We start from the raw sequence: 57671 nt of genomic DNA, 5'->3' as shown, positions 1-57671 counted from the left end.
ATGACCCCGTAGAAAGCATGCAACATGGCCAGTAAAATTACCGCGTGCAACAAATATAAACTGTAGGAAATTTTACCTAGGTATATAAGAATGGGGGTCGTAAGAACTTGGATGGCGACCAAATCATACGCCGAAACCAGCACTAAAATGGCGGCACCCATTATGGCTGGCCAGTCGCGGACCATCAAATGGTGGATCCCGACGGCACTAATAAAGTGAGGCCCATAGTAATATAGAAAAAATCCGATGGAAAATACGGCTGTTCGACCCTGTATGCCAAGTCTATTGTACCATTTTTGCAAGGAAGTTCGTTGCGTTGCCAAGGTGGCGCCAAGGACGAAAGCGAATATGTAGTACGGCGTAAAAATATAGGCTGTTAAAGACCCGGATAGCGTTAACCAAGATAGTATATGCCCGCCAGACAAGGCAAACATACGAATCGCCATGGCCAATACACTCAGCATGAAGAAAATGACGACCGGGACCCACCACTTCTTGTCCCGCATGAACCATAATATGGCAGGAAACAAGATGGATATTCTCATCTCTTGCACCAGTGTCCATACGGTGAAATCATAGTGATTAGCATTGAACTCGTCTACAAAAAGCAAATGGTAAAGTATGGATCTTATCGTGATTGGCGCAGACCAGAACTGATTTAACCATGGGTTCAATCCTGGCAATCCTCCGTGGTAAAAGAGATACTCTCCAGCAACCCCAAAAAACACCGCTAATAGATATGGTATATATAAACGCAGGCTGCGCTTCATGAGAAATGACACATAATTCATGCTTGCACTATTGATCATGAAAAACAGCACATAGCCGCTCAACACGAAAAATAACAACACAGCGGATCTTCCGGCCCAAAATATACCCAATGGGGTATAGGATAGATCACCTATAATTGAGGATATATTATGATAATTTGACAACGGTGAATTCATGAATATAAGCACGTAGTGCGACAACATCACCGATAATGCTGCGATTCCGCGAATCGCATCGAATTGCTGAATATGGCGTACATTTTCTGTGGACATATCTCTCCTTCTGTGAAATTACCGGTACACGGTACCATGCCAGATATGGCCCTGGCAAACCAAGACCCACAAGAAAGCAGCACAAAAAACTCCATTGATCCAATAAAATAAGCATAGTATGCAGGCGAGGAGAAAAGGCGGGCGTGTCGTCGCGGACCATATCCCGCTTGCTGCGAAAGGTTTTTGTCTGGGAAGGGACCCGTTGACGGACGATTGTTTGCCAGTCGATGGTGATTCCATCCTGGTCTTTTCTGGGGGTAACTGCCTGTCACAGGACGGCACAGCCTGCCCTGTTTCTGAATCTCGCAGGTAAATGCGGCATAAACACAAGTTAGCTCCGGCAACGTAAGCTAACTTGCTTTGTTGTTTTATTTGGCGTCCCCATGGGGGTTCGAACCCCAGTTACCGCCGTGAAAGGGCGGTGTCCTAGGCCACTAGACGATGGGGACCTTGACAGCGCTGAGAATCCTACACAGAACAGGCGCACAGGGCAAGTGTTGTTTTTCGGAGATTGCGGATGTACACGCGTAGCCCAGCGGGTGTCTCTTCAGGTAGACTAGGCCTCTCGCAATTCAGAAATCCAGGATAAAAGGACTTATGGACGAACAAGAAGCAGTTTTTATGATTGAGCGCATTTACGTGAAGGACATCTCTTTTGAGTCGCCCAATGCGCCGCTGAGTTTTGTGCAGACTGAAGCGCCGACCGTGGATGTGGGTCTGAATACCACCAGCAACGGAGTGGAAGGGATGGACGACCTTACCGAAGTGACGCTGACCGTTACTGTCAAGGCTAAGGCGGGCGAAAGCACCTACTTTGCGGTGGAGGTTCAGCAGTCCGGTTTGTTCCGCATTCAGAATATTCCGGATGAGCACATGCCCGCCCTGATAGCCGTGCACTGCCCGACGATACTGTTTCCCTACGCGCGGGAAGTGGTGGCAGATATGGTAGGCCGCGGTGGTTTCCAGCCTCTGCATCTGCATCCGGTCAACTTCGAGGCCCTGTATCAGCAGGCACAGGTCCAGCAACAGAACTACCCGACGCAATAAAGCATGCGTTGGGCGGTGCTGGGGGGTGGTCACTGGGGGACTGCCCTGGCGGTTTATCTGCTCCGGCAGGGGCATACAGTGCAACTCTGGGGGCGCTGTGCCAAGCGTTTGCCCTGCCAGCCCGACCGTGTAGATCTTTTCCCCATATTCCCGCAGTGCGCGCGGCCTGAAGAACTGCGCTGCACAGTGGATCTCAGCGCTGCTGTACGAGACAGTGAGGGGATCGTACTCGCCATACCCAGCCATGCCTTGCGCGCTTTGATGACGACTCTGCGTGCTTGCCTGCCACCCGCTACGCTGCTGGTCCTCGCCAGTAAAGGGCTGGAAATGCAGACTGCCTTGCGTCTTGATCAGGTCTTGCAGGAGACCGTGCCGAATGTGCCGATGGTGGTGCTGTCCGGACCCAGTTTTGCCCATGACCTGATCCTGGGTAAACCACTGGCGATGACGGTGGCGTCCACCAACCCGACCTACGCCCAGCGGGCCGCTGAGGCCTTTGGCAGTGCGCAGATGCGGGTCTACACCAGTGATGATGTGGCGGGTGTCTGTCTGGCTGGGGCGATCAAAAATGTACTGGCGATTGCCGCTGGCATTTCTGATGGATTGGGGAATGGCGATAGTGCGCGTGCCGCGCTCATCACCCGCGGGATGGCGGAATTGCATCGCCTGGGAACGGCGCTGGGGGGGCGAACAGAAACCTTCATGGGCCTGGCTGGTGCTGGCGATTTGATCCTCACGGCCAGCAGCGACCTCTCGCGGAACCGGCGGGTGGGTGTAGGCTTAGGCCGCGGCTTGAGTCTGGAAGCGGTGCTGCGCGAGATCGGTGAAGAAGCCGAGGGTGTGTGCACGGCGCAAGCACTGTTTCAGCTTGCCCAGCGTCTGGGCGTGGATATGCCCATCACCGAGCAGGTGTATCGCGTGCTTTTTGAGGGTACGGCGCCGCGCGTTGCGAGCGATGTGCTGATGCGTCGCGCCCGGCGTTCCGAATTGCAGATGCCGCCCGATGTCACGCTTTCCTCTGCTGAGTCGTGATGAGCCTGCGCAGAATGGGACCGTGGGTCTGCAAGACTTGCAGAATGGGCCTGGGATCGTTACATTGCCGCCAGATGACAGGGTGTTTTGCACACCCGGATAAATAGAATAAGGAGTTTGGATGTCACCAGACAGGACCGCATGTTGACGGCAGCGCTGGCGCAGGCTTTGGCGTATCAGGCACAAAGTCTTCAGGCTGTTTCGCGGACTTTTGCCCTGACGATTCCTCAGTTGCCGGAAGCCTTGCGAGACGCGGTCGGTAATGGCTACCTGTTATGCCGAATTGCCGACACTATCGAAGACGATCCGGATTTGCCCTGGGAAAAAAAGGCCTATTGGCAGGCGGAGTTTCTCAAGGTGGTGGAGGGTGCGGGCGATGCCGCCGCTTTCGCCGCGGCATTTGGGGCGGCTCTGTCGGCAGCGATGCCGGAAGCCGAGCACGATCTGATTCGTCATACCCCTGAGGTCGTTGCCATTACCCACAGTTTCACCCCGGCGCAGCAGTCTGCGCTGTCCCGCTGCGTCCGGATCATGGGTATGGGGATGGCGGAGTTTCAGCAGCACGCTTCGTTGCAAGGGCTTGCGGACATGGCGGCGATGGATCGCTACTGCTACGTAGTAGCGGGCGTCGTCGGCGAAATGCTCACCAGCCTTTTTGTGGACTATGAGCCGCGACTGGCGCCGCATGATGCGGAGATGCAGCAGCTTGCGGTATCTTTTGGGCAGGGTCTGCAGATGACCAATATCCTCAAGGATATCTGGGATGACTGGCAGCGCGGTGTGAGTTGGATGCCACGCGCAGTGTTCCAGCGTCATGGTTGCGATATTGCCGCGGTGCAACCCGGCAGCCATGATCCGGCTTTTGCGGCGGGCCTCAGTGAACTGCTGGGTATTGCCGCCGGGCATTTGCAGAATGCGCTGCGTTATACGCTGCTGATTCCGGCCGAGCAGACGGGGATGCGCGATTTCTGTCTCTGGGCTATTGCCATGGCGGTGTTAACGCTGCGGCGGATCTCCGAAAACCCCGTTTTTGCTTCCGGGAGCGAGGTAAAAATCAGCCGGAGCACTGTGCATCGGGTGGTGTTCCTGTCGCGCCTGCTGCATCGCTCCGACATGCTCTTGCAACTGAGCTTCCGGGTGGGTGTTAAACCACTATCGCTGTCTCCTGCCGTAGGGCGACCATGAATCGCATCCTGCAACCCATGCACTACGGCGCGCGCATTTTTCGCGCGCCGCTGGATCGGGTCATTGCTGAGGCGCGTACCGCCCTAAGCAGTCTGCAGGCGGAAGATGGCCACTGGTGCTTCGAGTTTGAAGCGGATTGCACCATCTCCGCCGAATATATTCTGATGCAGCACTATATGGATGAGCGCGATGGGCCTCTGGAGGCGAAGATCGCCATCTATCTGCGCAATAAACAGGCGGATCACGGCGGCTGGCCCCTCTATTACGGAGGTCCTTTTGACCTGAGTGCTTCGGTAAAGGCTTATTACGCCCTCAAGCTGGCAGGGGATAATCCGGATTTGCCGCATATGCGGCGCGCCCGTGAAGCAATCCTGGCGCATGGCGGGGCGGAACACGCCAATGTGTTCACGCGCATTACTCTGGCACTGTTTGCCCAGGTACCGTGGCGGGCTGTGCCCTTTATTCCAGTGGAAATCATGCTGTTGCCGCGCTGGTTTCCCTTTAATATTTACAAGGTGGCATCCTGGTCGCGGACGGTGATGGTGCCGCTGTTTATTTTGTGTAGCCTCAAAGCGCGTGCCAAAAATCCATTGCAAGTGCATATCCACGAATTGTTCCGGCGGCCGCCGGAACAGATCACGGACTATTTCAGCCATGCCCGGCAAGGGATTGTGGCGCATCTCTTTCTGTCTCTGGATCGATTTTGGCGGTTGATGGAAGACTGGATACCCCAGCGTATCCGGTGTCGTGCCGTGCAGAAGGCGGAGATGTGGTTTATAGCGCGGCTCAACGGGGAGGATGGCCTGAATGGCATTTTCCCGGCTATGGTGAACGCGCACGAGGCGTTGGAATTGCTCGGTTATGCATCTGACCATGTTTATCGCCAGCAAACACGGGCAGCCCTGCGTAAATTGGTGGTGGAGCGGGCAAGCGACGCCTACTGTCAGCCCTGTGTGTCACCGGTTTGGGACACCTGCCTCGCGCTCCATGCGTTGCTGGAGCAGGATGGCGAGGTGTCTCCGGCGGTGCAAAGCGGTATCCAATGGCTCAAGGACCGGCAAATTGGTGCCGAGCCCGGCGATTGGCAGGAGCAGCGGCCCAATTTGGCGGGCGGTGGTTGGGCCTTTCAATATGCCAACCCGTATTATCCGGATCTGGATGACACGGCAGCGGTGGGTTGGGCACTGGCGCGGGCTGGGCGTGCAGAAGATCGCGACAGCATCGAAAGGGCGGCGAACTGGTTGGCTGGCATGCAATCCAGCAACGGCGGATTTGCGGCTTACGATGTGGATAATACGCACTATTACCTCAACGAAATTCCCTTTGCCGATCACAAGGCCCTGCTGGACCCGCCGACAGCCGATGTCACCGGGCGAGTCGTGGCCTTTCTGGCGCATCTGGCGCGACCACGGGATCGCGACATTTTGCGGCGTGCCGTGGCATACCTGTTGCGTGAACAGGAGTCATCGGGGGCATGGTTTGGGCGCTGGGGGACCAATTACATCTACGGGACCTGGTCCGTGCTTATGGCACTGGCGGAGCTGGATGATCCTTCTCTGCAGCCCGCCATGGAACGTGCAGCGTATTGGTTGCGCGCGGTACAACAGAGCGACGGCGGCTGGGGTGAAAACAATGACTCCTACGGTGATTCCGGGCTTGCCGGCATGGGTCAGGCTTCTACTGCAGCGCAGACAGCCTGGGCCTGCCTCGGTCTGATGGCGGCGGGAGATCAGGATAGTCTCGCCCTGCATCGTGGTATGGCCTGGTTGCAGATGCATCAGGAAGAGGATGGTCGCTGGCCGGACCTATTCTTCAATGCGCCCGGATTCCCAAAAGTTTTTTACCTTATTTATCATGGTTACAGCTTGTATTTTCCGCTCTGGGCGCTGGCCCGTTACCGGAATTTGGGATGCATCGCCGGCGATTAGGGGTGGTGGTGGCCTTGGACGCGGAGGCGCAGACCCTTCATGCCGGTGCCCTGCGCCATGATGTGGTGGTAGAGGTGAGCGCGCAGCTCTTGCTGGTGGTCTCGGGCATGGGGCCGGGGCGGGCGATGGCGGCGGCGCGTGCGCTGCTTGCTGCGGGTGTCGAAGGGTTGGTCTCCTGGGGTACGGCGGGTGCCTTGCAGCCGGAACGGAAGCCGGGAGATTTGCTGTTGCCGGAAGTTGTGTTTGGGGCGCGCCAGACCTGGTCGGTGGATTTGCCATGGCGCGCGCTTCTGGCGCAATCCCTGTCCTTTCCCGCCTATGCTGGAGGTCTGCTCTCGGTAGCTACTCCCTGCGGCTCGGTGGCTGCCAAATCAGCCTACTTGTTGGATTTTCCGTTAGCGCAAGGGGTAGATATGGAAAGTGGTGCCATTGCTGCGGTTGCCGGTGCTGCGGGCAAGCCATTTGTGGTGATCCGCAGTGTTGTGGATCCCGCAGGTCAGTCCTTGCCGGACGCTGCTACAGGGGGCGTTGATGCGTACGGTGGTCTGCAGGCGCTCAAACTCATGCGCGGGTTATTGCGCCACCCTGCTGCGTGCGTTGATTTAATGCGTTTGGGCGCGCAGATGCAGAAGGCGCTGAAAACTTTACGCGCGGTTGCGCCGGGTCTGCAGGCGGGGAGGGTGGCATGAAGGCCTTGCTGACCGGTGCATCGGGTTTTGTGGGTGGTGCGGTGTTGCGCCGACTGCTGGCCGAGGGGCTGGAAGTGCGGGTGTTGCATCGTGCTGGTGCCGATCCGAGCAACTGGCAAGGACTGAACGTGGAGTTGGCGGTCGGTGACCTGACGGATGGCCTCAGTCTGGATAACGCAGTCACCGGTTGCCAGGCGGTCTTTCATGTGGCAGCGGATTACCGGATCTGGGTACCTGAGCCGCATGCTATGTACGCCGCCAATGTAGGGGGTAGCGAACGCCTGGTGCGCGCGGCGCTCAACGCAGGTGTCGAACGGATCGTCTATACCAGCAGTGTTGCCGTACTGGGCCATTACGCCGATGGCCGGGAGGCGGATGAAGAAGTGCCCTCTCATCTGAGCGCGATGATCGGCCATTATAAACGCTCCAAGTTTCTGGCGGAGGAGGCTCTGCGTACTCTGTGCCAGGATGAAGGTGCCCCCATCGTCATCGTAAACCCCTCAATGCCTATAGGCCCGGCGGATCGCAAGCCGACCCCCACCGGGCGGATGGTGCGCGATGCTGCGGCAGGCCGTATGCCGGCCTATGTGGATACCGGTATGAATGTGGTGCATGTCGATGATGTGGCCATGGGCCATTGGCAGGCGTTTACCGAGGGTCGGGCGGGGGAGCGCTATATTCTCGGGGGCGACAATCTCCCGCTGGCGGCGATCCTCACCCGCATTGCCGGCCTCACCGGACATCACTCGCCGTGGCTGCGCATTCCGCGCCGCCTGCTTTATCCCCTGGCCTGGGGCGCGGAGAGTGTGGTACGGCTGCGCGGTAAGGGGACGCCGTTGGTGACCATCGATGAACTGCGTATGGCGGCGCACAAAATGTACTTTTCATCGGCCAAGGCGGAGCAGGCCTTGCATTATACCCATCGTCCTGCAGAGGAAGCACTGCGAGATGCAGTACAATGGTTTGCCGATAACCATTATTTATAGCATGTCTGTCCATTTGCCCAGGGCGGTTTTGGGGAATTTGTGCTCTGGTGGTTAGGGGCCATGGCGGCGCTGCTTTCTCTGGCTGCCATGGCCTATTTGTTGCTGGCGCTCTGGACGCTGGGGCACTGGCATCCATTGTTGCCGGAGCGCGATGCTGGTGCCACAGAAGAGGCCGTATGCGACTGGCCCGGTATCAGTGTGCTCAAGCCCCTGCATGGCGATGCGGATTATCTTTACCCCGCGCTGCGCAGTTTTTGCAAGCAGGATTACCCAATCTTCGAAATTGTTTTTGGCGTGCAGCGCCCGACCGATCCTGCTATCGCTGTGGTGCAACGCCTGCAAGCCGAATTTCCGGCCTTGTCCCTGCGCTGGGTGTGTACAGAAACGCGTATCGGCAGTAATCCCAAGGTCAATAATCTGGCGGGTATCCTCGCCGCCTGTCGTTATGACAGTCTGGTGATCAGCGACGCGGACATTACTGTCGGCCCCCATTATCTGCGCCGGATTTGCGCACCCCTGCAAAATGGGGATGTGGGGGTGGTCACCTGCCTCTACCGGGCGTGTCCGGTGGCGTCATTCTGGTCGCAGGTGCTGGCCAGTCAGGTGAACAGTCTGTTTCTGCCTTCGGTGCTGGTGGCGGCGCGCCTGGGCCCCAATATCTTCTGTGGCGGGGCGACCATGGCCTTGCGTCGCGCCACCCTGGAGGCCTTTGGTGGACTGCCCCGGCTGGCGGATCATCTGGCGGATGATTACTGGCTCGGCGCCTATAGCCGCGAGTTGGGGCAACGCACCTGGCTGGTGAATTATGTGGTCGATACGGTAGTACAAGAAGCCGGTTTCCGCGCATTTTATCAGCATGCGTTGCGCTGGTCGCGCACCACACGAGCGGTACAGCCGCTAGGGTACAGCCTCTCTTTTTTGAGCTATCCGCTCCCCTTGGTGCTGGTGCTGTCTCCCTGGATGGGCGTCTGGGGTGGGCTGCCGTTAGGTGTGGTTCTCGTCTTGCGCCTCGTGTACCATAGGAAAATTGAGCGCAAACTCAGTGCGGACAGTTCTTTCGGAGTGGCCCTGCTGGGAGATTTCCTGGGCCTGTGGATTTGGTTTCATGCCCTTTTCGTGCGGCACGTCGCTTGGCGCGGGTCGCAATTTGCCATCGACGCCGACGGGCGGATGGATGGCCATGACGGAGCAAAATAATGACGATGAAAACACTTTTTTTGCAGGCCCCTTCTTTTGAGGGATTTGACGGCGGTGCCGGTTCGCGCTATCAGGCCAAGCGGGAAATTCGCTCTTTCTGGTTTCCCACCTGGCTGGCGCAGCCCGCCGCCATGATCCCCGGCAGTCGTTTGCTGGACGCCCCTCCGGGGGACGTCAGTGTCGAAGAGACCTTGCAAGTGGCGGCGGCGTATGAGTTGTGCATTATTCATACCAGCACCCCGTCTTTCCCGTCGGATGTACGCATGGCCGAGTTGCTCAAGGAACACTACCCCAAGATGCTGATCGGTATGGTTGGCGCCAAGGTGGCGGTAGAGCCGGAAGAATCCCTGCAAGAGGCTGCCACAGCTGTCGATTTTGTGGCCCGCGAAGAGTTCGATTATACCGTCAAGGAAATAGCGGAAGGGCGGCCCCTCAGTGAAGTGGACGGCATCACCTATCGCTCCAGCAATGGTCAGATCGTCCATAACCCCGATCGTGCCATGATTGAAGACATGGATGCTTTACCCTTCGTCTCCGAAGTGTACAAACGCGATCTGCATATTGAAGACTATTTCATCGGCTATCTGAAGCACCCCTATATTTCTTTTTACACCGGGCGTGGGTGCCGTTCACAGTGCACCTTCTGTCTCTGGCCGCAGACTGTCGGTGGACATCGCTATCGCACGCGCAGTGCCGCCAGCGTCATTGACGAGGTGCGCTACATCCAGAAAAACTTTCCGCAGGTTAAGGAAATCTTCTTCGACGATGACACCTTTACTGATGATCGTCCCCGCGCCGAAGAGATCGCCTGCGGTCTCGGCAAGCTGGGGGTGACCTGGTCCTGTAATGCCAAAGCCAATGTGCCCTATGAGACCCTCAAGGTGCTCAAGGAAAACGGCTTGCGTCTGCTGCTGGTGGGTTATGAGTCGGGTGATCAGCAGATTCTCAATAATATCAAAAAGGGCATCAAAATCGAGGCGGCACGTAAGTTCACCGCCGATTGCCATAAGTTGGGGATTGTGATTCATGGCACCTTCATTCTCGGTCTGCCCGGCGAGACGAAGGAAACCATTCAAAAAACCATCGACTTCGCCAAGGAAATCAATCCCCATACCATCCAGGTCTCGTTGGCGGCGCCCTATCCGGGCACTTTCCTGTACAACCAGGCCAAGCAGGAAGGTTGGCTGACAGACGAGGATGAGGCCCATCTGGTCAATGACCGTGGTGTGCAGATCAGCCCCATGAGCTACCCGCATCTTAATCATACGGAAATCTTTGATTCGGTAGAAGTGATGTACAAGCGTTTCTATTTTCGTGCGGGCAAGATTGCTGAAATCACGGGTGAAATGCTCAAGAGCACCCAGATGATGAAACGTCGTCTGCGTGAGGGCGTCGAATTCGTTCGCTTCCTGCGGCAGCGTCACGGCTGAAGTGAGGCGGGGCGTTGGTCGGCGGGTCATCTTTAATGCCGACGACTTTGGCTTGGATCTGGCGGTGAATGCAGCAGTGGAGTCAGCACATCGTAATGGTGTGCTGACTACTGCCAGTCTCATGGTGGCAGCACCCGCGGCGGCGGATGCGGTTGCCCGTGCCAAGGAGCTGCCGCAGTTGGGCGTAGGTCTGCATCTTACCCTAGTCGACGGTGCACCTCTGCTACCCGCGGAGCAAGTACCCGATCTGGTGGATGGGCAGGGGCGCTTTGCGGCTGATCTCTGGTGGCGCGGGCTGCGTTATTTTTTTCTGCCCCGGGTGAGAAAACAACTGGCGGCTGAGATTCGCGCCCAATTTGTGGCTTTTGCGGCCACCGGTTTAGCACTGGATCATGCCAATGCCCACAAGCACCTGCATTTGCACCCCACGGTGCTGACGTTGATGCTGGATGTTGGGGCGGAGTTTGGTTTGCGGGCGGTGCGCTTGCCGTGGGAGCCTCTGCAGGCAGCGCGTTGCGGCGGTGCAAAGGGTTTAGCACCGGCACTATGGTCTTTTTTCCTGCGCCCCTGGTTGACGCGTATGCGCCGCCAACTGGACCGTCGTCAGGTGATGCACAATGACCTGCTCTACGGTCTGGATGCCACGGGTCACATGAATGAAGCGCGTCTGCTCGAGATGCTCCACTGTCTGCCTGCGGCGGGGATTACCGAAATCTATTTCCATCCGGCAACCATGCAGACCGCTGCGCTGCATGCCCTGATGCCGGAGTATGAGCCGCACGCCGAGTGGGCGGCATTAATGAGTCCTCGGGTAAAGGATTATTTACGCGATCAAGACATCGCGAAGGGTACCTTTGGTGATTTTGCCGTCCGTTGATCGTTTTCTGCAGCGCGCAGGGACGCGCATTTCCCAGAGTTTGGTGGCTTTGGTCGATCTTGCGGTGCGGCGCGCTGTCTGGATGCTGGTGGCCATTGCCCTGGCTACGCTGCTCGCCTTGGTTTATGCGGTGGGTCATTTTTCCATCGATACCGATACCAGCCATGCCTTGTCTCACGATCTGCCCTTTCAGCAGCGGGAAATCGCTTATCAGAAGGTCTTTCCGCAGGATAAAAATACTATTGTGGTCGTCTTGCAGGGCGCTGGCCGGGATCGCACGGATACGGCAGTTGATCGTCTGAGCACTTGGCTGCGTGCGCGGCCACAGTCTTTCCACGATGTGTATGTGCCCGGCGGCGGATCTTTTTTTCAGCGTAACGGTCTCCTGTATCTCTCCCCCAAAAAACTACAGGATTTTGCCAATCGTATCATCGTCGCCCAGCCCCTCATCGCCAAGCTCTCTGCTGATCCCAGCCTGGATGGCCTCAGTGGTCTGCTCAGCATGGCGATCGGGCAACGATTGACGAATGGTGTGCATCTACCGGGGTTGACGGCTATTTTTTCCGCTCTGGATCAAGCGCTCGTAGCGCAGATGCAGGGTAAGTCTTATGACGTTCCGTGGAGTGAACTCATGGGGGGCGATCTGGCCAAAATGGGGCCAGCGCAACGTTTCATCATTATTCAGCCGGCCCTGAATTATCAGTCTCTGGAACCCGCTGCTGCGGCTATACGTACTTTGCGCGCTGGCCTCACCGCGCTCAATTTGAATGCTGCACACGGGGTGGATATTGGTGTGACCGGCGGCGCGGTACTGGATGCGGAACAACTGAAAACGGTAAGTCAGGGTGCGGCGGTTTCCATGGCACTGACGCTCAGTCTTGAAATTATTTTGCTGATCATTGCATTGCGCTCATTACGTCTGGTCTCCGGGGTGCTGATCGGACTCATCGCGGGCATGATTTTAACTGCCGCCTGGGCGCTGTTTTTTATTGGTCCCTTCAATCTTATTTCAGTAGCCTTTGCCATTCTTTTCATCGGGCTGGGCGTTGATTTTGGTATTCAGTTCTGCCTGCGCTACCGGGAAGAAGTTTTTAACGGCGCGCCCCACCGGCAGGCCATGCAGAGGGTGACGCATGGCTTGGGCGGTGCTTTAAGTCTCGCTGCTGTTTCGGCTGCCTTCAGTTTTTATGCCTTTGTACCTACCAGCTATGCGGGTATCGTTGATCTTGGCCTGATTTCCGGCACCAGTATGCTCGTTGCCCTCTTTATGACGCTCACCTTCCTGCCCGCTTTTTTGACCCTCTGGCCTATGGTGAGCACCAGTACAAAAGCGACGTACTACCCACACATGCATCATATTCCTACTTTGGTGCATCACCCTATCCACCGTTATGCCTACTATATACTGGGCGCGGTAACCCTGCTGGCGCTGGCATCGGTGCCACTGGCATTGCGCACGTCCTTTGATTTTAATCCGTTGCATATGATCGACAGCCATGCCGAGGGGGTGCGCGTTTTTGAGAAACTACTCGCTGATCCACAGACGGCCCCGTATCGCATTGATGTACTCACACCTGATATTGCTGCGGCCCAGGCCCTTGCCACGCGTGCAGAACAACTGCCCACGGTGGCACATGCCCTGACGGTCTCCAGCTATATTCCGAAACATCAAGCGGAGAAGTTGACCATTTTGCAGAATCTGCAGATTCTGGTGCCACCCTTTTCGCTGTTGATGCCCAGCAGTTTGCAACCGCCGACGTCGGATACCAGCACAAATCTTGCGGATCTGGTAATAAAGTTGAGAGATCTCGCGCAAAAAGAAGGTGAGAGCACACCCGATGGGCGGGTAGCTGCGGCGTTGGCTGGTCATCTGGAGCAGTTTTTAGCGAAGGACGGCACTGATCGTAAAGCGATCGAGGATCTGCAAACGCGGGTGATGGGGACTTTACCCGGTGAGTTGCAGCGACTCGGTATGGCCTTGTCGGCAGCCCCAGTGACCCTGCAGACTTTGCCGAAGTCTCTGCGAGATCGCTATGTGGCGGCCTCGGGTCAGGCGCGAGTGGAGATTATCCCTAAAGCCAATCTCAGTAAGAACCGGGTAATGACAACGTTTGTGCAGAGCGTGCTGAAGGTGGAACCGAACGCCGTGGGGACACCGGTGATGCTGGTTCAGGGTGGGGAGGCGGTGCTCGGGGCTTTTCAGGAGGCCACCTTTATTGCGCTGATAGCCATCAGCTTGCTGCTCCTCCTGGCTTTGCGCAGCTACCGGGATGTGCTCCTGATCATGATCCCGCTGCTGCTGGCGGCATTGTTTACAGTGGCGGCCATGCGTTTGTTTGGGTTGAGTTTCAATCTGGGCAACATTATCGTTCTGCCACTACTCATCGGTCTGGGTGTGGCTTTTGCTATTTACATTGTGGTGCGCTGGCGCAACGGGGTGGATGTGGCACATTTGCTCGGCACATCCACCCCCATGGCGGTCTTTTTTAGTGGGCTCACGACCCTCAGCGCCTTTGGTAGTATGGCGGTTTCCCGCGATCCCGGTATGGCCAGCTTGGGTGAAGCTCTGAGCCTCGCGCTGGCCATTGTGTTGCTGTGCATTCTGATTGTACTTCCGGCGCTGCTGCTGCTCTTCACCCAGTCACCCCGCGAAGAGGGTATCGCGCAGGATGAAGGCAGCTGATTTGTTGAAACGGCAAGGCAATCTTCTGTTTCTGGCGGCTGGTCTGCTTGGCCTGGGCTTGTCTGTTTTCCTGATCGTGCAGGCCGGTATTTCCGATATTGTAAAATTGTTGGTGGTAGCTGGCTGGGGCCTGTTGTGGCTTCTCCCCTTTCACCTGCTGCCGCAATCTCTGGATGTGCTGAGCTGGAAGTGGCTGCTGCGCGGTGAAGCGCGCGCCCACTATTGGTTTTTACTATGGGTCGCGCTGGTCCGCGAGGCGGTCAACGGTCTCTTGCCGGTGGCGCGGGTGGGCGGTGATTTGCTCGGTGTACGCCTCCTGACTCGCCATGGCGTGCCCGGCTATATCGCCGGGGCGAGTGTTATGGTCGAAGTCACTTTGACCTTGTTGAGCCAGTTTGCTTTCACGCTTGCGGGGCTCATGGTGCTCAGTTACGAGGTGAGTGATCACCATCTGCAGCTGGATGTGGTGTTTCTTTTGGCGCTGGCCTTGCCACTGCTGGTGGTCTTTATCTGGATGCAGCGGCACTGGGGTTTATTCACTATTTTACAGATGGTGATGAAAAAACTCCTGGGTGGCAAGGACCTGCTTGCACTCATGGGCGATCCGCAATGTTTGGATGCCGAAATCCGCAGGCTCTATGCCCGCCGCTGGAGCCTGCTTCCGGCCAATCTCTGGCAACTGGCGAGTCTGTTGGCCGGCACCGCAGAGGTCTGGCTTACCTTCTGGTTGCTGCGGCAACCTATCCCGTTCTGGGCGGCGCTGCTCATGGAAAGCTTGGGGCAGGCCCTGCGCAGCATGGCCTTTCTGGTGCCTGGAGGACTGGGGATACAGGAGGGCGGTTTTATCCTTTTCGGTAGCGCTATTGGGGTAGGTCCCGACCTGGCGCTGGCCTTTTCGCTGGCACGGCGTTTCCGTGAAATCGTGCTAGGCATCCCGGTACTCTTGTCTTGGCAAGCATTAGAGGGCCACCATATACATCTTCAGTGGCGGCAGAGACACGGCAACGAAGAGAGCGTTTTATGATCGCCGTGTCTTTGGCTATGGGTGCCGATACCCATATTCATTCTAAATGTTTGTGACCTTGTCCCACATACGCTTTGGTATGTTATACTAGCCACAGGTTGTTGTTCATTACTTACATGCTGCGTTGCAGCGATGCGGGGGTATTTTATCATGGGCGTTCCTTTAATTCAGAGCTATCGGGTAGGCCGCTACATCCTTGCGCAGAAATTGCGGGGGCGTAAGCGCTATCCATTAGTGCTGATGCTGGAACCATTATTCCGTTGCAATCTTGCCTGCGCGGGGTGCGGAAAAATTGATTATCCCGACGAAACCCTCGACCAACGCCTCTCTGTAGAGGAGTGTATTGGCGCCGCCGAAGAATGCGGCGCGCCTATTGTTTCCATCGCTGGTGGCGAGCCGCTTATTCACAAGGATATGCCCGCCGTCGTGGCTGGTCTCGTCGAGCGCAAGCGTTTTGTTTATCTTTGTACCAACGCGTTACTCCTCAAGAAACGTATGGACGATTATCAGCCGTCTCCATACCTGACCTTCTCGGTGCACCTGGATGGCAACGAACATCGTCATGATGAATCCGTGTGTCAGCCCGGCACCTACCAGCGTGCGGCAGATGCGATCCGCGAAGCTGTGGCAAAGGGCTTCCGGGTTACAGTCAACTGCACCCTCTTCCAGGGCGAAGGCGCTGAAGAAGTGGCGAGCTTCCTGGATGAATGCAAGGCCTTGGATGTTGAGGGTGTGACCATCTCGCCGGGGTTCAATTACGAGCGGGCACCGCAGCAGGAGGTATTTATCCAGCGGCGTGCCTCTCGCCAGCTTTTCCGCGATATCTTCCGGATTGGTAAGGAGCGCAAGGCAAAGTGGACATTTAATCAATCCAGCCTGTTTTTAGATTTTCTGGCAGGCAATCAGAATTATCAGTGCACGCCCTGGGGCAACCCCACCCGCAACATTTTTGGTTGGCAGAAGCCATGTTATCTGCTGGTCAGCGAGGGTTATGCGCAGAGCTTCAATGAGTTGATGGAGACAACGCCGTGGGACAAATATGGCGTGGGCGTGAATGGGAAATGTGACCAATGTCAGGTGCACTCCGGTTTTGAGCCGACGGCCGTCAATGATACCTTCATCCATCCGTTGCGGGCCTTGAAAGTAGCGCTGCTCGGTCCGCGCACGGAGGGGCCGATGGCGCCAGACATGCCGGTGTCGCCACCCCCTCAGGGTCCCAGTCACCCGGTCTTTCCGTTGCGCGTCGAACGTTGAGATGCTTCCGGGTCCGCATAAAATTCTGGATATATTCGGAGGAGCTATGCTGAAAAAGTCGGCGATAATGTTGTTGGTCTGTGCGCTGGCGGGTACCACCCCGCTGCTCTCCGCAGCGGCGCTGACCGCGCCAGCAGCATCCATGTCTGCAACATCAGCGGATAAGACGATCCTTGCGAATACGCCGGAAGCAACCATCAATGCATTGGATACTGCCCTCATCAAATCCATGCAGGGTGGTAGCCGATTGGGTTACCGTGGTCGTTATCGTATTGTCGCTCCAGTGGTACAGACCGCTTTTGATTATCCGCGAATCGCCAGCCTGACGCTGGGCGCCTATTGGAGTAAGCTCAGTCCGGAACAGCAGAAAGAGTTTGTCGGAGTGCTTGCCGATTACACTGCAGCCACTTATGCAGCACGTTTCAACAGTTTCAATGGGGAGCGTTTTGCTATTGTGCGCAGTGAAACCTTGCTGTCCGGTACAGAAGGGATATTCAGTACCTTTACACAGCGCAATGGTAAGGTGCATCGCTTTGATTATATTCTCCAGAAGCAGGGGGATCAGTGGCGTATCGTTAATGTCGTCGCTGACGGGGTCAGCGATCTCTCCCTGAAGCGGGCGGAATATACCGAAACCGTGCAGAAAAAGGGTTTTGCCGCACTGGTCGCGCATCTGAAAGCGCAAATTGCCGGGTACGCCAAAGGGTCCCAATGATGCGATCAGGTGCGTATTTATCAGGCGTGATACTGGCCCTTGGCATGTTGACCTTGTCGGGCTGTGCCACGGTAAATGGGCCTCAGGATGCCGCAAAATCTCCCACGGACCCCCTGGAGGTCATCAACAGGCCGATGTTTCATCTGAATATGGGGCTTTATGATTATGTGCTGGAGCCGGTAGCTACCGGATACAAGACCGTGACCCCAGATTTCGTCCGCGAGGGGGTCAGTAATGTATTCTCCAATGTGGATATGCCCTATATTTTTATCAACGATTTCCTGCAGGGCCGTGGTCAGCAGGGCATGGAAGATCTGAGCCGCTTCCTCGTCAATTCAGTGTTTGGCCTGGGTGGACTCTTCAATGTGGCGAGCGATTTGGAACTGCCCAGGCATGATAATAGCTTGGGAGTCACACTGGGTGTCTGGGGCGTACCGCAGGGGCCCTATCTGGTTCTGCCATTTTACGGACCCAGTTCATTGCGCAATTTGCCTGGTCTGGCGATGGCGATATTTGTCGGGCCGACCTATTATCTGACCAGTATCCCGGCTCAGTACGCCTTGACTGGTATGGGGATTGTCAATACGGGCTATGTCGAGGGGCCTAATATTCATATGGTCCAAAACGCGGTTAATCCTTATGTATTTATGCGTAACGCCTGGGAACAGCATGAGCAGTATCTGATTTCCGGCGGTGCTGTCAGTAAAAACCAGCTGCTGGAGGGCCTGGAACTATCGCCACCAGTAGCCAGCACACCAGAGCAATCCACCCAGAGTCACGAGAGCAAAAAAGGAAATCCATAATCATGGCCTTCGATCAGGATACCGTGCGCCGCACGGCACATCTGGCCCGTATTGCGTTACCGCCGACAGAAATACCCGCAGTGGCGGAGCAGTTAGAGCGTATCATAGGGCTGGTGGAAGAACTGCGTGCGATTGACACGACGGGTGTCCCGACCATGGCCCATCCCCTGGATCTGGATCAGCCCTTGCGTCCGGACATGGTCTGCAATCACGATCAGCGTGAGCTGCTTATGGCCAGTGCCCCGGCGGTTGAACATGGGCTTTTTCTCGTCCCCAAAGTTATCGAGTAGGAGCCACACTTGGAACTCCACGAATTCTCCCTGCGGGAACTCCGCCAGGGCCTGCAGGAGCGGGATTTTTCTTCCGTAGAATTGACCACGACGCTGCTGAAGCGGATCTCCGCCCTCAATCCGGCACTGAATGCTTTTATCACGGTTACCGAGAGTGAAGCCCTGGCCGTCGCCGCGACGGCGGATGCGCGGCGGGCGGCTGGTGAGGATGGTCCCTTACTCGGCATTCCCATGGCCCATAAGGACATCTTCTGCACCGCGGGGGTGCGCACCACCTGTGCTTCAAAGATGCTGGAGCATTTTGTCTCGCCCTACAACGCCACCGTAGTCGGGCGGCTGGCGGCAGAGGGTATGGTCATGCTGGGTAAGCTGAATATGGATGAATTCGCCATGGGTTCCTCTAACGAGACCAGTTATTTTGGTCCGGTGCGCAATCCCTGGCATGCCGATATGGTGCCCGGCGGCTCTTCCGGGGGCTCTGCCGCGGCGGTGGCGGCGGGTCTGATCCCTGTGGCGACGGGTACGGATACCGGGGGTTCTATCCGCCAGCCAGCCGCCCTTTGTGGCATCACGGGTATCAAGCCGACGTATGGTCGGGTCTCCCGTTACGGCATGATCGCCTTTGCTTCCAGTCTGGATCAGGGCGGTCCCATGGCGCGTAACGCCGAGGACTGTGCGCTGATGCTGAACGTGATGGCGGCGCATGACCCGCGCGATTCAACCAGTCATCCGGCCGCCGCCAGCGATTTTTTACGCGGCCTGGATCGTCCCTTGCAGGGCTTGCGGGTGGGGGTACCGGAGGAGTTTTTCGGCGCCGGCCTCGACCCCGAGGTGGCGGCCACCGTGCAGGCGGGTATTGCGGAGCTGTCCCGGCAGGGCGCTGTGGTGCAGTCCATTCGCTTGCCGAATAATCCCCATGCGGTGAGCACGTACTATGTATTGGCCTCAGCAGAAGCCTCCAGTAATCTGGCCCGCTTTGACGGGGTGCGCTACACCCATCGGACGGCGAATCCTGTCGACCTGACTGATTTGTATCAGCAGAGCCGGTATGAGGGCTTTGGTGCGGAGGTGCGGCGACGTATTCTTGTGGGCACTTATGTACTCTCTGCAGGTTACTATGATGCCTATTATCGCAAGGCCCAGCAGGTGCGCGGTCTGATTCGTGAGGATTTCCGGCGGGCTTTTGCGGAAGTGGATATTATTGTCGGACCGACCACGCCGACTCCGGCCTTTTCGCTGGAGGCCAAAAATGCGGATCCGGTAGCCATGTATCTGGCAGATATTTATACCATTGCGGTGAACCTGGCGGGTATTCCTGCAGTAAGCATTCCCTGTGGTTTCACGGCGGCCGGGTTACCTATTGGCATGCAGTTGATGGGGGATTACTTCGCCGATGATCTCTTGCTCAATGTGGCTCACCGCTATCAACAGGAAACCCAATGGCATCGCGCGCATCCGTGCTTGTCGGCGGGGGGGGCTTGAGTATGGATTGGGAAGTTGTCATCGGCCTGGAAGTCCACGCCCAGCTCAATACCGCCACCAAAATATTTTGCGGTTGTCCGACCACTTTCGGGGCAGAGCCGAACACGCATACCTGCCCAGTTTGTCTAGCGATGCCTGGTGCTCTGCCGGTCCTCAATGCAGCCGCAGTGGATAAGGCTATTGCTCTGGGGCTGGCGATTGGCGCGGAACTGAATCGGCACAGTATTTTTGCCCGCAAAAACTACTTTTACCCAGATCTGCCCAAGGGCTATCAGATCAGCCAGTACGAGTTGCCCATCGTCGGCAAGGGGTCGCTGACGGTACAGCTGTCAGACGGGGTGGAAAAGGTTGTGGGTGTCACCCGTGCTCACCTTGAAGAAGACGCTGGTAAATCACTGCACGAGGCCTTTATTGGTCAGTCCGGCATTGACCTGAATCGTGCGGGTACACCTTTGTTGGAAATTGTGTCAGAGCCAGATATGCGGTCGCCGGGGGAGGCGGTGGCGTATCTCAAGAAGCTGCATGCACTGGTGCGTTATCTGGATATTTGTGATGGCAATATGCAGGAAGGCTCCTTCCGCTGTGACGCTAACGTCTCCTTGCGGCGGCCGGGCGCAGCATATGGAACCAGGGCAGAGATTAAAAATCTCAACTCCTTTCGGTTTTTGGAAAAGGCGATTGAATACGAAATGGTTCGCCAGCGCGATATTCTGGAGAGCGGCGGTCATATTGTGCAGGAAACCCGTCTCTATGATGCCAATCGCGACGAAACCCGCTCCATGCGCAGCAAGGAAGAAGCCAACGACTACCGCTATTTTGCTGACCCTGACCTGCTACCGTTGGTGCTGAACGAATCGCGTATTGGGCGGGTACGAGGCACCCTTCCTGAGTTGCCCGATGCCAAGCGGACCCGCTTTATGCGTCAGTACGCGCTGACCGCCTATGATGCGGGGGTGCTTACCTCTGGCCGTGTCCTGGCGGATTACTACGAGCAGGTGGCCGCCAACGTCGATGGTAAGCTGGCAGCGAACTGGGTCATGGGCGATCTACTCGGCGCCCTCAACAAGGCAGGTGTGGAGATTGAATGCTGTCCGGTCTCTGCAGAAAAACTGCGTCTGCTGGTTCAACGTATTGAGGATCAGACGATTTCTGGCAAGATCGCCAAAGAAATCTTTGAAGAGATTTTCTATCGCGGTGGCGAGGTGGATGCCATCATTGATAGTCGGGGTTTGCGGCAGATTACCGATGCGGCGGCTATTGCCGCAATGGTGGACGCCATTGTCACGGCCAATCCGCAACAGGCGGCCGATTTCCGCGCCGGAAAGGACAAACTGCTGGGCTTCTTTGTGGGGCAGGTGATGAAAGCCAGTCAGGGGAAAGCCAATCCTGATCAGGTAAACGCTATTTTGCTGGAGCGTTTGCAGAAAAGTTAGTACGGCGAATGATGCCCATGCACCAGGGGCACTCCGGAACTGCCAGGGTGCCCGCTGTTGCTGCGTCAGCCGATCAGGGGGCCGGAACGGTTGCCGGCACGTCCTTGACCAGTTTCAGAAAGGCGCCAAAAGGGCCCATGTTTTCCATGGCTTCCATTTTCGGACCCTTGAAATTCAAGTCGCCCCACATCATCGCTATCATGGGTGAACCCATGTGCTGCCAATTATGAGTAGTAGCCCACATTTTGTAGTCGTGATTATAGTTAAGTTTGGTGACTTTAATAGGGCCGCCGTAGATGCACTCGGCTTTGCCCCCCTTCAGCGCGATTTCGAGCTGTACAGGCGGGGTGCTCTTCATGTCGGAGTCAGAGATTTCCATCACTTTGTAGCCTTTGCCACCATTATTTTTGACCCAGGAACCGGCTAGCTTTTCGGTCAATGTCGGACTGTTGTTCCAGGCGATGCAGAGATTTTGCGCCCAGGCAGAGGACATGAAAGCCGGAGCGGCGGCAGGAGCCTGGGCGGTGCTGGTTGCTGCCGCAGCGGGGGCGGCAGCCATAGCCATTGTCGATCCCGCCAAGCCAAGCCCCAAGATGGCAGCTGTTATCATTTTTTTGAACATTGACCTCTCCTCCATATTGCTATCGCGGCGCTCCAAATGAGCACGCAGGCAGTATAGCCTCCGGCGGATGTTGCAGGCACCAAGGTATTTTTAATTGCTCGATAAATAAGCAGAAAATCATTATATAATATTTTGCTGAGGGGCGGTGTTGCCGCCATTTCCATCGGGCAGCATTTTCGTTAGACTAGCGGGCTGCGGAGGTGTGGCAGAGCGGTTGATTGCACCGGTCTTGTCCCCAATCGAGCCCCTGCCGGGAAACGGGCAGGGTGGCAGGGATCAAATTCGGCGAAGCCCCTGGTATATTCGAGGTAACGCCGAGCCAAGCCGGAATGGTTCCGGAAGGTGTAGAGATCAGACGGTTCCCACCTACAGCCTCACGGCCAGGGTGAAGGCATGATCCAGACTCCAAAAGGACCCCCGTGGTCCTGTGGCGAAAGCCATAGCGGGTAAGGAAAACCGGCAGGGGTTAATGCCCCTCGTGAGTTCGAATCTCACCGCCTCCGCCAATGACTGCAAGTAAGCCCCTGATATTTAGGGGCTTTATTTTTACCTGATGGCCTCGGTCTTGCTTTCGGTCTTACTCTTGGTTCTCGGTAGGCCACCATGACGGCAAATAATTTATTGCTGGTGCCGGTCACGTCCAGCCGCCGCGACACCCTATGAACATGATCTGGGCTTGCGGACTATTCTTGCCGGGGGTAAATGGCCGGAATCAATGTTCATCATGTTCATATTGTGCAGTTCGGCCAGCACATCGGCTTTGTGTTTGCGTAGTAAATCGCGGTCAGCGTCGGTGAGGCGTGATCTGGGTGTAATGCTGATCGTGCTGTGGTCCGCAGGGGCCAGTTGCACCCCCTTGGCCGTGAAGTCGCGGATGATGGTTGCAGCATCCATCAGATTTCCTCCTGTAGACCGTCATCGCCTGAGGTATCCCAGCAGAGAGGGCAGCCTGTACCGGAGCATTGCGGGCAGATTTCCGCTGTTTTGGGGGCCGCATGAACTTCATGAACATCATGAACTGCGTTTCCCGGTGCTTGAGGCTGGCAAGAATAGTCCGCGGCCTGTCGAGCAAGTTCACAGTGGATGCCATCCATGATGCGCCGGGTGCTGTCCACGCGGGCCTTGGTACCCATTTGACGAAGAGCCGGGGAATATCTACGCATGGCATCGGCAAGCCCTTTTGGACTGCGCGGCCAGTATTCGTCCCGTTCATGATCCGGCTTGTGCTCGGTCAGTACCTCCAGCAGCCCTTTGACGGTGCCACTGTACCGATTGCCACGATCCACATAATCCACCATCGCCGCCGCTACGGGTGAGGCGTCAATCGTCCGGCCAATCGCTGTCCGCCGGTGATCGGTGTAGCGGGTCAGAAAATGCCCCTCCGGATAGCCCTGCACCTTGGCGATGGCTTCCCCCAATGTTGCAAAATCAGCCATGCGGGGCCGCTGCTCAGGGGGTATGACTACCGATGGCAACACGGCCAGAGCATTGCTGAACAAATCCAGCAGAGCACCCATGATTCCAGGCGCCGCCGCTTCGGTTGCCTCCCTGATCTCATCGTCTGTTTTCCGTACCGTGATCTCGGGCAGGGTTATCGAGACAGAGCGATCCAGCAAATCAGGGCGGAGCACTATCGGGGAAATACCGTTCAGGGCTACGGGGCAATGCGCTGTGAGTGTGGCCTCCTCGCCGTTTGTGTAGAGTTGCCGCGCCGCGTAACCGCCCCCGGTGCAGCAGGTACAAAGCGCGTCGGACTGGTCATTCGATAACCCACTAAGATTTTCATAGCTGAGCAAGTGGGAGTTGGCCGCCGCCACATAAATATCTTCTGTGGTTTTGGGTCTTCCGCGTAGCTCCACCTGATTGGGGTCAACGAAGCGCCGGAATATGCGCTGTGCTATGGACTTCGCCGCGCCTTGCTCGCCGGTGAGTTCCAGCAGGGCGTAGGGGGTGTCCGACCGGAAGCACTCGATGATCCATGTCAGCACCAGAAGTCTTTCCTGCTCCGGCACATTCACCAGATTCCAGAGAGCATCAACGCTGCCACCAGATACCGGCTCGGGAAGTGGCCGGGTGGCTTTGGTCCGTATCAGCCGCACCGCTGGCTTGTTCATAATCTTCCAGCCGGTCGCTGTTACCAGGATTGCCCGCCACTGGTCGTCTCCAACGTCCAGCCAGCACCCTGAGGAATCCTTAGCCACACGTCGCCGGGGTTCATGCTCTTTCCCATCGAACTTGGCTTGACCGGCCATGGCGTTGCAGGCGCTTTTTATGGTCTCCGCGGAAGGTGCGGTCCCCATTTCTGAATGGGCGATCCACGACAGCCAATCCCGGAAGCCGGTGGAATCAATGCGCCAGTGCTCGTTATGTGTCTCGCCGGTGATGGTGGCATACGCATTACCGTCAGCATCGTGCCAAAGTTCGCAACGTCCGGCGCCCAGATCTGCAAGCTCGGTGGCCTGACTGCCGGATCCATCGCCACCCTCGGACGGGCTGATAAAATCATCCAGCGAACTGACATTGATCTTGCTGCACGCGCTTTTGATTTCTGCCCGCCACGCCTGATACTCGCCGGGGTCGTTGTCCATAAGTGATTTTATCGCGGTCGTGTGGGGCTTCAGTGCCCGCCAAAATGCCGGGGCATCGCCACGCGGGTGATGGTCAGCAGTTCGGCCAGGGCGTTCTGCTCTTCGGCATCAACCTGTGTGTCAATCTCTTCGGCGCTTATCATTTCGCACCCCCTGTGCCTGCAAGGGCGTCGCTAATGCGCTCCTCGGCCAGCGCCAGACGGTTGACCGCCGATTCGTCCAGCGTTTCTCCGCGTTGCAATGCACCTGCTATGACCCGGATCGTGATTGCTTCAGTGCTGATCCCGGTCAGTGCATCCCGATAATCGAACGGGCGGCGCATGGGGCCAGTGCCGTGGTCGGCCAGACTGCGCCGGTCGCCGGGGAACAGGTCGGCCAATGATAGGCCAAGGGCTTCGGTGATGGCTTGGGCAGAACATCCACTCCAGCACTTGAACAAGACTTTTCCATCGTCGGCCTGCTTAACACTCAGGCTTGGCCGCTTGTCATCATGGGCAGGACAACGAGCGATCCACTTATCAGGGCCAGTTTTCTTGACGCCATCCAGCGCGGACAACACCTTGTCGATTGGTGCGCGATTGTCAGCATTGGGCTGGTAGGTCTTGCGGAATCGTGAGTTTTTATCCATATCGCACCCCAATTCCGACAATGCGGCGGATTTCTGCGCGGAGTGCAAGATGGATTTCAGCGATTAAAACTTGCCCTTGTTCGTTTGTAGCGGTGATCTTCTGAAGGTTGGCGATGCCCGCAAGCATGTGTCTCAGTGCGCGGATTGTGTTATGATTTATGGGCTGATTGTTCGGGGTCACTTCTGTCGCGGGGGTGGCCTTTTTCATGCACGTTCCCCAGCCTCTATCCACCGGTCGAGTTCGACACGATCCCAAATCACGACGCCAGGACCAAGCCGCCGGAGTTGTGGTGCCTTCTTTTCCGACACCAATTTTAAGTAAGTACTACGAGACATCCCACAATATGCGGATGCGCCATTTGCGCGTAGTTGGATTTGATCTTCGCTTTTCATGGTTTACAGGCCTCAATGTGATTAACCTGTACGGATATGTTCCCATGAAATGCGGCCACGTCAACACTATTTCGGACGATTTAGGAAAAATAAAATCCAATGACAAATCATAGTATAATAAATATGTTGTGCGATTTTTCCCGGTTTAGTGCGGATTGCCTCCGCGTGAAATATGCCGTGAAATTTTCATCATTTCATTTTTCACGGCTTCGATAAGTGACCCGGTAATGTGCGTCTTCCATGTCTCGTTACTGCTTCCCTTATTATTACCGTAGGCCCACGTAATGACCTGCGTCCGGGTTGCATCCATTCCCACTTCTTCCAAAGCCTCGCTAATGACGCGCCGGACATTCTCTTTGTACCACTCGCCCTTTTTCCCGAACGGCACTCGCGCGAAGTCCCCAATAAGGCGCGCCCCGTCTGCCGTTGTGGTTTCAGATTCGGTGCTGGCGACATCGCCTTGCAATTCTTTCCAGAAGTAATCCAGGGTATCGTGATTATTGGCGATGTCTCGATCAAAAGACTTCATCCAGGCAAACAAATCCTCTGTCGTGATTCCGACTCCCTGCGTATTAAGCCACCCATTATCGCCCAGGGTGAATTGTGCAGGCACGGGATACCATAAGGGGAACGCCAGCAGCACAAGGTCGCCGTTGGCCGCTGCCACGCCCATCGTTCCCAGTACGCTGTCGTACACGGCGGAATAAGTGTCTGCGTCGTCCGGGAGGTCGCGGAAGCGCTTGAGCGCCCTGCGGGTCAGGTAATGCGCCACAACATGCGGCTGCATGATTACTGTAAACGATTTCATCTTCTGCGCTCCTTCTCTGCGCTTCCTTCGGGAATAGGTGCCATGCCCAAGCCGGTGAAGGTTCCGGCCTTTCGGGGATCAGCCTAGAGCATGGCGGTACAACTCAAATCGTTATGCCACCTGCGCCTCCCGGATCACATCCGGGTGCTTGGCCGCGATGCGGAGTAGCGTCATCGCCGCGCCGGACGGATTGCGGCGCCCCTGTTCCCAATCCTGAAGGGTACGGATAGACACCCCCATCAGCGCGGCAAACTGTGACTGTGACAATCCGGCACTGATCCGGGCCTGCACCACCCCAGGCACGTCGATCTTGTGGACAGCACCTTTCTTCCCGGCCTTCATCTGCCGGACGGATTCCAGAAGTTCCGCGCCAATATCGCGCTTGGCGTCCCGTTCCATGAGTTCCTTTTCAGTCATCGGCATCGTCAATCTCCTTGCGTAATTGCTGCAGCACATGCGCTGGTACATTCTCCTGCACGTTCTTGGCGTAGATCAGCAGTAGCCATATCTCCCCGTCCTCACGTTGCAGGTAATAGATCACCCGAACGCCACCACGCTTTCCCATCCCCGCCCGGCTCCATCGGACTTTACGACACCCTCCACTGCGGGGGATCACGTCGCCTGCGTCCGGTTGCAGCGCCAACCACGAACAGAACTGGCCGCGTTCTTCTTCGGTCCAGTAATCGGGCCATAGGCTTGTAAACAGCGGTGTCTCGATCAAGGTAAGCATACAGGCATATCATACGGCAAAGCCGGACTATTGGAAAGCGTGAAGATGGCCGCGATGAACATGATGAACATTGATTCCCGGTACTACAGCCGGGCGAGAATAGTGTGTGAAAGCATCAATCCCCCGCCACCAATGCGATACCCTTTGCCTGTGCCCGTAGGTTGGTCAGGTCCCGGCCTTTCAGGTTCGATGCCCTAGAGCATGGCGGTGAAACTTATGCCACCGAAAGCGTGACCACATTGCCGGACTGCTCGCCCAAGTGCCGCGCCCAATCTTCCATGACCTTGCGCCGCTTCTCTAGGGCATCGCCGCGCCGGTAAGCGCCCTCAACGCCACTGATGGCGTGTGCCAAGCATTGCTCGATCACTTCGCGGCTGTGGTGCGTCCGGTCGCCTGCCCAATCCCTGAAGTCGCTGCGTAGGCCGTGTACGGTCGCGGCACTGGAAAACTCCCGCATGACTTTTGTTACCCCAACATCTGATAATGGCTGACCTTTGCGATTCGGGAACACTGTGCCGATAGTCCCGAGTTCGGCCATGCGCTCGATGATCCGCACAAGTTCATCACTCATCGGGACTGTGTGTGCCTTGCCGGTCTTGGTTCTGGTCTCGGGGATGGTCAGGACTTTGTTGCCCAGGTCTATTTCCTCCCACTGCAAGCCCCGTATCTCACCGGACCTGCAAGCGGTCAGTGCGATGGCGCGTAGGCACATGGAACCTATCGTCTGCTTCTGGCGTAGCTGCGCCATCAGCGCCGGAAGCTCTGCGTAGGGCAGGGCGGCAAAATGTTCGCGCTTCTGAACTTTCTGTGCTTTCGGTAGCAAATGCTCAAGATTACCTTTCCAGCTTGCCGGATTGATGCGGTCGCGATCCCGTTCGCCCAGGACTGCCGCGCGATCCAGCACCATCTCTATTCTTTGGCGTAGACGGGTGGCCGTTTCTGTTTTGTCGTGCCAAATGGGTGACAATACCCGGAGTACGTCATCCACGGTGATTGATTCCACCAGCTTTCCGCCAATGACCGGATAGGCGTAATCCCTGAGCGTGTTTTCCCACTGTTGTGCGTGCTTGACGTTTCGCCAGCCGGGACGGAGCGCCTCAATGGTCTCCAGGGCCACCTCCTGAAAGGTGCGTGCCTTGGTTTCTATAGGTGGCCGTATGACGTGGGCTGGGTCGGTGCCGTCTGCAATCGCCTTCCGCATATCGGCGGCCTTGGTACGGGCATCCTTCAGCGCCAAGTCAGGGTATGCACCCATACCGATTTCACGCGGTTTGCCGTTGACCACATAACGGAACACCCATGCGCGTGATCCAGAGGGTCGCACCCGCAGATAGAGATTGCCGCCATCACTGTGCGTGCCTGTCTTGGCGTTCTTCGCTGTGCCAGCGTCCAGCAGGTGCATCTTTGCCATATACCCCCTTTCGATTCCGGTCTTACTTTCGGTCTTACTTTCAAACGTGGATTTATGCAATCCATACCGGACAGTATAGGACGTGGTTTGCTGCAATACAATGGATTGCAAAGGGTTTTGTGGACGGTAACGGACTGTATAACACCTATGTTAGGCGGGTACCGCCTCCGCCACATACTGAGTTGCAACACATATTTAATTATTAATTTCTGGTATGCCACTCAGGGCGTGCTATCTGCCGCTATTAATCTGTCCCGTTCGTTGTGAAGTGTGGGTGTCCATCGGTTGGCTGTCAGCGATTGCGTCCATCTGATCTTCAGGGAGATCTTTCTCAAGGATGGTCATTGATCATCATCTTCACCCCGATCATTACGGCAAAACGTGACTGCGAAAGCCCTGTTGCCTCAGTTAGGACAGAGGATGGTTGCAGGCTGAGTAGCGCAGCCATCCCTGTCGCTATTATATTACTCGCAATAATTAGTATGTTCTGTTAAGGTGCACTCGCCGTCATGCCTCAGTCTGCATGATGCGCGTCGCACTGGTCCCCACCTTGATGAAGCGTCTGCCATAGACTGGCGCCCCTGTGGCGAGGCCGGTGTTTTCGGAGTTAAAATTTATGTCATCTTTTGAATCCCTTGGGCTTTCTGAGCCCATTTGGCGTGCAGCTGCCGAGCGCGGTTACACCTCCCCAACCCCCATTCAGGAACAGGCCATCCCGGTGGTTATGTCTGGTGTCGATCTGTTGGCCGGCGCGCAGACGGGTACCGGCAAGACGGCTGCGTTTGCCATGCCCATTCTGCACAAACTGTCCGCCACCGCAGATACCGCAGCGCGTGGTCCTTCCAGTGTGCGTGCGCTGATTCTGGTCCCCACCCGCGAACTGGCGGCGCAGGTAGAGGAGAGCGTGCAGTTGTACGGGCGCTATCTTTCCCTGCGCTCGCTGGTGCTCATCGGTGGTGTCAAGATCAATCCGCAGATGCAGAAGTTGCGTCGTAGTGTAGACGTATTGGTCGCTACCCCCGGTCGCCTGCTGGATCACATCCAGCAGCGCAGCGTTGACCTCTCTCGTGTCGAAATCCTGGTGCTTGACGAAGCCGATCGCATGCTCGACATGGGCTTTATCCGCGACATCCGGCGTATTCTTGCGGTGTTGCCGAAAAAGCGCCAGAACCTGCTCTTTTCGGCGACTTTTTCGCCAGAAATCCGTGCTCTGGCCGATGGCCTGCTGAATAACCCGGCCAGCGTCGAGGTCGCATCGCGCAATGCCACCGCTGACAATGTCGCGCAGCGGGTTTTTGCCGTCGATCAAGATCGCAAGCGCGAACTCCTCGCGCATCTGATTGAAGAACATCAATGGGGGCAGGTACTGGTTTTTACCCGCACCAAGCATGGTGCCGATCGCCTCGCCAAGCACTTATCCCAGGACGGTGTGCAGGCTATGGCTATCCATGGTGACAAGAGCCAGGGTGCCCGCACCCGCGCTCTGGCGGAGTTCAAGGAAGGTAAAGTACGGGTATTGGTCGCGACGGATATCGCTGCCCGCGGCATCGATATCAGTGAGTTGCCCCACGTGGTGAATTTTGAACTCCCCCATGTGCCCGAGGATTATGTCCATCGCATCGGACGGACCGGTCGCGCTGGCAACAATGGCCAGGCGGTATCGCTGGTGAGCAGTGAGGAGCGTAAGCAGTTGCAGGATGTGGAAAAGCTGCTGCGCCGCTCCTTTGACCGGGAGGTCGTCGTCGGCTTCGAGCCGCGCCAACCCTTCGCCAGTCATGCGCCGTCATCGGCTCCGCGCCGTCCGGCGCACGCCGCAGGGCGGGGCCGACCCGGTTCAGGGGCGGCGCCTTCGGGCCGTGCCCGCCGCACCTACTAAAGGTATGATCCTTCCCATCCTGCACTGACCGGGTTATCTTTGTTCGCAATGTCTTGGCATCCCGCCAGGGCTTGCGCCACAATAAGCAGATGATGAGCGTGTCTGAGCGAAAGGCAGGTATGGACGAAGACAAAGCATCTTCCCGCATCCTGGTAGTTGAGGATGAGGAAGGTATTCAGGAACTCCTGCGCGTCACCCTGCAGCGTCAGGGCTTTGAGGTGCGCTGTGAGGGGAGTGTCGAATCTGCGGAAGCGGTACTTCTGACCTGGGGGCCGCAGTTACTCGTTCTTGACTGGATGCTTCCTGGCGAGAATGGCCTGGTATGGTGCCGTACCCTGCGCCGCCGTGAAGAAACCCGGAAGCTGCCCATCATTTTGCTTACGGCGCGCGGTGAGGAGGGCGACCGGGTGCATGGTCTTGAATCGGGTGCGGACGATTATCTGGCCAAACCTTTTTCTCCACGGGAGTTGGTGGCACGGGTCAATGCCCTGTTACGACGCAGTTATGGCGGTACGGCAGCCAGCCGGGTACGGGTCGGTGATCTGCAGGTAGACCTGCGCGCGCATCGGGTGTACGCCGGTGAGGTGCAAATCCATCTCGGCCCTACCGAGTTTCGTCTTTTGCGTCTCTTTGTGACCAATCCAGAACGGGTTTTTTCGCGGGATATGCTACTCGATCAGATCTGGGGGAGGCAGAGCTTTATCGAAGAGCGGACGGTCGATGTTCACATCCGCCGCTTGCGGCGGGAGTTGGACCAGCATGGTTACGCTCATATCATCGAAACAGTAAGGGGCGAGGGCTATCGCTGTAGTGCCCTGGGTTTGCAGTGAGAAACGGTGGACGGACGATGACTGGCACGGCAGCCTTTGCGCATTCAGCCTGTCACCGCACACGTTGTTGCCATTTTCCGGCGTGAAGTACCTCCGTGCCTGGTTTTACCCCGTAGCACTCTGGGCGCTGATTCCGATTTTTGGGGTCGCCGATGATCTGCGTACCTGGTCCTGCCTCCCATCGGTAATCATCGCGCTCTTGCTGGCGCTCTGGGTCGGCTGGCATCGTCAGCAATCCCAGAGCTTCAGCGCCTGGTTCCGTAACCCGGATACCTTGCTGCCACCGCTGGCGGGGGGGATGTGGGAGGAGACTTTTGCCGAGGGCTACCACTGGCGGCGTGATCAGGAAGCGCAACACCGCCTGCTCAGCGCCCAAATTGTCCAATTGCGCGACGCTTTACAGGCCATGCCTGACGTCGTGGTGCTCATGGATGCGCGCGGCCAGCTACTTTGGGTGAATCCTTCCGGTATCCGCTTACTGCAGCTGCAATGGCCAGAGGACGCTGGCAAACCGCTGGCATTCTGGTTGCGAACCCCCAATTTGCGCGCCTTTTTGGCCGGTGAAGGACCACCCAGTCTGCAACTCCCCGCCCCGGCGGATGCCCAGCAGATATTGGAGGGGATGCGCTATCCCCTTGCCGATGCCGGCGCCTTGGTCATCTTCCGGGACGTGACCCGTATCCGCCAACTCGAACAGGTCCGTCAGGACTTCGTAGCTAATGTCTCTCACGAGCTGCGCAGCCCACTGACAGTGGTGCGCGGTTTTCTGGAAAACATGTTGGACAGTTCCATCGCCGCCGACGATGAGGTGAGCAGTCAACTCCGTCTCATGGAACAGCAGACGCTGCGCATGCAGTCTTTGGTCGAAGACCTGCTGTCTCTGGCTCGCATGGAAGCCGCCGAAGCGAATCCGGAGCACTGTGAAACGCTGATGCTCGCGGATATGATACACAACATGTTGAGCACCCTGGCGCCAGCGATAGCGCAAAAACGCTTGCAGATCGACACGGCGCTGGATGCCGACTTGGGTTTTTTCGCAGAAACCATCGACCTGACCAGTATCATTCGCAATTTATTAGAAAACGCCATCAAATATACCCCGGCAGACCGCGCTGTCAGCGTACGCTGGGAGCGTTGCCCCGGCGAGCTGCTTTTCGTGGTGCAGGATACCGGCGATGGCATCGCTGCCGAGCATTTGCAGCGTATCACCGAGCGTTTTTACCGGGTGGACAAAGGCCGATCCCGACGCATAGGTGGTACGGGGCTGGGATTGGCTATTGTCCGGCACGCCGTCGAGCGCTATCAGGGGCATCTGGAAGTAGCCAGCGAAGTGGGTAAAGGAAGCACTTTTACTGCGCATTTTCCGCTCCATCTCGCCCGCAGTTTCCCCCCCGACTCCGCAGTGTCATAAAACGGTAATAAAATCATGCTATAGTCTCTGTGCCGCTTTTAACTAAATCTGCATAAGGGGCGTGATATTATGAAGACCAACGGCGTGGCTTTTATGTTGGGCGTGATGAGCCTGGGCGTAGCAGGGCTAGCGCAGGCAGAAACCATTTCCGCCGCAGGCGGCACGGCCATCTATCCCGTCCTGTCCAAATGGGCAGAAACCTACAAACAGAAAACGGGCACCATGGTGAACTATCAGGCCATCGGTTCTGGTGGCGGGATTGCCCAAATCAAGGCAAAAACCGTCGCTTTCGCCAACAGCGACATGCCCCTCAAACCTGAATATCTCAGCAAAGACCAGCTCGTCCAGTTTCCGGCAGTGATTATTGGCATTGCCCCCGTCGTGAATGTCCCCGGTATAAAGCCCGGTGAACTGACCTTCAACGGCACCGTGCTCACCGGTATTTACCTGGGTAAGATCAAGAAATGGAACGATGCGGCTATCGCTGTCCTCAATAAAGGGGTTAAGCTGCCGGACATGAATATCACCGTGGTCCATCGTTCTGACGGCTCCGGCACTACCTTCAACTTTACCAATTATCTGGCCAAGGTCAGCCCGGAATGGAAGCATCGGGTGGGCGATAACACTGCTGTTTCCTGGCCTGTCGGTGTGGGTGGCAAGGGTAATGCGGGCGTCGCTGCATATGTACAGCGGATTCCCGGTGCCATCGGCTACGTGGAATATGCCTATGCCAAGGAAAATCACATGGCTTACGGCAAAATGATCAATGCTGCGGGCAAAGTGGTGGCCCCTGATCTGGCCACTTTCCAGGCCGCTGCGGCGAATGCGGACTTTACCAAGGTAGAGGATTTCTACATGATTCTCACCAACCAGCCGGGCGTCCAGAGTTGGCCCATTTCCGCTGCGACTTACATCCTTATGCGCAAGGACGCTGATAAGACGGCTAATGCCGGAGTCCTGAAGTTTGCGCGCTGGTTCCTGACAGCCCCGCAGGCGCAAGCAGAAGCCAGGAGCCTGGATTATGTGCCATTACCAAAAACTACGGTGACGCAGATTGCGGCGTACTGGAAAAGAAATCTGGGCCAGTGAACTAAGATATGGACGATACCCGCGACGCAGAGTTGGAAATGCGGAAGGCGGCGGTGCCGTCCCCCGCTGTGCCATCTCGCATCAGCCCCGCGCGATCACGATGCCTGCATGCTATGGACCGGGTCTTCCGCTGGCTGACGGGTGGGCTCGCCTTTTTGGTCCTGCTCCTGCTGCTCGGGGTGGCGTTGTCCCTTTTTTTGCGCGGGTGGGAAGCTTTTCATCATTTTGGCCTCGCTTTTTTCTGGAGCGATGCCTGGGACCCGGTCACGGAGAACTTCGGTGCTCTGGTACCAATTTACGGGACTTTGGTCAGCTCCCTGATCGCCCTGCTGATCGCCGTGCCCACCAGTTTCGGTATCGCGTTATTTATCAGTGAACTCGCGCCCGAATGGTTACGCCAACCGGTCGGCAGCGCTATTGAACTGCTGGCGGGTATCCCCAGTATCATCTTCGGCATGTGGGGGCTTTTCGTCTTTGCACCGGTTTTGGCCAGCGCAGAGCCTTGGCTCAATGATCATCTGGGTGCTCTGCCCGGTATCGGTGCACTGTTTCGCGGCCCGCCGATGGGCATTGGTATGCTGACTGCCGGTATTATTCTGGCTATCATGGTGATCCCCTTTATTTCCGCGATCATGCGCGATGTTTTTCTGGTTGTGCCAGCGATGCTCAAAGAGTCGGCCTATGCCTTGGGTGCCACGACTTGGGAAATGGCACGTCATGTGGTTCTCCCTTATACCCGTACGGCGGTAGTCGGCGGGGTGTTCCTCGGTCTGGGCCGTGCCCTTGGTGAAACCATGGCGGTAACCTTTGTGATCGGTAATGCCCACGACCTCCATATCTCTTTGCTCGACGCCGGAAACTCCATCGCCGCAGCGCTGGCGAACGAGTTTGCTGAGGCCTTCTCACCTATGTACAAATCGGCGCTCATGGCCTTGGGTTTCATTCTCTTCATCATTACCTTCATGGTGCTGGTGCTGGCCAAACTGATGCTCTGGCGTCTCGGTCAGGGACAAGGGAAGGCGGGTTTATGAAGGCGGCCGGGAACGCCCGTTATTTGCGCCGCCGTGCCTGGAATATTTTCAATCTGGGTATGGCCATGGCAACGACGCTGTTTGGCCTCTTTTGGCTGGTCTGGATTCTCTGGACCACCCTCTCTTATGGTGCTACCGCCCTTAACCTGGAACTGTTTACAGGTGACACGCCAGCGCCTGGTAGTATCGGGGGTTTGCGTAATGCCTTCGTGGGCAGCCTGTTGATGATTGGCATGGCGGTGCTGGTCGGCACTCCTGTGGGAATTCTGGCTGGCACCTATCTCGCCGAGTTTGCGCAAGGCAGCCGCCTGGCGGGGGTCATCCGTTTTTTTAATGATATCCTGCTCAGCGCGCCCTCCATCGTGATCGGCCTGTTTATTTACGCAGTCGTGGTGGTGCCCATGGGGAACTTCTCGGGTCTTGCCGGGGCTTTGTCACTGGCTATTTTGCTTTTGCCCGTCGTCCTGCGCACCACGGATGAGATGCTGGGCATGGTCCCCGGTACCATGCGCGAGGCGGCCCTGGCCCTGGGGGCGCCCCACTGGAAGATGATCGTTCAGGTGAGTTATCGGGCCGCACGTTCTGGTATACTCACCGGGGTTCTGCTGGCGGTGGCGAGAATCAGCGGCGAGACCGCACCGCTGCTGTTCACGGCACTCAGTAATCAGTTTTTCAGCACGAATCTGGACAAGCCGATCGCCAATGTCCCCGTAGTCATTTTTCAATTTGCCATGAGCCCTTATCCGGAATGGCAGCATCTGGCCTGGGCGGGCGCGTTGATAGCTGCCATGGCTGTGCTAGTCTTGAGCCTTGTTTCCCGCTTCCTTATCAAAGACAGGAGCCCGCGTTAATGTCGGAACCCCAGAAAACCAAAATATCCGTCCGCCACCTGGATTTTTTTTACGGGAGCAACAAGGCCCTCATAGATATCAACCTGGAAATGCCTGAGAATCAGGTGACCGCGTTCATCGGGCCGTCGGGTTGTGGCAAGTCGACGCTTCTACGGGTGTTTAATCGCATGTATTCTCTGTACCCTGGGCAACGGGCGACCGGCGAGGTACTGCTGGATGGTGAGAATATTCTCGCTCCCGGCATGGATGTGAATATGCTGCGCGCTAAAATCGGTATGGTCTTTCAGAAACCGACCCCTTTCCCCATGTCCATCTATGATAATATTGCCTTCGGCATCAAGCTCTATGAAAAATTGCGCAAGGTGGAGATGGACGAGCGGGTGGAACAGGCGTTGCGTCAGGCAGCCCTCTGGGAAGAGGTTAAGGATAAGCTCAAGACGAGTGGGCTGGGGTTGTCCGGCGGCCAGCAGCAACGCCTGTGCATTGCGCGCGCAGTGGCAGTGCAACCAGAGGTGATCCTGCTGGATGAGCCGACTTCGGCGCTGGACCCTATTGCCACCCTCAAGATTGAAGAGCTGGTGAGTGAATTGCGCAATCAGTTTACGATTCTGATCGTCACTCACAACATGCAGCAGGCGGCACGCGTCTCTGATTACACAGCGTTTATGTATATCGGCGAAATGGTGGAGTTTGGGTCTACCAATCAGGTGTTCACCAATCCCGGTAAAAAACAGACAGAAGACTACATCACGGGTCGCTACGGTTAAGGAGTACAGCTATGGACAAAGAACCACATATTTCCCGGCGTTTTGAGGATGAACTCCATGAGGTCCACGCTTTAGTGCTCGCCATGGGGGGCGTGGTGGAAGAGCAGATCACGAATGCCGTCAGGGCACTGCAGGAGTCCGATGCCGAATTGGCCCGTGAGGTGGTTGGCCGTGACCATGAGGTGAATGGTTATGAGGTGCGTATTGAGGAGGAATGTATCAATATTCTGGCTAGGCGTCAGCCTGCCGCCAGTGATCTGCGTTTGGTGATGACCCTGATCAAGACCATCGCGGATCTGGAGCGTATGGGAGACAAAGCCAGTAAAATTGCCGACATGGCCCTGGCCATGGGACATGGTGCGCGTAACGCCAATCCAGCCTTTCTCAGAGACGTGAGCGTTATGGCCGACTATGCCCTGAATATGTTGCGCCGTGCCATGGATGCGCTGGCCCGTGCGGATGCGGAGGAAGCCATCGCCGTCGCCAAAGGCGATGAAGTGCTCAATCAGGAATACCGTTCTGCCCTGCGCCGCCTGATTACTTACATGATGGAAGATCCCCGCACCATCACCCCGGCCATTGATGCCCTTTTTATTGCCAAGGCGATTGAGCGTATTGGTGACCATGCCCGGAACATCTGCGAGTACGTTATTTACCTTGCCAAAGGAAAAAATGTCCGACATCTTCCGCTCGACGAGGTAGAGCAAAGCATCCAGAGGAAATAGCCATGGCGGAACCCACAGCCACAGCAGAACTCGCCAATTTTCTGGCGGCAGTGGATTTGGGTTCCAACTCCTTTCATATGGTTGTTGCAGAAGAAATTGGCTCTGATATCCGTCTGCATGATCGTTTGCGTGAAGGCGTTCGTTTGGCAGCGGGCTTGCGCGATGACGGTAGCCTTGATCCGGCGGTGGAGCAGCGCGCACTGGACTGCTTGGCCCGCTTCGGGCAGCGCCTGCGTGGTATTCGCCCGGAGCGGGTGCGGGTGATCGGCACGAATACCTTGCGCCATGCGAGTGCAGCAGAAGGCTTTGTGCATGCCATTGAAACGACGCTCGGTTATCCGTTGGAAATCGTGGCCGGTCGTGAAGAGGCCCGTCTGGTCTACTTGGGCGTTGCGCATAGCCTCGCGGTAGATGCGGATGAGCGGCGCCTGGTTGCGGATATCGGGGGGGGCAGTACCGAACTGATTGCGGGCCGGGGTTTCACCCCCAATCTGCGGGAGAGCCTGCACTTCGGCTGTGTGGCCTCTACCCGTGCTTATTTTCCTGATGAACTGATTACGGTGGCTGCTTGTGAGCGTCTCGAAAAGCGGGTGCGCATGGCGCTAGAACCCATGCTCGATGATTTTCTCCGCCACGGCTGGGATCAGGCGGTGGGTTCTTCGGGTACCATTAAGGCAATTGCTCGTGTCCTCGCGGAGAATGGTCAGGGTTTGCGCATCACCCATGTCGGCATGCACTGGCTGCGTGAGCAAATGATACGTCTCGGTTCAGTGCCTGCGCTGACCCAACTTAGAGGTTTGAAGGCGGATCGTGCCGCCGTTTTTCCGGGCGGATTCATCATTCTCTTCGCGCTCTTTGAGTCCTTGCGTCTGCAGGAAATACGTTTTTCTGAGGGCGCTTTGCGCGAGGGGGCTATTTATGACCTGCTCGGGCGCATCCATCAGGAAGACACCCGGGAGATGAGCATCCGTGGCCTGCAGGAACGCTTTCACAGCCAAGTGCAGCGTAATCAGGGCGTGGCCCAGTGGGCAGAACACTTTTTTATGACAGCAGCCACGTCCTGGCCACTCCACGGCGGACATCGGCAATGGTTGCATTGGGCAGCCCTGACCCATGATATTGGCCTCGACATCGCCCATTCGGGATTTCACAAACATGGTGAATATGTCTGGCAGAATGCCGATATTGCGGGATTCTCCCGTCGTGAGCAGGGTGTTGTAGCCGCGCTCGTGCGCACTCAGCGCAAACGCTTGCCGGGCCTTATCCAATTGCGTGCTCTGGGCATCGCGGCTGAAGATGTGGTGGCGTTGCAGCAATTGGCGGTCTTACTACGCTTGGCTATCCTTTTTCATCGGGGCACGGCTCTGCTGACGGCACCTCCGGGTTTGACCGTGTCTGGTAAAAAACTGGTGCTGGCATTGCCGCCGCAATGGCTGACAGAAATGCCACTGATGGCTGCCGATCTGGAGCAGGAGCAGGAATGGATCACGCCAGATTTTCACTTGCAATGGTAATCCTCTAAACCATTTTTTACCGACGCGAGGCGCGGGGCACGCATGTCAGAAGGTTTTGCTCACCTGGCCCTCATTACGGAAACCTATCCGCCAGAGGTGAACGGCGTAGCCCATACGCTGCAGCGCATGGTAGAGAGTCTCCGCGAACGCGGTTATCGAGTCACCGTGTTGCGGCCGCAGCAGACGGGTGAAAGGGCAGGGGGCGACTTGTTTCGAGCCCTGTCTTTACCCTTCTATCCGCAGGTTCGGGTGGGATACAGCCGGTCTGGCCATATCGTTCAGCGATTGCGAGTCTTGCGCCCAGATCTGGTACATATTGCTACGGAAGGCCCGCTGGGTCTCGCCGGACTGCGGGCAGCCCGACACCTTGAAATTCCCGTGGTGAGCAGTTTTCACACAAATTTTGACGACTATGCCCGGCATTACCGTCTGCAATTTCTGCAGGGGCTGGTGTTGCGCTATCTCCGTAGTTTCCACAATGCTACCCGCAAAACCCTGGTACCCAGTCGGGGGACTTTCGTCCATCTGCAGGCGCAAGGCTTCCTTAATCTTGCCATGTGGAGACGCGGCGTAGATACGGCGCTCTTCAATCCGCGCTGGCGCAGCGCAGCGCTACGCGCGCAACTTGGGCTGGATGGGGACGATGCGCTGTTGATTTATGTTGGGCGCCTGGCTCATGAAAAAAATATACCTGTTCTGATGAAGGCTTACGAACACTTGCGGAAAACCTGGCAGGGGCCGGGCAGGTTGCATCTCGCCCTGATCGGAGACGGGCCCCTGGCGGCAAGCCTCACCCGGCTGCACCTCGCCGGTTTTTCCCTGGCGGGCATACAAAAGGGTGAGAATCTGGCGCGCTGGTATGCCAGTGCGGACCTGTTTTGTTTTCCTTCCTGTAGCGAGACTTTTGGTAATGTCGTGCTGGAGGCTATGGCCAGTGCCCTACCGGTACTGGCCTATGACACCTCCGGCGTCAATGAACATTTCCGTTCGCCAGATGAAGGTGTCCTGCTGCCCCTGGAGGGTGATTTTGCCAGCGCCATAAGTAAGCTGCTTATGGATCGCGCGCGTTTACGGGAAATGGGCTGGCGTGCCCGGCAACGCGCAGAAGGACAAACCTGGACACGTATTTTCGATGCGCTCATCGGGGAGTACCGGAATAGCCTGGAGAAAATTTCTTGAGCGGGCCTAAAAGCAATTTGTGTCTGCCAGCACCTTTGCTATTGTTGCGCATGCCGGAAGCGCTCCTGGCAGAAAGGGGAGGATGCAATCATTGATGTGATCAACGAGGTGCTGAGCTGGTTGCAGCTTCAACCCATTACCTTGGCGGTGATTATTGCCTTCCTGCGCCAGTATGGTTACTGGATCCTCTTTGTTGGCACCCTGCTGGAAGGGGAGGCTGTGGTGATTGTTGCCGGTGCCTTGGCGCATGCCGGCGTCCTGGATCTGCGCATGGTGATATTCATCTCCTGGCTGGGCAGTACCCTCAACGATCAGGTGCTTTACCAGCTCGGTTGTCGTTATGGTGAACGCCTGCTGAATATTCTGCCGCGCTTTTTATGCCGCCATATAAATCAGGCCGAAGGCTTGATTCGTCGCTTTGGTGACTGGGTGACGTTGTTGTTCCGCTTCATTTATGGCACCCGTACCATCACTCCCATCCTCTTGGGAGTGCACCACTACCCGGTACGCCGCTATTTATGGATGAATCCGCTGGCGGCAGCGGTGTGGGCGATGGCCATCGCCGGAATCGGTTATGTCCTTGGTGCCTCGCTGCAGAGCCTGTTGCAAGGTGTTCAGCATGTGCAGATCGTGCTGCTGCTGTTATTGATTGTGGGGGCGGGGGGGTACTGGTGGTGGCATCGGCATGGTGAATAACGTGCTGTGGCCGCAGCATGGTGGGTAAGACGGGCACTGCATACGCTGAACTGTACGGCGATTTGCCAGAGAGCCCGGTTTTATGCTAAAAAGCGCTGGGCTTCGGCCTAAATACTCACACATACCGATCCAGGTCAGCCGGGTGTCCGCGAGGATGGCTGCTTGAGGTGTGTGGCGGATCATAACCCTTGAAAACTGGAGAAACCCTTATGAGCAGCAATGTAACCATGCGCGCCCTGCTGGAAGCTGGCGTCCACTTTGGTCATCAATCCCGTTACTGGCATCCGAAGATGGCGCCCTATCTCTTTGGTGAGCGTAACCGCATTCATATTATCAACCTCGAACATACCCTGCCGATGCTGCGTACCGCGCTGAGCTTTGTTGAGCAGATTTCCCGCAAACATGGCCGTGTCCTTTTTGTCGGCACCAAGCGCCAGGCGCGCGAGGCGGTCGAGCAGGAAGCCCGCCGCAGCAGTGCCTTCTTTGTCAACCAGCGCTGGTTAGGCGGTACCCTGACTAACTTTAAGACCATCCGTCAGTCGATTCGCCGTCTTGACGAGCTGGATCAGATGGCTGCCGACGGCACCATGGAAAAGCTGACCAAGAAAGAAGTGCTCACTCTGACCCGCGAGCGCGACAAGTTGGAGCGCAGCCTTGGCGGTATCAAAGACATGAACGGTCTGCCGGATGCTATCTTCGTGATTGATGTCGGTCATGAAAATATCGCCGTGCTGGAAGCCCGAAAGTTGGGTATCCCGGTGATTGGCGTGGTGGACAGCAATTGTGATCCGCTGCTCATCGACTATCCCATCCCCGGTAATGATGACGCCACCCGCGCCATTCGTCTGTATGCCTCGCTGGTGGCCGACGCCATTCTCGATGGTCGTCAGGGCGGTGAATCTGCGTTGCTCGACGAATTTGTTGAGGTGGACGAAGAAACGATCGATATCAACGCCGACTAGAGCATTCACCAGAATCAAGGAGCTTTCATGGCTATCAGTGCACAACAGGTCAAAGAACTGCGCGAGCGCACCGGCGCTGGCATGATGGAATGTAAGATGGTGCTGACCGAAGCCAATGGTGATTTGGAGGCCGCTATCGACCTTCTGCGCGCGCGCGGTCTGGCCAAGGCCGATAAAAAGGCGGGTCGAGTCGCTGCGGAGGGGGTCATTGTCATGGCCCTCAGTAGCGACCAGAAACGGGGCATTGTGCTCGAAGTGAACTGCGAAACCGATTTTGTGGCCAAAAATGAAGACTTCCTGGCACTGGCGAAAGACTGCGCTGGGCAGGCTTTGGCGCAGGGGTTCAAGGAAGCGGATGCCTTACTGGCCGATGCGGGTGTGGAAGACCGCCGCAAGGGGCTGGTCAGCAAGCTTGGCGAGAACATCAGTTTGCGCCGCCTGCAGCATCTGCAGGTCAAAGAAGGTGTGATCGGTGCCTATATTCATGGCAGCCGCATCGGTGTGCTCGTAGCCCTGGAAGGCCAGGCAGCCACCGGCGAGCTCGGTCGCGATGTGGCCATGCATGTGGCGGCAGCCCGTCCCGAGGTGATCCACCCCAGTCAGGTTTCTCCCGAGCGTCTGGCCCGTGAGAAGGACATTCTCATTACCCAGGCGGCAGACAGTGGTAAGCCTGCCGACATTATTGAGAAGATGATCTCCGGACGGCTGAATAAACTGCTCAATGAAATCGCTCTCACCGGGCAGCCTTTCGTCAAAGACCCTGACCGTAGCGTCGGTCAACTGGTACAGGGTTTCCCTGGCGTCGAAGTGCTGGAGTTTGTGCGCTTCGAGGTGGGTGAAGGGATTGAGAAGGCCCCCGCCGCGGATTTCGCCACCGAGGTTATGGCGCAAGTCCGGGGGTCCTGAATGACAGCGCCCTTGTACTCCCGCATTCTCCTCAAGCTGAGTGGGGAGGCACTTATGGGCGACGGTCAGTATGGTGTGGACCGTGAGGTTGTGCAGCGTATGGCACGGGAAATCAAGGATGTCTCTGATACCGGAGTACAGGTTGCCATCGTGATTGGTGGGGGCAATATTTTCCGGGGCATGGCCAAGGCGGCTGAAGGTATGGACCGCGCTACCGCCGACTATATGGGCATGCTGGCGACGGTCATGAATGCGCTCGCCGTGCAGGATGCCCTGGAACATCTGGGTTTGCCAACCCGGGTGCTGTCGGCGTTGCATATTGAGCAAGTGGCGGAGCCTTATATCCGGCGGCGGGCTATTCGTCATCTGGAGAAGGGGCGGGTCGTGATTTTTGGTGCCGGTACCGGTAATCCCTTTTTCACTACCGACACGGCGGCCAGTCTGCGTGCCGTGGAGATCAACGCCGAGGTGGTGCTCAAGGGAACCAAGGTCGATGGCGTTTATACCGATGATCCGGTTACCCACCCTGAGGCCATGCGCTACCGGGAACTGTCCTATAGTCAGGTGTTAGAGCAGAATCTGCAGGTTATGGATGCAACGGCCATCACCCTTTGCCGTGATAACGACATGCCGATCATCGTTTTTTCCATCAATAAATCCGGCGCTTTGATGCGGGTGATGCTGGGTGAAGAGGAAGGCACTTCTGTGCGCAGAGAGATTGCATGAGTATTCAAGAGATTAAAAAAGATTCCGAAACCCGGATGAAGAAGAGTATCGAGTCCCTGAAGGGGGAACTCACCCGACTGCGGACGGGCCGGGCCAGTGCCGGCCTGCTTGACCATGTGCAATTGGACTATTATGGATCTCCGACACCCTTGGCGCAGGTTGCTTCGGTTTCGGTCGCCGATGCCCGGTCGCTGCTGGTCACGCCGTGGGAAAAGAACCTGATTCCCAAGATTGATAAGGCGATCCGCGATGCTGGCCTGGGGCTGAATCCAGTGGCGGGTTCGGATAATGTGCGGGTGCCGCTGCCCGCACTCTCCGAAGAACGTCGCAAGGAAATGGTCAAAGTGGTCCGGCAGGAAGGTGAGGGGGCGCGTGTAGCCATTCGCAACATCCGTCGCGATGGCATTTCTCAGGTCAAAGAATTGCACAAGCAGAAAACCATTTCGGAAGATGAAGCACGGCGCGCCGAGGAAGAATTTCAGAAGCTGACGGACCGCTTTATCGACGAAGTGGACGCGGTAGTGGAGGCCAAGGAAGCTGACCTCATGGAGGTCTGACTCATGCCTTGCGCTGATGAAACCGTGCCTGCTTTGCCACGTCATGTTGCCGTCATTATGGATGGCAATGGCCGCTGGGCTCACCGTCAGTGCTTGCCGCGGGTGGCTGGCCATCGGCGCGGTGCGGAAGTGGTGCGGGAAATGGTGCAGTCCTGCGTGGATCTTGGCATCCCTTACCTGACGCTTTTTGCCTTCAGCACCGAAAACTGGCGGCGTCCGGCCCTCGAAGTACGTTTGCTGATGAATCTCTTCCGCCTTTTATTACGGCGAGAAGTCCGTAAACTCCATGAGAATGGCGTTCGCCTGTGCATCATCGGCGATCGCAGTGCATTGGAGCGTGACATACGGCAGCTCGTCGAAGAGGCTGAGGCGCTCACCTGTAACAATAAACGACTCCAGCTCAATCTTGCGGTGAATTATGGCGGACGTTGGGATATTGCGCAGGCAGCATGCGCGGCCATAGCGGCAATGCAGGCGGGAGAATTCGCCCTCGAAGACTTCTCTGAGGCACATATTGCCCGGTATCTCAGCCTGGCGGATATCGCTGAGCCCGATCTGCTGATTCGTACCGGTGGCGAGGAGCGAATCAGCAATTTCCTGGTTTGGCAGTTGGCTTACACCGAGTTTTATTTTTGTGATACGCTTTGGCCGGATTTTGACCGTACGGCTTTGGAGCACGCCCTGCATTCTTTCGCACATCGGCAACGGCGCTTTGGACGTACGGGTGATCAGGTGCTGGAGGGCGATTGCTTCGCCAGCGACTGATTACGGCCTCTTTGTTATTTCTGCTGTTTCTTGTGCTGATTTTTTGGGCACCTTGCTGGGTTTTTCTCGTTTTTCTCATGTTGCTGGCGTTCCTGGCAGGACGGGAGTGGGGACATCTCAGTCTGATAGCCTGGCCAAACGGACTGGCCTTGATGTTGGCAGCGCTGTTTCCGATGCTTATCTTCTTCTCGCAGCATCTTCCCGGGTCCGCGCTGGCACTGGGCAGCGTAATCTGGTGGGTGCTGCTCGCGGTCTTGCTGATGCTGATGCCGCCCTCTCGGTTACCCGAGGCCGCGGCCTGGCAGCGCCCGATGAGCGCTATGGCGGTCTTTCCTGTGCTTTTGCCTGCTTTGCTGTTCAGTCTGTCTCTGCAGCAGCGTACCCCACAGTTTTTGTTATGGGTGATTCTGATCATCAGTGCGGGTGATGTGGGGGCGATGACGTTTGGTAAAATCTGGGGGCGTCATCCATTGGTGCCACGAATCAGCCCTGGCAAGACTTGGGAGGGCTTGCTGGGCGGCTTGCTTGCCAGCGTCATTATGGGCACACTGGGTGCTTGGATGTGGATAGGTGCGGCAGTCTCGAGCCTCCGTTCCGGTGCCGTTTTGGGCTTGATTACGGGCATCTTCGCGGTCTTGGGCGATCTTGCCGAGAGTTTTCTGAAACGCCGCGCCAGTTGCAAAGATAGTGGCCAGTTGTTGCCAGGACATGGTGGCCTGCTGGATCGCTTGGACAGCATGAGTGCGGGCATCCCGGTGTTTGTCGCCGGGCTTTATTATCTGGGTTGGTGGAAATGACACGAGGCATCTGCATACTCGGGGCTACAGGCTCCATCGGCAAGAGCACCCTGGATGTGGTAGCGCGCCACCCCGATCAATTCCGGATCGTTGCACTCACCGGCAATCATCGTGTCGCTGCAATGCAGGCACTCTGTGCGCAGCATCATCCTGAACTGGTGGTGATGGCCGCTCCGGAGGCCGCGCAGCAGTTGCGTGTTGCTCTGCGTGATGCGGGTTTGAAGCATATCCGTGTGGAAAGCGGCCGGGAGGCACTGGCAGAAGCAGCGCGTATGCCAGGTGTCGATGAAGTGATGGCGGCTATTGTAGGCGCCGCCGGTTTGTTACCGACCCTGGCGGCGGTGGAGTCTGGCAAAAAAGTCTATCTGGCCAACAAAGAATGTCTGGTGATGGCGGGTAGCCTGTTCATGGAGCGGGTGCGGCATCATCAGGTGATACTGCTCCCCATCGACAGTGAGCACAATGCTGTATTCCAGTGCTTTGCCGAAGGCAAAGGCGTGCGCCGTATTCTGCTGACTGCCTCCGGGGGACCCTTCCGAACCTGGCCTGTGGAGCGTCTGGCGGCGGTAACGCCAGACCAGGCCTGCGCCCATCCCAACTGGGTTATGGGCCGGAAAATCTCCGTAGATTCCGCGACCATGATGAACAAGGGCTTGGAGGTCATTGAAGCGCATTGGCTCTTTAATCTCCCAGCATCCCAGATTGATGTACTGATCCACCCGCAGAGCATCATCCATTCCATGGTGGAATATGTGGATGGTTCCGTACTGGCGCAACTGGGTAACCCTGATATGCGCACTCCTATTGCCCATGCCCTGGCTTATCCGGAGCGTATGGAAAGCGGGGTTTCATCGCTGGATCTGGCGCGTGGGCCGGACCTGCAGTTTGAAGAGCCGGACTTACGGCGTTTTCCCTGTTTGGCCTTGGCGTTCAATGCGTTGAAGGCTGGAGGTGCCGCAGCGACGGTGCTCAATGCGGCTAATGAGATGGCCGTGCAGGCCTTCCTGGATGGTACCCTGCCATTTTCCCGTATCGCCGCCGTCGTTGAAGACACACTCAGCGAATTACAGCCTGCCGCTCCGGATCATCTGGATGCGGTGCTGGCCGTTGATCAGCTCGCACGGGAAACTGCCGTCCGCCATCTTGGTCGGCACGGATCGGGTATGCAGTGATTTTCCTGGGAGCAAATGCAGATTCTTGAGACCATAGGGGCCTTTATCCTGGCTATCGGTATCCTCGTGCTGATCCATGAATCAGGTCATTTCGCGGTCGCAAAATCCATGGGTGTCAAAATACTCAAGTTCAGCATCGGCTTTGGGCCGACACTGATCAGCCGCCGCTGGGGGCGGGATCAGACGGAGTATGTGATTGCCGCGCTCCCCCTGGGTGGTTACGTCAAAATGCTCGGCGAACAGGACGGGGAGCCGGCCTTGGCCGAAGACCGTAAACGGGCCTTTAATAACCTCGCGCCCGGTAAACGCTTTTTGATCGCCCTGGCGGGACCGGTGGCTAACCTCCTGTTTGCTATCGTGGCTTATGCGGGGGTGGCTTGGCTCGGTATTCCGGGGTTGGCACCCATCGTCGGCCTGGTTCAGGATCATTCTCTTGCGGCTCAGGCGCAATTGCAGCCGGGGGAACGTATATCGATGATCGACGGGCGGCGTGTCTATACCTGGGAGGATGTGCGCATGAAGCTCCTCTCAGCGGCGATTGCACGCAGCCCGGTGACTTTGCAGACGACGCGCAGCGACGGCGCTCAGGTGATCCACGTGCTGTCACTGCAGACCCTTGCCGCTGATGCTGTGGGGCCAGACCTTATCAGTAAAGTCATTGGAATGGCGCCCTACCTGCCTGCCGTCATCGGTGCTGTAGAGCCGCATAGCCCGGCGCAACTGGCCGGGCTGCAGGCAGGAGACCGCCTGGTCGCCATCGATGGTCATCGGATCCCCAGCTGGGAGGTCTTGGCCCGGCACGTCGAATCGCACCCCGATACAGTGATCCATCTGCGTTATGTGACGGCGCAAGGGCTTGCAAAAGCCGTGAGTCTCACCCCGCAGATGTTCATCGACAAGGCTGGAAAGCCGGTAGGCCGCATCGGCATCAGCATGGCCCCTCTCCCCAAAAATCTGATTGTCCTGCGCGAGCGGGGCCCCCTGGAGGGCCTGATCTATGGGGCGCGAACCACTTGGCGGATGTCGCTCATGACCGTCGAGATGATCGTACGGATGGTGCAGGGTTTTATTTCCCCGGACAATATCAGTGGTCCGATTGCCATCGCGGAATTTGCCGGGCAGTCGGCACAAGCCGGTCTGGCGCCATTTTTGTCTTTTCTCGGGCTGATCAGTATCAGTCTGGGGGTGCTTAATCTTCTGCCCATCCCGATTCTGGATGGGGGTCATCTGGTGTTTTACGCCGTGGAGATGGTGCGTGGTAAAGCACTTCCTGCGGCGGTGGTGCAAAAAGCGCAGCAGATCGGTATAGTGCTGCTTCTGATGCTCATGTCCTTCGCCTTCTACAATGATATTATGAGATTGTTGACACAGTGAAAAAATTCAGCCTCAGTTCGGCCTCCCCCATGTTTCTCGCCGCGAGTGTGGCTTGTGTTGCTGCCGTTTGGGCGGCACCCGCCTGGGCATTTACGCCCTTTACGGTCAAAAATATAGAAATACGTGGCCTGGAGCATATTGCGCCTGGCACGGTCTATAACTACCTGCCTATCCATATTGGCGAACAGGTGGATGACCAGAAGGCGCAGCAGGCCATCAAGGATCTCTATTCCACGGGATTCTTCAAGGATGTGACCATTGCCCGTTCTGACGACAATCTACTGGTCATCGTGCAGGAGCGGCCCATCATTTCCGGTATCAAGATGGAGGGTATCAAGGCCTTTCCCAAGAGCGAGGTGAATGGCACGCTCAAGGGTGTCGGTCTGGTGGAAAGGCATATCTTCAATCGCTCGATTCTTGATCAGGTGGTGCATGGTCTGCAGGAACAGTACGAAGGCATGGGCTATTACAATGCCAAGATTCATGTGCGAGTAGTAAAGTTGCCGCGCAATCGGGTGGCCATCCATATTGACGCGAAGGAAGGCGAGCAGGCGACTATCAAGCAGGTGACCATTGTCGGTAATCATGCCTTCAGCGAAAGCCGTCTGCGCGGCCTTTTCAGCATCGGTGCGCCGGATGCGTTTTCCTTCTTTACTAAAAACAATCGTTATTCCCGTGAAAAGCTTATGAAAGGCCTGGAGAAACTCCATAATTATTATCTGGACCGGGGTTATCTGAATTTTGATGTCGAATCGAGTCAGGTGCAGGTAACGCCGGATCGGCGCTTTGTGTATATCACGGTCAATGTGCATGAAGGGGATCTCTATCATATCCAGTCGGTGCATCTGAGTGGTGACTTGGTCGTGCCAAAGCCGGAACTGGAAAAACTGATGGAGATCAAACCGGGCGACGTGTTTTCCCGAGCCAAGATCAACGACACCAATAGTGCTATTGCGGATAAGCTGGGAAACTTGGGCTACGCTTTTGCCAATACCACGCCGGTGCCCAAAGTGGACGCAAAAACCCACGAAGTGGCTCTGAACTTTGAGGTGAACCCGGGTCGTAAGGTTTATATTCGCCGCATTGAAATCACCGGTAATGACAAAAGCCGGGACTATGTGGTTCGGCGTCAATTCCGGCAGATGGAAGGTGCACTTTATGATGGCGCTCTGATCCGACGCTCCAAGATGCGTCTGCAGCAGACCGGTTTTTACGATAAGATTAACACCAAAACTGTACCCGTTCCGGGGCATCCTGATCAACTGGATCTGGACGTCGATGTGAGCGAAAGGCCGACGGGTAGTTTTAGTATTGGTGTTGGTTATTCCAATGCCTATGGTATCCTGTTCAATGGCTCTATCAGCCAGAACAACTTCATGGGGACCGGTAATGCCTTGGCGTTCTCGGCGAATGTGAGTGGTATGGGGACGGCGTACAATCTCTCCTTTACCGACCCGTATGTCACGCCGGACGGCGTCAGTCTCGGCTTCAGCCTATATCGGAACAACACCAATCTTTCCATTCTGTCCGTAGCCCCTTATCAGGAAATTGATTACGGCGGAACGGCGACGCTGGGTATCCCAGTGATGCAGTATATCTATGATTACATGTCGCTGGGTTTCAGTAATACAACAATTAATCTATTTGCTAATCCGCCAGCAATTTACTCCCAATATGTCCAGACATTTGGTAATACAGCCACAGCGTTGACGGTTGGGAATGCCCTGACTTTTGATAGCCGGAATTCACCAATATTCCCCACCAACGGTTTTTACGGAAGCCTGGCGCTGAAGGCCGCTGTGCCCCCCGCGAAGCTGCGCTGGTATAAGGCGGAAATTAAAGCGGACTATTATCATCCCATTACTTCCTGGCTGACGGGTGGATTGAGTGGGCGCTATGGCTTTATCAACGGTTATGGCGGGTTAAGCGTGCCATTTTTTAATAACTTCTATATGGGTGGTCCAACTACCTTGCCAGGTTATCAGACCTATTCGTTAGGACCACAAGTGGGTGGCTATCCCGTAGGCGGTACTCGCGAGTTGCTGTTTAATGCCAGTTTGTACTTCCCGCTTCCGGGCCTCGAAAATAATAATAATTTCCGGATGTCTCTGTTTGCGGCCAGTGGGTGGGTTTACGGTGTTAACTCGGACGCTAGTGGAAATAATTACTCTTACAACAATCAGTACTTCCCGAGTTTGGGTCAAATGCGGACGACGGTGGGTGTCGGCTTCCTGTGGATCAGCCCGATGGGACCTCTGCGCCTGTCCCTCGCCGTACCACTCAATAAGCATCCGAACGATTTGACCCAGCCCTTGCAGTTCACCGTGGGTAATAATTTTTGATGGTGTGGCGTTAGGATATGAATTGGCAACTGCGCATTGGGGTCGTTCTCCTGTTGATGCTGACTTCGGTGGTGGCGTGGGCAGACCCGCTGAAGATCGGTTTCGTAGATCTTGACCGCGCATTGCGCGAATTGCCTGAGGCGCAGGCAGGCGCGACCAGCCTCAACAAACAGATAGCGGCTAAGCAGAAGGAAATCGAGGCCAAGCGCCAACAGGTCAACATCTTTCAAAAGACCTTGGAAAGAGATTTTCCGCATCTGACCAATGCGCAAAGGCAGGAACGAGAGGCACGATTGCAAAGTATGATCCTCAATTTTCAGCAGTTCCAGCGGCAGGCCCAGGATGGTTTAAACTATCAACGTAATCAGATTCTGAAAAACATACAGGATCAACTGGTCAAAGTGGTGAGCAGAATTGGGCGCGCCGGGCACTATACGGTTATCCTCAATGACAAGTCTGTGCTTTATGTGAATGGCGCTATTGATATTACCTCGCAGGTGGTGGCAGCGATGGCGACCAAACCGCCTTCTGACAAAGTGAAGCGTGTTAAATAGGGTGGCGCGTGGCTTGTATCACCTGGGTGATCTTGCGCAAGTGGCGGGCGCGCAATTGCGTGGCGACGCTGGGTATCAGATTAGTGCTGTGGCGCCCCTCGATACGGCCAGCAGTGAGGATCTTGCTTTTTATCAGGACCCGCATTTGCGCAGTCTGTTAAAAGCGAGTAAAGCAGGAGCCGTGGTTATTACTCCGCAGGATGCGGAGGATTTTGTCGGCAACTGTCTGTTGACGGACAATCCCTACGCGGCATTTGCGCGGATTATGCAGTACATCTATCCGCAGGGCACCCTTCAACCTGGACTGCACCATACGGCGCAACTGGCGCGCGATGCGCAGGTGGATCCCGGTGCCCGCGTTGATGCCTACGTGCAGATAGAGTCCGGAGCGGTGATCGCCGCCGGTGTTTGGCTGGAAGCCGGTACCTTTATTGGTGCGGGCGTGACGGTGGGGCGTGGGTCGCATCTTTATCCCGGCGTTAAAATTTATGCGGGCTGCAAACTTGGTGTCGATTGCATCTTCCATGCGGGTGCGGTGATCGGTGCCGACGGTTTTGGTTTTGCCGAGGCGGATGGCCGGTTTCTGAAAATACCACAGGTGGGTCGTGTGCTCATTGGAAATGGCGTGGAGATTGGTGCCAACTCTTGCATTGACCGCGGTGCGCTGGCCGACACGGTGATTGAAGATGGGGTAAAAATAGACAATCTGGTGCAGATCGGGCACAACGTCCAGATCGGTGCGCATACGGTTATCGCCGGACAGACAGGTATTGCGGGAAGTACGCGGGTTGGTCGCCATTGCCGCATTGGTGGTCAGGTGGGGATTGCCGGCCACATAGAAATTGCTGATGGCTGTGTGATTGCCGGACAGAGCGCGGTGACGCATTCTTTGCGTCGTCCTGGTGTTTATTCGGGGGTCATCCCTGCACAGGAAGTGAACCGCTGGAGACGGATCGTCGCGCGTCTCAATGGGCTGGACGTGCTGTTCCGTCGGGTGCAGCGAATCGGGCGTGAAGTCGGGCAGGATTTATCTACAAACGGGGAGCCGTCTGATCGTGAATGAGCTGAATATTCAGGATATTCTTAAACGCTTGCCACATCGCTATCCATTTTTGCTGGTGGATCGGGTGGTTGAAATGGAGATAGGGAAGCGTTTGCGTGCTTTGAAAAATGTCACCATGAACGAGCCGTATTTTCAGGGGCATTTCCCGGGATTTCCGGTTATGCCAGGGGTGCTCATCATTGAGGCGCTTGCCCAGGCTGCGGCCCTCCTTGCTTTTGTTTCCGAAGACAAGTATGGCGATAATGCAGCGGTTTATTTTGCCGGGATCGATAAGGCACGTTTCCGCAAACCGGTGACGCCGGGTGATCAGTTGGAACTCATCGCCAATGTAAGCCGTCGGCGTTCCGGTATGTGGCAGATGGAAACGATGGCACTGGTCAATGGGGGGGAAGTCGCCTCCGCGCTGCTGTTGGCCACATTGCGTGAGCATGCCCGATGACCGCACAGATTCATCCGCAGGCTATCGTTGATCCCTTGGCACGGATCGGCGAGGGCTGCGTAATCGGGCCTTTTGCGGTCATTGGTGCAGGGGTGGAGATCGGCAATCACTGCCGGATCGGTGCGCATACAGTCATTGAAGGCCCTAGCCGCTTGGGAGCCCATAACCATATCTTTCAATTTGCGTCTGTGGGCACTGCTCCGCAGGACCTTGGCTATACGGGTGAACCTACTGCGCTCGAAATCGGCTCGCACAATACGATACGCGAGTTTGTGACCATCAATCGCGGCACCGTGAAAGGTGGTGGGATCACGCGGATTGGTAATCACAATCTCCTCATGGCTTACTGCCATGTGGCGCATGACTGTTGCATTGGCGATCAGGTGGTGATGGCCAATGCTGCAACACTCGCCGGTCATGTCAGTGTCGAAGATCACGCCATCCTCGGCGGACTGTCGGCAGTGCATCAGTATGCGCGGGTAGGGGCGCATGCGATTCTCGGCGGCGGTACCATGGCTCCACTAGATATTCCGCCCTTTATGATGGCGGCGGGTAACCATGCCAGATTGCACGGGATTAACGTTCGCGGTCTGGCGCGGCGCGGTATTTCCCGGGAGACTATCTTACAGATTAAGCGGGCTTACCGCTTACTCTTCCGTTCTGGGCAACGTTTGGATGCTGCTATGGATGAAGTCTTGCAACGTGGTCTGAATGCGCCTGAAGTGGCCTATCTCCTGGACTTTATCCGCAGCAGCAAACGGGGGATTACCCGGCCATGAAAAACATGAGAACCGGCGTTATCGGCGTGGGTCATCTGGGTCGTTTCCATGCTCAGAAATATGTAGCACTTTCGCAATTTGTGGGTGTTTTTGATCAAAATGCCGAGCGCGCTGCAGAGGTGGCGGCAGAGCTGGGTTGTCAGGCCTTTTCCAGTGTCAGCGCCTTGCTGGCTGAAGTGGATGCGGTGTCCATCGCTACCCCCACCTCCACCCACTTCGCCGTGGCGGAAGCGGCCATGCAGGCGGGTGTGCACTGTCTGGTCGAAAAGCCCTTTACCCTGGATACCGAAGAAGCGGATACACTGATCGGCATGGCGCAGGAACGTCACCTGGTGCTGGCAGTCGGCCATATCAAACGGGTGCATCCGGCGATTCAGCATTTGCGCCAGGCGGGCTACGGAGCGCCTCGCTATCTCGAGGCGGAACGTCTGGCGCCTTTCAAGCCGCGCTCGCTGGATATCGACGTGATTATGGATCTGATGATTCACGATCTGGACCTGACTTTACTGCTGACTGGCGCCGAGCCCGTGGATGTGCGCGCCGTGGGTGTCGCGGCAGTGACGGACAAGGCGGATATGGCCAATGCCTGGATAACGCTGAACAATGGCACTGTGGCCAACCTGGCGGCCTCCCGGGTAGTGCGGGAGCCAGCGCGGCGCATGCGTATTTTTTGGCAGGATCGTTATGCCTCAGTGGATTTTCTCAACAACACCCTGCATATCTACCATCGCGGTGCGGGAACAGTGCCGGGAATTCCCGGTGTGCGTGATGAGGCCGTGGAGTTACCCAAAAAGGATGCCTTGGCGGCGGAGATTGCGGATTTCCTGAACGCCATCGTGGCGCACCGGCCGGTGTTTTGTGATGGTATCGCGGGTCGGCGGGTGCTGGCGGCGGCGCTGCAGGTGCGGGTGGCCGTGGAGGCTTTTCTGCAGCATTGAGCGTATGCCGGTGCAGGTTTTGACGTTTTTTTTTGGACGGTGATGCATGACTCAAAATACAACAATTCCCATGGTCGATTTGCGCGCGCACTTTGCGCCGCTGCGGGATGAAATGCTGACGGGGATAGGGAAAATTCTGGACGATGCCAGCTTTATCCTGGGAAATCAGGGGCGTGCGTTGGAAACAGAGGTGGCAGACCTCTCCGGCGTTGCCCATGGTGTGGGCTGCGCTTCCGGTACGGATGCCCTGATGCTGGCCCTGCGTGCCCTGGAGATCGGTCCCGGCGACGAGGTAATCGTCCCTACCTTTACCTTCATTGCGACTGCGGAAGCCGTGCTTTATGTGGGTGCTACGCCGGTCTTTGTGGATGTGGATGATCGTTTTTACGCCATGACCGTGGCCGGTATCGAGGCCGCCGTTACGCCGCGGACCAAAGCGATCATCCCCGTACATCTCTACGGCTTGCCCGCGGATATGCCCGCCATCATGGCGCTCGCGCAGAAGCATGGTTTACGGGTGGTTGAGGATTGTGCCCAGGCCATTGGTGCCGAAATTAACGGACAGGGGGTGGGCAGTTTTGGCGATATCGGCTGTTTTTCTTTCTTCCCCAGCAAAAATCTCGGTGCTGCCGGAGACGGCGGCATGGTGGTGACGGCGGATGCGGAGCTGGAACGCAAGCTGCGCGGACTGCGCAACCATGGTTCCTGGCAGACCTACCACCATGACGTGTTGGGCTATAACAGCCGCCTCGACGAAATGCAGGCGGTGATTCTGCGGGCGGAGTTCCCGCATCTGGCGGCCTATAACGCCGGACGGCGGCAGGCGGCTGGGTGGTACGCCGAGCATTTGGCGGGTCTCGACCTGCAAATACCGGAAGCTCCCGCAGGTTATAACCACGTATTCCATCAGTTTACGATTCAGTTGAATGCGCGGGATGCGCTGAAAGCCGCCCTCCATGCTGAAGGCATTGCCAGCGCCATTTACTATCCGATTCCAGGGCATCGGCAGAAGATGTTTGCGCACCAGGCCCAAGCCCATTGTCCGGTGGCGGAGCGTCTGGCGGAGCGGGTGCTCTCGCTGCCCATGTTCCCGGAACTGCGTGAGGAGCAGATTGCCAGGATTGCTGCCGTGATCCGTCGCACCCTGCACGGTTAGGGCCTTGAGCAAGGCCTTTATCCTCGCGGTAGAGCGTTCCGGCGAAAATCTCGGGCTGGAAATCATGGCGAATGCAGCGCAGGCCGGACTCGATCTGCAGTGGTCGGGGGTGGTTGGATCCCGCCTGCAGGCTGCGGGGGTGCAGAACATTGCCGATGGTGAAGTGCTGGCGATGATCGGGTTGGTCGAAGTCTTGCGACACTACAGCCGCCTGCGCCGGCTCTATGGGCAGATTCGACAGCATCTGCAGGCAGAACGGCCGGATTGCGTAGTGCTGATTGACCATCCGGCTTTCAATCTGCACATTGCCAAGATGGCTAAAAAGCTGGGCATTCGGGTGCTCTACGTGGTCGGCCCACAGATCTGGGCCTGGCGCTCGCAGCGGATCCATCAGATCAAGCGCGTGGTGGACCACATGCTGGTTCTTTTTCCCTTTGAGGTACCCATTTATGCACAGGCGGGGGTGCCGGTGCATGTGCTGGCACACCCACTGTTGGCGCAGACTGCAGCAGTGCCCAATCGGGAAAGCGCGCGGGCGACGCTGAACATGGCGGCAGATGGCCAGGTGCTTGCGCTTTTACCCGGGAGTCGGCGTGGTGAGCTGGAGCGGCTGGTGTTGCGTTATGCCGAAACGGCTCGGCGTTTGCGCGAACAGATGCCGGATCTGCGAATTCTGGTGGCTTTGGCCAGGGAGGAGTTACGCCCCCTCTGGGAGCGGCTCTGGAAACAGGGTGCCGGGCCGGAAGATGCACGACTGATGGTCGCGCAGACGCAAACTGTGCTGGCGGCCGCTGATGTGGTGCTGGTCGCCTCCGGTACCGCCACACTGGAAACCGCACTCATGCAGCGCCCGGCGGTGGTCGTCTATATTTTGAACGCACTCACCTTTGCTGTTGTCCGCAGGCTGGTGAAGACACCCTTTGTGGCCATGCCCAATATTCTGTTGGAAAAGTCCGTGTACCCAGAATTTCTCCAGGGGGCCTTTGCGCCCGCGCACGTGGCGGATGCTCTGGCCGCACTTTTTGGTCCGGCGGGCCCCGTGCAGGTGGCAAAATTGCAAAAACTGTGCGCTCTGCTGGAAGGTGATCCCCCGGAGCTATTGCAGCGGGTACTGCGCGAGATGCTGGCGTGAAGCCGGTTGTCCTATGAAAAGCGCACCGCAGCTGGAGCACTGGGGACCCCAGTGTGCCGGAGTGGATGAAGCGGGGCGGGGACCGCTTGCCGGACCGGTGGTGGCGGCAGCGGTGATTCTGCGCGCCCCCCTCCCTGGCCTGAATGACTCCAAGAAAATGACAGCAGCGGCACGGGCGCATTGGGCTGCCCGCATCCGCAGCGAGGCCCTGGCCTGGTCGGTGAGCCGGGCTGCGGTCTGGGAGATTGAACGCTACAATATTTTACAGGCGTCTTTGCGGGCCATGGCCCGGGCGGTTGCGGGCCTACCCCGGCGACCGCAGCGGATTATCGTCGATGGCAACCAGTCACCGCCCGGCTGGCAGGTCGAGACGCGGGTGGGTGGTGATGGTCAGGTGGATGCAATCGCTGCCGCGAGTATTCTGGCCAAAGTGGCGCGGGATGAGGAGATGCTCTTGCTCGACAGGTATTATCCCCAATACGGATTGGCGCGACATATGGGTTATGGCACTGCGGTGCACTTGGAAGCGCTGCGGCGTTGGGGACCCTCGGCCCTGCACCGGCATGGTTTCGGTCCTGTGGACCGGGCCTGGGCGGTGGCGCAATGAGTACATCCCGGTTTGTCCATTTGCACGTACATTCTGAATATTCCTTGGAGGATGGCATTATCCCGGTGAAGGCGCTGGCCAGGCGCTGTGCGGAGCGGGGCATGCCGGCCGTGGCGATCACCGATCATGGCAATCTCTTTGCCCTGGTCAAATTCTATAACGCGGCCCGGAGTCAGGGGGTCAAACCCCTGATTGGCAGTGAAATCTGGGTGCATGATGCGGCAGACTTGGAGCGGCCCGCCGGTTTGATCCTGCTGTGTATGAATAAAACCGGCTACGGCAATCTCAGCCGCTTGCTCAGTCGGGCTTATCTGGAGGGTAGTCGCCATGGACGTCCACAGATCGACGCGGTATGGCTGGAAGGTGCGAGTGACGGTCTCATCGCCCTGTCTGCGGCCGGCCAGGGGGAAATCGGGCGTGCCCTGCAGCGCAATCCCCAGCAGGCGGAAAGCCGGGCACGGTACTACGCCAAGCTTTTTCCCGAGCGTTTTTATCTGGAAGTGCAGCGCAATGGCGAGGCTGGGCAGGAGGCACTGGTACAGGCCACAGTGGTGCTCGCAGGAAAACTGGATTTACCACTGGTGGCCACCAACAATGCACACTTTCTGGATGCGGCGGACTTTGCCGCCTTCGATGCGCGGCAGTGTATTTCTGCGGGCTTTACCCTGGATGACCCGCGCCGTCCCCGCCGTTTTACGCCGGAGCACCGTCTGCCCGACCCCGAAGAAATGCGAGGGCGTTTTGCGGATCTGCCGGAAGCTTGCGACAACACCATCGAAATCGCGCGACGCTGCAATATGGAGTTGGTGCTAGGCCAGTATGCGCTCCCGGACTACCCCATTCCTACCGGTCAGTCCGCAGATGAATATTTGCATGATGCGGCGCAAAAAGGTCTACAGGAACGTTTGCAGGAACTGCACATCGCTGGCGACGCCACGCTACCTTATCACGAACGCCTGTTGCGTGAGGTCGGTGTTATTCAACAGATGGGCTTCCCCGGTTATTTTCTCATCGTCGCGGATTTTATTCAGTGGGCAAAAAACAATGGCGTTCCGGTAGGACCGGGACGTGGCTCCGGTGCCGGATCGCTGGTGGCCTATGCACTGCGGATCACCGATCTCGATCCCATTGGCAATGGCCTGTTGTTCGAGCGCT

At 56.9% G+C, this 57671-nt stretch carries 57 protein-coding genes and 1 tRNA gene (2 of these 58 cut by a window edge); 46 read left to right on the top strand and 12 right to left on the bottom strand.

Features of this window, described 5'->3' with window-relative positions:
- Positions 1-1043: the 5' portion of an acyltransferase family protein gene (locus H2515_RS09845; RefSeq protein WP_198659985.1), read on the bottom strand. 163 nt of this gene lie to the left of the window's left edge; the window shows 1043 of its 1206 coding nt (coding positions 1-1043); it begins with the start codon at positions 1041-1043; its stop codon lies off the left edge, out of view.
- A 373-nt stretch (positions 1044-1416) separates the two neighbouring features.
- Positions 1417-1492: transfer RNA gene (locus H2515_RS09840), tRNA-Glu, on the bottom strand.
- Positions 1493-1640: 148 nt separating this feature from the next.
- Here H2515_RS09840 and secB point away from each other — a divergent pair.
- From secB to gatB, 17 genes are all read left to right on the top strand, one after another.
- A complete protein-coding gene (secB, locus tag H2515_RS09835; protein ID WP_014028679.1) occupies positions 1641-2090 on the top strand; it encodes a protein-export chaperone SecB in 450 nt (149 codons plus the stop codon).
- A 3-nt stretch (positions 2091-2093) separates the two neighbouring features.
- Complete coding sequence (locus H2515_RS09830) at positions 2094-3122, top strand: NAD(P)H-dependent glycerol-3-phosphate dehydrogenase (protein ID WP_014028680.1); 1029 nt, start codon at positions 2094-2096, stop codon at positions 3120-3122.
- Positions 3123-3239: 117 nt separating this feature from the next.
- Positions 3240-4307, top strand: coding sequence for a phytoene/squalene synthase family protein (locus H2515_RS09825; RefSeq protein WP_232821326.1), 1068 nt, complete (start codon positions 3240-3242; stop codon positions 4305-4307).
- Positions 4304-6235: a squalene--hopene cyclase gene (gene shc, locus H2515_RS09820; RefSeq protein WP_198659984.1), complete on the top strand. Its 1932-nt coding sequence runs from the start codon at positions 4304-4306 to the stop codon at positions 6233-6235. The genes H2515_RS09825 and shc overlap by 4 nt, the downstream gene beginning before the upstream one ends.
- Positions 6217-6924, top strand: a complete 708-nt coding sequence (locus H2515_RS09815) for a phosphorylase family protein (RefSeq protein ID WP_198659983.1) — start codon at positions 6217-6219, stop codon at positions 6922-6924. Before shc ends, H2515_RS09815 begins: the two co-directional genes overlap by 19 nt.
- Positions 6921-7910, top strand: coding sequence for a hopanoid-associated sugar epimerase (hpnA, locus tag H2515_RS09810; RefSeq protein ID WP_035194353.1), 990 nt, complete (start codon positions 6921-6923; stop codon positions 7908-7910). Before H2515_RS09815 ends, hpnA begins: the two co-directional genes overlap by 4 nt.
- Before the next feature lie 39 nt (positions 7911-7949).
- Positions 7950-9107 carry a bacteriohopanetetrol glucosamine biosynthesis glycosyltransferase HpnI gene (gene hpnI, locus H2515_RS09805; protein WP_269802041.1) on the top strand — a complete coding sequence of 386 codons (1158 nt, stop codon included), beginning with the start codon at positions 7950-7952 and terminating at the stop codon, positions 9105-9107.
- On the top strand, positions 9107-10537 hold the full coding sequence (hpnJ, locus tag H2515_RS09800; protein WP_035194357.1) for a hopanoid biosynthesis associated radical SAM protein HpnJ: 1431 nt from the start codon (positions 9107-9109) through the stop codon (positions 10535-10537). Before hpnI ends, hpnJ begins: the two co-directional genes overlap by 1 nt.
- 1 nt (position 10538) lies before the next feature.
- A complete protein-coding gene (hpnK, locus tag H2515_RS09795; protein ID WP_065414402.1) occupies positions 10539-11414 on the top strand; it encodes a hopanoid biosynthesis-associated protein HpnK in 876 nt (291 codons plus the stop codon).
- Positions 11395-14097 (top strand): MMPL family transporter, encoded by a 2703-nt coding sequence (locus H2515_RS09790; RefSeq protein ID WP_065414401.1) that lies wholly within the window; start codon positions 11395-11397, stop codon positions 14095-14097. Before hpnK ends, H2515_RS09790 begins: the two co-directional genes overlap by 20 nt.
- Positions 14084-15121 carry a lysylphosphatidylglycerol synthase domain-containing protein gene (locus tag H2515_RS09785; RefSeq protein WP_065414400.1) on the top strand — a complete coding sequence of 346 codons (1038 nt, stop codon included), beginning with the start codon at positions 14084-14086 and terminating at the stop codon, positions 15119-15121. Before H2515_RS09790 ends, H2515_RS09785 begins: the two co-directional genes overlap by 14 nt.
- 150 nt (positions 15122-15271) lie before the next feature.
- Entirely contained in the window at positions 15272-16375 is a 1104-nt protein-coding gene (gene hpnH / locus H2515_RS09780; protein WP_065414399.1) for an adenosyl-hopene transferase HpnH, read from the top strand.
- A gap of 46 nt (positions 16376-16421) precedes the next feature.
- Entirely contained in the window at positions 16422-17090 is a 669-nt protein-coding gene (locus tag H2515_RS09775) for an HpnM family protein (RefSeq protein WP_035194365.1), read from the top strand.
- Positions 17087-17893, top strand: a complete 807-nt coding sequence (locus tag H2515_RS09770) for an MlaA family lipoprotein (protein WP_065414398.1) — start codon at positions 17087-17089, stop codon at positions 17891-17893. Before H2515_RS09775 ends, H2515_RS09770 begins: the two co-directional genes overlap by 4 nt.
- 2 nt (positions 17894-17895) lie before the next feature.
- The gene (gatC, locus tag H2515_RS09765) at positions 17896-18183 is read left to right on the top strand and encodes an Asp-tRNA(Asn)/Glu-tRNA(Gln) amidotransferase subunit GatC (RefSeq protein ID WP_014028693.1); all 288 of its coding nucleotides are present in this window, start codon (positions 17896-17898) and stop codon (positions 18181-18183) included.
- Between the two features lie 9 nt (positions 18184-18192).
- On the top strand, positions 18193-19665 hold the full coding sequence (gatA, locus tag H2515_RS09760; RefSeq protein ID WP_198659982.1) for an Asp-tRNA(Asn)/Glu-tRNA(Gln) amidotransferase subunit GatA: 1473 nt from the start codon (positions 18193-18195) through the stop codon (positions 19663-19665).
- Positions 19623-21098, top strand: coding sequence for an Asp-tRNA(Asn)/Glu-tRNA(Gln) amidotransferase subunit GatB (gene gatB, locus H2515_RS09755; RefSeq protein WP_231551227.1), 1476 nt, complete (start codon positions 19623-19625; stop codon positions 21096-21098). The genes gatA and gatB overlap by 43 nt, the downstream gene beginning before the upstream one ends.
- Positions 21099-21171: 73 nt before the next feature.
- Here the strand turns inward: gatB and H2515_RS09750 are convergent, their stop codons facing one another.
- From H2515_RS09750 to H2515_RS09705, 10 genes are all read right to left on the bottom strand, one after another.
- Entirely contained in the window at positions 21172-21720 is a 549-nt protein-coding gene (locus H2515_RS09750; RefSeq protein ID WP_014028696.1) for a hypothetical protein, read from the bottom strand.
- Between the two features lie 657 nt (positions 21721-22377).
- The gene (locus H2515_RS09745; RefSeq protein ID WP_198659981.1) at positions 22378-22614 is read right to left on the bottom strand and encodes a hypothetical protein; all 237 of its coding nucleotides are present in this window, start codon (positions 22612-22614) and stop codon (positions 22378-22380) included.
- Positions 22614-24308, bottom strand: coding sequence for a hypothetical protein (locus tag H2515_RS09740; protein ID WP_198659980.1), 1695 nt, complete (start codon positions 24306-24308; stop codon positions 22614-22616). Before H2515_RS09740 ends, H2515_RS09745 begins: the two co-directional genes overlap by 1 nt.
- 139 nt (positions 24309-24447) lie before the next feature.
- Positions 24448-24936 (bottom strand): CHC2 zinc finger domain-containing protein, encoded by a 489-nt coding sequence (locus tag H2515_RS09735; RefSeq protein WP_198659979.1) that lies wholly within the window; start codon positions 24934-24936, stop codon positions 24448-24450.
- A complete protein-coding gene (locus H2515_RS09730) occupies positions 24929-25144 on the bottom strand; it encodes a hypothetical protein (protein WP_198659978.1) in 216 nt (71 codons plus the stop codon). The genes H2515_RS09735 and H2515_RS09730 overlap by 8 nt, the downstream gene beginning before the upstream one ends.
- Entirely contained in the window at positions 25141-25329 is a 189-nt protein-coding gene (locus H2515_RS16540) for a helix-turn-helix transcriptional regulator (RefSeq protein WP_198659977.1), read from the bottom strand. Before H2515_RS16540 ends, H2515_RS09730 begins: the two co-directional genes overlap by 4 nt.
- Positions 25330-25474: 145 nt before the next feature.
- Positions 25475-26137 carry a hypothetical protein gene (locus H2515_RS09720; RefSeq protein WP_198659976.1) on the bottom strand — a complete coding sequence of 221 codons (663 nt, stop codon included), beginning with the start codon at positions 26135-26137 and terminating at the stop codon, positions 25475-25477.
- A 111-nt stretch (positions 26138-26248) separates the two neighbouring features.
- Positions 26249-26560 carry a helix-turn-helix domain-containing protein gene (locus H2515_RS09715; protein WP_198659975.1) on the bottom strand — a complete coding sequence of 104 codons (312 nt, stop codon included), beginning with the start codon at positions 26558-26560 and terminating at the stop codon, positions 26249-26251.
- Positions 26547-26867 carry a type II toxin-antitoxin system RelE/ParE family toxin gene (locus H2515_RS09710; protein WP_198659974.1) on the bottom strand — a complete coding sequence of 107 codons (321 nt, stop codon included), beginning with the start codon at positions 26865-26867 and terminating at the stop codon, positions 26547-26549. Before H2515_RS09710 ends, H2515_RS09715 begins: the two co-directional genes overlap by 14 nt.
- Before the next feature lie 214 nt (positions 26868-27081).
- Entirely contained in the window at positions 27082-28278 is a 1197-nt protein-coding gene (locus H2515_RS09705) for a tyrosine-type recombinase/integrase (RefSeq protein WP_198659973.1), read from the bottom strand.
- Between the two features lie 616 nt (positions 28279-28894).
- On the opposite strand from H2515_RS09705, the gene H2515_RS09700 reads away from it, so the two are divergent.
- The 29 genes from H2515_RS09700 to dnaE all read left to right on the top strand — a co-directional run.
- Complete coding sequence (locus H2515_RS09700) at positions 28895-30154, top strand: DEAD/DEAH box helicase (protein ID WP_198659972.1); 1260 nt, start codon at positions 28895-28897, stop codon at positions 30152-30154.
- Positions 30155-30252: 98 nt separating this feature from the next.
- Positions 30253-30984, top strand: a complete 732-nt coding sequence (gene phoB, locus H2515_RS09695; RefSeq protein ID WP_231551228.1) for a phosphate regulon transcriptional regulator PhoB — start codon at positions 30253-30255, stop codon at positions 30982-30984.
- A complete protein-coding gene (gene phoR / locus H2515_RS09690) occupies positions 30965-32395 on the top strand; it encodes a phosphate regulon sensor histidine kinase PhoR (RefSeq protein ID WP_232821325.1) in 1431 nt (476 codons plus the stop codon). The genes phoB and phoR overlap by 20 nt, the downstream gene beginning before the upstream one ends.
- A 69-nt stretch (positions 32396-32464) precedes the next feature.
- A complete protein-coding gene (gene pstS, locus H2515_RS09685) occupies positions 32465-33484 on the top strand; it encodes a phosphate ABC transporter substrate-binding protein PstS (protein ID WP_198659970.1) in 1020 nt (339 codons plus the stop codon).
- Positions 33485-33492: 8 nt separating this feature from the next.
- Positions 33493-34515: a phosphate ABC transporter permease subunit PstC gene (gene pstC / locus H2515_RS09680; RefSeq protein ID WP_198659969.1), complete on the top strand. Its 1023-nt coding sequence runs from the start codon at positions 33493-33495 to the stop codon at positions 34513-34515.
- On the top strand, positions 34512-35366 hold the full coding sequence (gene pstA, locus H2515_RS09675) for a phosphate ABC transporter permease PstA (protein ID WP_198659968.1): 855 nt from the start codon (positions 34512-34514) through the stop codon (positions 35364-35366). The genes pstC and pstA overlap by 4 nt, the downstream gene beginning before the upstream one ends.
- A complete protein-coding gene (gene pstB, locus H2515_RS09670) occupies positions 35366-36133 on the top strand; it encodes a phosphate ABC transporter ATP-binding protein PstB (RefSeq protein ID WP_198659967.1) in 768 nt (255 codons plus the stop codon). Before pstA ends, pstB begins: the two co-directional genes overlap by 1 nt.
- An 11-nt stretch (positions 36134-36144) precedes the next feature.
- Positions 36145-36858 carry a phosphate signaling complex protein PhoU gene (gene phoU / locus H2515_RS09665; RefSeq protein ID WP_198659966.1) on the top strand — a complete coding sequence of 238 codons (714 nt, stop codon included), beginning with the start codon at positions 36145-36147 and terminating at the stop codon, positions 36856-36858.
- A 2-nt stretch (positions 36859-36860) separates the two neighbouring features.
- Positions 36861-38372 (top strand): Ppx/GppA phosphatase family protein, encoded by a 1512-nt coding sequence (locus tag H2515_RS09660; protein WP_035194379.1) that lies wholly within the window; start codon positions 36861-36863, stop codon positions 38370-38372.
- Positions 38373-38414: 42 nt separating this feature from the next.
- Entirely contained in the window at positions 38415-39551 is a 1137-nt protein-coding gene (locus tag H2515_RS09655; protein ID WP_198659965.1) for a glycosyltransferase family 4 protein, read from the top strand.
- A gap of 96 nt (positions 39552-39647) precedes the next feature.
- Entirely contained in the window at positions 39648-40247 is a 600-nt protein-coding gene (locus H2515_RS09650) for a DedA family protein (RefSeq protein ID WP_232821324.1), read from the top strand.
- A 209-nt stretch (positions 40248-40456) separates the two neighbouring features.
- Complete coding sequence (gene rpsB, locus H2515_RS09645; RefSeq protein ID WP_035194383.1) at positions 40457-41209, top strand: 30S ribosomal protein S2; 753 nt, start codon at positions 40457-40459, stop codon at positions 41207-41209.
- 27 nt (positions 41210-41236) lie between these two features.
- Positions 41237-42115, top strand: a complete 879-nt coding sequence (gene tsf, locus H2515_RS09640) for a translation elongation factor Ts (RefSeq protein ID WP_035194385.1) — start codon at positions 41237-41239, stop codon at positions 42113-42115.
- Positions 42116-42841, top strand: coding sequence for a UMP kinase (gene pyrH, locus H2515_RS09635; RefSeq protein WP_014028710.1), 726 nt, complete (start codon positions 42116-42118; stop codon positions 42839-42841).
- The gene (gene frr / locus H2515_RS09630) at positions 42838-43398 is read left to right on the top strand and encodes a ribosome recycling factor (RefSeq protein WP_014028711.1); all 561 of its coding nucleotides are present in this window, start codon (positions 42838-42840) and stop codon (positions 43396-43398) included. Before pyrH ends, frr begins: the two co-directional genes overlap by 4 nt.
- A gap of 3 nt (positions 43399-43401) precedes the next feature.
- Positions 43402-44163 (top strand): polyprenyl diphosphate synthase, encoded by a 762-nt coding sequence (gene uppS / locus H2515_RS09625; protein ID WP_014028712.1) that lies wholly within the window; start codon positions 43402-43404, stop codon positions 44161-44163.
- The gene (locus H2515_RS09620; RefSeq protein ID WP_198659964.1) at positions 44145-44960 is read left to right on the top strand and encodes a phosphatidate cytidylyltransferase; all 816 of its coding nucleotides are present in this window, start codon (positions 44145-44147) and stop codon (positions 44958-44960) included. Before uppS ends, H2515_RS09620 begins: the two co-directional genes overlap by 19 nt.
- Positions 44957-46132: a 1-deoxy-D-xylulose-5-phosphate reductoisomerase gene (gene ispC / locus H2515_RS09615; protein ID WP_014028714.1), complete on the top strand. Its 1176-nt coding sequence runs from the start codon at positions 44957-44959 to the stop codon at positions 46130-46132. The genes H2515_RS09620 and ispC overlap by 4 nt, the downstream gene beginning before the upstream one ends.
- 15 nt (positions 46133-46147) lie before the next feature.
- Positions 46148-47506, top strand: coding sequence for an RIP metalloprotease RseP (gene rseP / locus H2515_RS09610; RefSeq protein ID WP_198659963.1), 1359 nt, complete (start codon positions 46148-46150; stop codon positions 47504-47506).
- Positions 47503-49848: an outer membrane protein assembly factor BamA gene (gene bamA / locus H2515_RS09605; protein WP_198659962.1), complete on the top strand. Its 2346-nt coding sequence runs from the start codon at positions 47503-47505 to the stop codon at positions 49846-49848. Before rseP ends, bamA begins: the two co-directional genes overlap by 4 nt.
- A 17-nt stretch (positions 49849-49865) precedes the next feature.
- Positions 49866-50402: an OmpH family outer membrane protein gene (locus tag H2515_RS09600; RefSeq protein WP_035194395.1), complete on the top strand. Its 537-nt coding sequence runs from the start codon at positions 49866-49868 to the stop codon at positions 50400-50402.
- Positions 50392-51465, top strand: a complete 1074-nt coding sequence (gene lpxD / locus H2515_RS09595; RefSeq protein WP_232821323.1) for a UDP-3-O-(3-hydroxymyristoyl)glucosamine N-acyltransferase — start codon at positions 50392-50394, stop codon at positions 51463-51465. Before H2515_RS09600 ends, lpxD begins: the two co-directional genes overlap by 11 nt.
- Positions 51458-51904: a 3-hydroxyacyl-ACP dehydratase FabZ gene (fabZ, locus tag H2515_RS09590; protein WP_035194398.1), complete on the top strand. Its 447-nt coding sequence runs from the start codon at positions 51458-51460 to the stop codon at positions 51902-51904. The genes lpxD and fabZ overlap by 8 nt, the downstream gene beginning before the upstream one ends.
- Positions 51901-52683: an acyl-ACP--UDP-N-acetylglucosamine O-acyltransferase gene (lpxA, locus tag H2515_RS09585; RefSeq protein WP_065414387.1), complete on the top strand. Its 783-nt coding sequence runs from the start codon at positions 51901-51903 to the stop codon at positions 52681-52683. The genes fabZ and lpxA overlap by 4 nt, the downstream gene beginning before the upstream one ends.
- Positions 52680-53621 (top strand): Gfo/Idh/MocA family protein, encoded by a 942-nt coding sequence (locus H2515_RS09580; protein WP_065414386.1) that lies wholly within the window; start codon positions 52680-52682, stop codon positions 53619-53621. Before lpxA ends, H2515_RS09580 begins: the two co-directional genes overlap by 4 nt.
- Positions 53622-53667: 46 nt before the next feature.
- Positions 53668-54777, top strand: coding sequence for a DegT/DnrJ/EryC1/StrS family aminotransferase (locus H2515_RS09575; protein WP_198659961.1), 1110 nt, complete (start codon positions 53668-53670; stop codon positions 54775-54777).
- A gap of 4 nt (positions 54778-54781) precedes the next feature.
- Entirely contained in the window at positions 54782-55909 is a 1128-nt protein-coding gene (lpxB, locus tag H2515_RS09570) for a lipid-A-disaccharide synthase (RefSeq protein WP_198659960.1), read from the top strand.
- 13 nt (positions 55910-55922) lie between these two features.
- On the top strand, positions 55923-56516 hold the full coding sequence (locus tag H2515_RS09565; RefSeq protein ID WP_035194408.1) for a ribonuclease HII: 594 nt from the start codon (positions 55923-55925) through the stop codon (positions 56514-56516).
- Positions 56513-57671 carry the beginning of a DNA polymerase III subunit alpha gene (gene dnaE / locus H2515_RS09560; RefSeq protein ID WP_198659959.1) on the top strand. It continues 2342 nt past the right edge of the window, so only the first 1159 of its 3501 coding nucleotides appear in the window; its start codon is at positions 56513-56515; the stop codon falls past the right edge of the window. Before H2515_RS09565 ends, dnaE begins: the two co-directional genes overlap by 4 nt.

Source organism: Acidithiobacillus ferrivorans (assembly GCF_016250455.1).
In the GTDB taxonomy this organism is placed as follows: domain Bacteria; phylum Pseudomonadota; class Gammaproteobacteria; order Acidithiobacillales; family Acidithiobacillaceae; genus Acidithiobacillus; species Acidithiobacillus ferrivorans.
The sequence above is the reverse complement of the archived record's forward strand: the minus strand, read 5'-3'. Positions and strand labels throughout refer to the sequence as shown.

Excerpts from the sequence above, each read along its gene's own strand:
- H2515_RS09575 (WP_198659961.1), top strand. The coding sequence starts at position 53,668 with ATGACTCAAAATACAACAATTCCCATGGTCGATTTGCGCGCGCACTTT.
- gatB (WP_231551227.1), top strand. The coding sequence starts at position 19,623 with ATGGCATCGCGCGCATCCGTGCTTGTCGGCGGGGGGGGCTTGAGTATG.
- H2515_RS09705 (WP_198659973.1), bottom strand. The coding sequence starts at position 28,278 with ATGGCAAAGATGCACCTGCTGGACGCTGGCACAGCGAAGAACGCCAAG.
- pstS (WP_198659970.1), top strand. The coding sequence starts at position 32,465 with ATGAAGACCAACGGCGTGGCTTTTATGTTGGGCGTGATGAGCCTGGGC.
- H2515_RS09785 (WP_065414400.1), top strand. The coding sequence starts at position 14,084 with ATGAAGGCAGCTGATTTGTTGAAACGGCAAGGCAATCTTCTGTTTCTG.
- H2515_RS09740 (WP_198659980.1), bottom strand. The coding sequence starts at position 24,308 with ATGGACAACGACCCCGGCGAGTATCAGGCGTGGCGGGCAGAAATCAAA.
- H2515_RS09735 (WP_198659979.1), bottom strand. The coding sequence starts at position 24,936 with ATGGATAAAAACTCACGATTCCGCAAGACCTACCAGCCCAATGCTGAC.
- rseP (WP_198659963.1), top strand. The coding sequence starts at position 46,148 with ATGCAGATTCTTGAGACCATAGGGGCCTTTATCCTGGCTATCGGTATC.
- H2515_RS09565 (WP_035194408.1), top strand. The coding sequence starts at position 55,923 with ATGAAAAGCGCACCGCAGCTGGAGCACTGGGGACCCCAGTGTGCCGGA.
- secB (WP_014028679.1), top strand. The coding sequence starts at position 1,641 with ATGGACGAACAAGAAGCAGTTTTTATGATTGAGCGCATTTACGTGAAG.
- H2515_RS09770 (WP_065414398.1), top strand. The coding sequence starts at position 17,087 with ATGATGCGATCAGGTGCGTATTTATCAGGCGTGATACTGGCCCTTGGC.
- rpsB (WP_035194383.1), top strand. The coding sequence starts at position 40,457 with ATGAGCAGCAATGTAACCATGCGCGCCCTGCTGGAAGCTGGCGTCCAC.
- H2515_RS09600 (WP_035194395.1), top strand. The coding sequence starts at position 49,866 with ATGAATTGGCAACTGCGCATTGGGGTCGTTCTCCTGTTGATGCTGACT.
- ispC (WP_014028714.1), top strand. The coding sequence starts at position 44,957 with ATGACACGAGGCATCTGCATACTCGGGGCTACAGGCTCCATCGGCAAG.
- H2515_RS09815 (WP_198659983.1), top strand. The coding sequence starts at position 6,217 with ATGCATCGCCGGCGATTAGGGGTGGTGGTGGCCTTGGACGCGGAGGCG.
- H2515_RS09730 (WP_198659978.1), bottom strand. The coding sequence starts at position 25,144 with ATGAAAAAGGCCACCCCCGCGACAGAAGTGACCCCGAACAATCAGCCC.
- lpxA (WP_065414387.1), top strand. The coding sequence starts at position 51,901 with ATGACCGCACAGATTCATCCGCAGGCTATCGTTGATCCCTTGGCACGG.
- H2515_RS09710 (WP_198659974.1), bottom strand. The coding sequence starts at position 26,867 with ATGCTTACCTTGATCGAGACACCGCTGTTTACAAGCCTATGGCCCGAT.
- H2515_RS09715 (WP_198659975.1), bottom strand. The coding sequence starts at position 26,560 with ATGCCGATGACTGAAAAGGAACTCATGGAACGGGACGCCAAGCGCGAT.
- pyrH (WP_014028710.1), top strand. The coding sequence starts at position 42,116 with ATGACAGCGCCCTTGTACTCCCGCATTCTCCTCAAGCTGAGTGGGGAG.
- H2515_RS09720 (WP_198659976.1), bottom strand. The coding sequence starts at position 26,137 with ATGAAATCGTTTACAGTAATCATGCAGCCGCATGTTGTGGCGCATTAC.
- shc (WP_198659984.1), top strand. The coding sequence starts at position 4,304 with ATGAATCGCATCCTGCAACCCATGCACTACGGCGCGCGCATTTTTCGC.
- H2515_RS16540 (WP_198659977.1), bottom strand. The coding sequence starts at position 25,329 with ATGAAAAGCGAAGATCAAATCCAACTACGCGCAAATGGCGCATCCGCA.
- H2515_RS09745 (WP_198659981.1), bottom strand. The coding sequence starts at position 22,614 with ATGGATGCTGCAACCATCATCCGCGACTTCACGGCCAAGGGGGTGCAA.
- hpnA (WP_035194353.1), top strand. The coding sequence starts at position 6,921 with ATGAAGGCCTTGCTGACCGGTGCATCGGGTTTTGTGGGTGGTGCGGTG.
- tsf (WP_035194385.1), top strand. The coding sequence starts at position 41,237 with ATGGCTATCAGTGCACAACAGGTCAAAGAACTGCGCGAGCGCACCGGC.
- phoU (WP_198659966.1), top strand. The coding sequence starts at position 36,145 with ATGGACAAAGAACCACATATTTCCCGGCGTTTTGAGGATGAACTCCAT.
- hpnH (WP_065414399.1), top strand. The coding sequence starts at position 15,272 with ATGGGCGTTCCTTTAATTCAGAGCTATCGGGTAGGCCGCTACATCCTT.
- H2515_RS09580 (WP_065414386.1), top strand. The coding sequence starts at position 52,680 with ATGAAAAACATGAGAACCGGCGTTATCGGCGTGGGTCATCTGGGTCGT.
- pstB (WP_198659967.1), top strand. The coding sequence starts at position 35,366 with ATGTCGGAACCCCAGAAAACCAAAATATCCGTCCGCCACCTGGATTTT.
- gatC (WP_014028693.1), top strand. The coding sequence starts at position 17,896 with ATGGCCTTCGATCAGGATACCGTGCGCCGCACGGCACATCTGGCCCGT.
- H2515_RS09700 (WP_198659972.1), top strand. The coding sequence starts at position 28,895 with ATGTCATCTTTTGAATCCCTTGGGCTTTCTGAGCCCATTTGGCGTGCA.
- pstC (WP_198659969.1), top strand. The coding sequence starts at position 33,493 with ATGGACGATACCCGCGACGCAGAGTTGGAAATGCGGAAGGCGGCGGTG.
- H2515_RS09660 (WP_035194379.1), top strand. The coding sequence starts at position 36,861 with ATGGCGGAACCCACAGCCACAGCAGAACTCGCCAATTTTCTGGCGGCA.
- uppS (WP_014028712.1), top strand. The coding sequence starts at position 43,402 with ATGCCTTGCGCTGATGAAACCGTGCCTGCTTTGCCACGTCATGTTGCC.
- H2515_RS09655 (WP_198659965.1), top strand. The coding sequence starts at position 38,415 with ATGTCAGAAGGTTTTGCTCACCTGGCCCTCATTACGGAAACCTATCCG.
- H2515_RS09750 (WP_014028696.1), bottom strand. The coding sequence starts at position 21,720 with ATGTTCAAAAAAATGATAACAGCTGCCATCTTGGGGCTTGGCTTGGCG.
- hpnJ (WP_035194357.1), top strand. The coding sequence starts at position 9,107 with ATGACGATGAAAACACTTTTTTTGCAGGCCCCTTCTTTTGAGGGATTT.
- pstA (WP_198659968.1), top strand. The coding sequence starts at position 34,512 with ATGAAGGCGGCCGGGAACGCCCGTTATTTGCGCCGCCGTGCCTGGAAT.
- H2515_RS09775 (WP_035194365.1), top strand. The coding sequence starts at position 16,422 with ATGCTGAAAAAGTCGGCGATAATGTTGTTGGTCTGTGCGCTGGCGGGT.
- frr (WP_014028711.1), top strand. The coding sequence starts at position 42,838 with ATGAGTATTCAAGAGATTAAAAAAGATTCCGAAACCCGGATGAAGAAG.
- H2515_RS09830 (WP_014028680.1), top strand. The coding sequence starts at position 2,094 with ATGCGTTGGGCGGTGCTGGGGGGTGGTCACTGGGGGACTGCCCTGGCG.